Annotated in this window: 49 protein-coding genes (2 of these 49 running past the window's edge); 22 read left to right on the forward strand and 27 right to left on the reverse strand. The window is 69.6% G+C overall.

The window, feature by feature from the left end; all coding sequences use genetic code 11:
• The 3 genes from KZC51_RS07505 to ligD all read left to right on the forward strand — a co-directional run.
• Window positions 1-206, forward strand: partial view of an ATP-dependent helicase gene (locus tag KZC51_RS07505; RefSeq protein WP_247629373.1) — the 3' portion only. It extends 2,254 nt beyond the left edge of the window; the window shows 206 of its 2,460 coding nt (coding positions 2,255-2,460); the start codon falls outside the window, past its left edge; the stop codon is at window positions 204-206.
• Window positions 207-247: 41 nt separating this feature from the next.
• Window positions 248-1,393, forward strand: coding sequence for an SseB family protein (locus KZC51_RS07510; protein WP_247629374.1), 1,146 nt, complete (start codon window positions 248-250; stop codon window positions 1,391-1,393).
• A 64-nt stretch (window positions 1,394-1,457) separates the two neighbouring features.
• On the forward strand, window positions 1,458-2,513 hold the full coding sequence (gene ligD / locus KZC51_RS07515; RefSeq protein ID WP_247629375.1) for a non-homologous end-joining DNA ligase: 1,056 nt from the start codon (window positions 1,458-1,460) through the stop codon (window positions 2,511-2,513).
• Between the two features lie 6 nt (window positions 2,514-2,519).
• Here ligD and KZC51_RS07520 read toward each other — a convergent pair whose 3' ends face one another.
• Both KZC51_RS07520 and KZC51_RS07525 read right to left on the reverse strand, forming a co-directional pair.
• Window positions 2,520-3,563, reverse strand: a complete 1,044-nt coding sequence (locus tag KZC51_RS07520) for an ATP-dependent DNA ligase (RefSeq protein WP_247629376.1) — start codon at window positions 3,561-3,563, stop codon at window positions 2,520-2,522.
• Window positions 3,564-3,715: 152 nt separating this feature from the next.
• Complete coding sequence (locus tag KZC51_RS07525; RefSeq protein ID WP_247629377.1) at window positions 3,716-5,167, reverse strand: phytoene desaturase family protein; 1,452 nt, start codon at window positions 5,165-5,167, stop codon at window positions 3,716-3,718.
• Between the two features lie 106 nt (window positions 5,168-5,273).
• Here KZC51_RS07525 and KZC51_RS07530 point away from each other — a divergent pair, with 106 nt between their 5' ends.
• Complete coding sequence (locus tag KZC51_RS07530) at window positions 5,274-5,762, forward strand: hypothetical protein (RefSeq protein WP_247629378.1); 489 nt, start codon at window positions 5,274-5,276, stop codon at window positions 5,760-5,762.
• Between the two features lie 39 nt (window positions 5,763-5,801).
• Here the strand turns inward: KZC51_RS07530 and KZC51_RS07535 are convergent, their stop codons facing one another.
• Window positions 5,802-6,602: an AraC family transcriptional regulator gene (locus tag KZC51_RS07535; protein ID WP_247629379.1), complete on the reverse strand. Its 801-nt coding sequence runs from the start codon at window positions 6,600-6,602 to the stop codon at window positions 5,802-5,804.
• Window positions 6,603-6,656: 54 nt separating this feature from the next.
• Here KZC51_RS07535 and KZC51_RS07540 point away from each other — a divergent pair, with 54 nt between their 5' ends.
• A complete protein-coding gene (locus KZC51_RS07540; protein WP_247629380.1) occupies window positions 6,657-7,931 on the forward strand; it encodes a CynX/NimT family MFS transporter in 1,275 nt (424 codons plus the stop codon).
• A 29-nt stretch (window positions 7,932-7,960) separates the two neighbouring features.
• Here KZC51_RS07540 and KZC51_RS07545 read toward each other — a convergent pair whose 3' ends face one another.
• Complete coding sequence (locus KZC51_RS07545; RefSeq protein WP_247629381.1) at window positions 7,961-9,196, reverse strand: acyl-CoA dehydrogenase family protein; 1,236 nt, start codon at window positions 9,194-9,196, stop codon at window positions 7,961-7,963.
• An 82-nt stretch (window positions 9,197-9,278) separates the two neighbouring features.
• Window positions 9,279-9,950 carry a TetR/AcrR family transcriptional regulator gene (locus KZC51_RS07550; RefSeq protein WP_247629382.1) on the reverse strand — a complete coding sequence of 224 codons (672 nt, stop codon included), beginning with the start codon at window positions 9,948-9,950 and terminating at the stop codon, window positions 9,279-9,281.
• Between the two features lie 147 nt (window positions 9,951-10,097).
• On the opposite strand from KZC51_RS07550, the gene sucC reads away from it, so the two are divergent.
• Entirely contained in the window at window positions 10,098-11,264 is a 1,167-nt protein-coding gene (gene sucC, locus KZC51_RS07555; RefSeq protein WP_247629383.1) for an ADP-forming succinate--CoA ligase subunit beta, read from the forward strand.
• 27 nt (window positions 11,265-11,291) lie between these two features.
• A complete protein-coding gene (gene sucD / locus KZC51_RS07560) occupies window positions 11,292-12,194 on the forward strand; it encodes a succinate--CoA ligase subunit alpha (RefSeq protein ID WP_247629384.1) in 903 nt (300 codons plus the stop codon).
• A gap of 246 nt (window positions 12,195-12,440) precedes the next feature.
• Here the strand turns inward: sucD and KZC51_RS07565 are convergent, their stop codons facing one another.
• Window positions 12,441-13,913 (reverse strand): NCS2 family permease, encoded by a 1,473-nt coding sequence (locus KZC51_RS07565; protein WP_247629385.1) that lies wholly within the window; start codon window positions 13,911-13,913, stop codon window positions 12,441-12,443.
• 93 nt (window positions 13,914-14,006) lie between these two features.
• On the opposite strand from KZC51_RS07565, the gene KZC51_RS07570 reads away from it, so the two are divergent.
• The 3 genes from KZC51_RS07570 to purH are packed head-to-tail and all read left to right on the forward strand — an operon-like array spanning window position 14,007 to window position 17,701.
• Window positions 14,007-15,395, forward strand: a complete 1,389-nt coding sequence (locus KZC51_RS07570) for a cell division protein PerM (protein ID WP_247629386.1) — start codon at window positions 14,007-14,009, stop codon at window positions 15,393-15,395.
• A 60-nt stretch (window positions 15,396-15,455) separates the two neighbouring features.
• Window positions 15,456-16,043, forward strand: a complete 588-nt coding sequence (gene purN / locus KZC51_RS07575) for a phosphoribosylglycinamide formyltransferase (RefSeq protein WP_247629387.1) — start codon at window positions 15,456-15,458, stop codon at window positions 16,041-16,043.
• Window positions 16,044-16,093: 50 nt separating this feature from the next.
• Window positions 16,094-17,701, forward strand: a complete 1,608-nt coding sequence (purH, locus tag KZC51_RS07580; RefSeq protein ID WP_247629388.1) for a bifunctional phosphoribosylaminoimidazolecarboxamide formyltransferase/IMP cyclohydrolase — start codon at window positions 16,094-16,096, stop codon at window positions 17,699-17,701.
• A 138-nt stretch (window positions 17,702-17,839) separates the two neighbouring features.
• Here the strand turns inward: purH and KZC51_RS07585 are convergent, their stop codons facing one another.
• The 10 genes from KZC51_RS07585 to KZC51_RS07630 are packed head-to-tail and all read right to left on the reverse strand — an operon-like array spanning window position 17,840 to window position 28,442.
• Window positions 17,840-18,388, reverse strand: a complete 549-nt coding sequence (locus KZC51_RS07585; RefSeq protein ID WP_247629389.1) for a hypothetical protein — start codon at window positions 18,386-18,388, stop codon at window positions 17,840-17,842.
• Window positions 18,385-19,485 (reverse strand): C45 family autoproteolytic acyltransferase/hydrolase, encoded by a 1,101-nt coding sequence (locus KZC51_RS07590; protein ID WP_247629390.1) that lies wholly within the window; start codon window positions 19,483-19,485, stop codon window positions 18,385-18,387. The genes KZC51_RS07585 and KZC51_RS07590 overlap by 4 nt, the downstream gene beginning before the upstream one ends.
• A complete protein-coding gene (locus KZC51_RS07595) occupies window positions 19,482-20,159 on the reverse strand; it encodes an FMN-binding negative transcriptional regulator (protein ID WP_247629391.1) in 678 nt (225 codons plus the stop codon). Before KZC51_RS07595 ends, KZC51_RS07590 begins: the two co-directional genes overlap by 4 nt.
• Window positions 20,129-21,148 carry a P1 family peptidase gene (locus tag KZC51_RS07600; RefSeq protein ID WP_247629392.1) on the reverse strand — a complete coding sequence of 340 codons (1,020 nt, stop codon included), beginning with the start codon at window positions 21,146-21,148 and terminating at the stop codon, window positions 20,129-20,131. The genes KZC51_RS07595 and KZC51_RS07600 overlap by 31 nt, the downstream gene beginning before the upstream one ends.
• Window positions 21,145-21,930, reverse strand: coding sequence for an ATP-binding cassette domain-containing protein (locus KZC51_RS07605; protein WP_247629393.1), 786 nt, complete (start codon window positions 21,928-21,930; stop codon window positions 21,145-21,147). The genes KZC51_RS07600 and KZC51_RS07605 overlap by 4 nt, the downstream gene beginning before the upstream one ends.
• Window positions 21,927-22,922, reverse strand: a complete 996-nt coding sequence (locus KZC51_RS07610; RefSeq protein ID WP_247629394.1) for an ABC transporter ATP-binding protein — start codon at window positions 22,920-22,922, stop codon at window positions 21,927-21,929. Before KZC51_RS07610 ends, KZC51_RS07605 begins: the two co-directional genes overlap by 4 nt.
• On the reverse strand, window positions 22,919-23,803 hold the full coding sequence (locus KZC51_RS07615) for an ABC transporter permease (RefSeq protein ID WP_247629395.1): 885 nt from the start codon (window positions 23,801-23,803) through the stop codon (window positions 22,919-22,921). The genes KZC51_RS07610 and KZC51_RS07615 overlap by 4 nt, the downstream gene beginning before the upstream one ends.
• Window positions 23,800-24,765 (reverse strand): ABC transporter permease, encoded by a 966-nt coding sequence (locus KZC51_RS07620; RefSeq protein WP_247629396.1) that lies wholly within the window; start codon window positions 24,763-24,765, stop codon window positions 23,800-23,802. The genes KZC51_RS07615 and KZC51_RS07620 overlap by 4 nt, the downstream gene beginning before the upstream one ends.
• A 1-nt stretch (window position 24,766) precedes the next feature.
• A complete protein-coding gene (locus KZC51_RS07625) occupies window positions 24,767-26,377 on the reverse strand; it encodes an ABC transporter substrate-binding protein (RefSeq protein WP_247629397.1) in 1,611 nt (536 codons plus the stop codon).
• A 37-nt stretch (window positions 26,378-26,414) separates the two neighbouring features.
• On the reverse strand, window positions 26,415-28,442 hold the full coding sequence (locus KZC51_RS07630) for a primary-amine oxidase (protein ID WP_247629398.1): 2,028 nt from the start codon (window positions 28,440-28,442) through the stop codon (window positions 26,415-26,417).
• Window positions 28,443-28,583: 141 nt separating this feature from the next.
• Between KZC51_RS07630 and KZC51_RS07635 the strand changes: the two genes are divergently transcribed.
• Both KZC51_RS07635 and KZC51_RS07640 read left to right on the forward strand, forming a co-directional pair.
• Entirely contained in the window at window positions 28,584-29,603 is a 1,020-nt protein-coding gene (locus tag KZC51_RS07635; protein ID WP_247629399.1) for a LacI family DNA-binding transcriptional regulator, read from the forward strand.
• On the forward strand, window positions 29,600-30,751 hold the full coding sequence (locus KZC51_RS07640) for a CaiB/BaiF CoA transferase family protein (RefSeq protein ID WP_247629400.1): 1,152 nt from the start codon (window positions 29,600-29,602) through the stop codon (window positions 30,749-30,751). Before KZC51_RS07635 ends, KZC51_RS07640 begins: the two co-directional genes overlap by 4 nt.
• On the opposite strand, the gene KZC51_RS07645 is transcribed toward KZC51_RS07640, so the two are convergent.
• A complete protein-coding gene (locus KZC51_RS07645; protein ID WP_247629401.1) occupies window positions 30,748-32,097 on the reverse strand; it encodes a PucR family transcriptional regulator in 1,350 nt (449 codons plus the stop codon). The genes KZC51_RS07640 and KZC51_RS07645 overlap by 4 nt on opposite strands.
• Before the next feature lie 89 nt (window positions 32,098-32,186).
• Here KZC51_RS07645 and KZC51_RS07650 point away from each other — a divergent pair, with 89 nt between their 5' ends.
• The 8 genes from KZC51_RS07650 (at window position 32,187) to KZC51_RS07685 (ending at window position 42,212) form a co-directional block, all read left to right on the forward strand.
• Window positions 32,187-33,512, forward strand: a complete 1,326-nt coding sequence (locus KZC51_RS07650; RefSeq protein WP_247629402.1) for an aminotransferase class III-fold pyridoxal phosphate-dependent enzyme — start codon at window positions 32,187-32,189, stop codon at window positions 33,510-33,512.
• Window positions 33,509-34,693: an acyl-CoA dehydrogenase family protein gene (locus KZC51_RS07655; protein ID WP_247629403.1), complete on the forward strand. Its 1,185-nt coding sequence runs from the start codon at window positions 33,509-33,511 to the stop codon at window positions 34,691-34,693. The genes KZC51_RS07650 and KZC51_RS07655 overlap by 4 nt, the downstream gene beginning before the upstream one ends.
• Complete coding sequence (locus KZC51_RS07660) at window positions 34,690-36,138, forward strand: aldehyde dehydrogenase family protein (protein WP_247629404.1); 1,449 nt, start codon at window positions 34,690-34,692, stop codon at window positions 36,136-36,138. Before KZC51_RS07655 ends, KZC51_RS07660 begins: the two co-directional genes overlap by 4 nt.
• 78 nt (window positions 36,139-36,216) lie before the next feature.
• Window positions 36,217-37,737, forward strand: a complete 1,521-nt coding sequence (locus KZC51_RS07665) for a DNA-3-methyladenine glycosylase 2 family protein (protein WP_247629405.1) — start codon at window positions 36,217-36,219, stop codon at window positions 37,735-37,737.
• Window positions 37,734-38,231, forward strand: a complete 498-nt coding sequence (locus KZC51_RS07670) for a methylated-DNA--[protein]-cysteine S-methyltransferase (protein ID WP_247629406.1) — start codon at window positions 37,734-37,736, stop codon at window positions 38,229-38,231. The genes KZC51_RS07665 and KZC51_RS07670 overlap by 4 nt, the downstream gene beginning before the upstream one ends.
• Window positions 38,232-38,256: 25 nt before the next feature.
• Window positions 38,257-38,412 carry a hypothetical protein gene (locus tag KZC51_RS07675; RefSeq protein WP_247629407.1) on the forward strand — a complete coding sequence of 52 codons (156 nt, stop codon included), beginning with the start codon at window positions 38,257-38,259 and terminating at the stop codon, window positions 38,410-38,412.
• A 114-nt stretch (window positions 38,413-38,526) separates the two neighbouring features.
• Window positions 38,527-40,401 carry an ABC transporter ATP-binding protein gene (locus tag KZC51_RS07680; protein WP_247629408.1) on the forward strand — a complete coding sequence of 625 codons (1,875 nt, stop codon included), beginning with the start codon at window positions 38,527-38,529 and terminating at the stop codon, window positions 40,399-40,401.
• Window positions 40,398-42,212 (forward strand): ABC transporter ATP-binding protein, encoded by a 1,815-nt coding sequence (locus KZC51_RS07685; protein ID WP_247629409.1) that lies wholly within the window; start codon window positions 40,398-40,400, stop codon window positions 42,210-42,212. Before KZC51_RS07680 ends, KZC51_RS07685 begins: the two co-directional genes overlap by 4 nt.
• A 100-nt stretch (window positions 42,213-42,312) precedes the next feature.
• Here KZC51_RS07685 and KZC51_RS07690 read toward each other — a convergent pair whose 3' ends face one another.
• A complete protein-coding gene (locus tag KZC51_RS07690; protein ID WP_247629410.1) occupies window positions 42,313-43,164 on the reverse strand; it encodes an endonuclease domain-containing protein in 852 nt (283 codons plus the stop codon).
• 302 nt (window positions 43,165-43,466) lie between these two features.
• Here KZC51_RS07690 and KZC51_RS07695 point away from each other — a divergent pair, with 302 nt between their 5' ends.
• A complete protein-coding gene (locus KZC51_RS07695; protein WP_247629411.1) occupies window positions 43,467-44,285 on the forward strand; it encodes a hypothetical protein in 819 nt (272 codons plus the stop codon).
• A 6-nt stretch (window positions 44,286-44,291) separates the two neighbouring features.
• On the opposite strand, the gene KZC51_RS07700 is transcribed toward KZC51_RS07695, so the two are convergent.
• The 7 genes from KZC51_RS07700 to KZC51_RS07730 form a co-directional block, all read right to left on the reverse strand.
• The gene (locus KZC51_RS07700; protein WP_247629412.1) at window positions 44,292-45,731 is read right to left on the reverse strand and encodes a GH1 family beta-glucosidase; all 1,440 of its coding nucleotides are present in this window, start codon (window positions 45,729-45,731) and stop codon (window positions 44,292-44,294) included.
• The gene (yicI, locus tag KZC51_RS07705) at window positions 45,728-47,962 is read right to left on the reverse strand and encodes an alpha-xylosidase (RefSeq protein ID WP_247629413.1); all 2,235 of its coding nucleotides are present in this window, start codon (window positions 47,960-47,962) and stop codon (window positions 45,728-45,730) included. The genes KZC51_RS07700 and yicI overlap by 4 nt, the downstream gene beginning before the upstream one ends.
• The gene (locus KZC51_RS07710; protein ID WP_247629414.1) at window positions 47,962-48,849 is read right to left on the reverse strand and encodes a carbohydrate ABC transporter permease; all 888 of its coding nucleotides are present in this window, start codon (window positions 48,847-48,849) and stop codon (window positions 47,962-47,964) included. The genes yicI and KZC51_RS07710 overlap by 1 nt, the downstream gene beginning before the upstream one ends.
• Window positions 48,849-49,811, reverse strand: coding sequence for a carbohydrate ABC transporter permease (locus KZC51_RS07715; protein WP_247629415.1), 963 nt, complete (start codon window positions 49,809-49,811; stop codon window positions 48,849-48,851). Before KZC51_RS07715 ends, KZC51_RS07710 begins: the two co-directional genes overlap by 1 nt.
• A 58-nt stretch (window positions 49,812-49,869) precedes the next feature.
• Window positions 49,870-51,177 (reverse strand): ABC transporter substrate-binding protein, encoded by a 1,308-nt coding sequence (locus KZC51_RS07720; protein ID WP_247629416.1) that lies wholly within the window; start codon window positions 51,175-51,177, stop codon window positions 49,870-49,872.
• Window positions 51,178-51,309: 132 nt separating this feature from the next.
• Complete coding sequence (locus KZC51_RS07725; RefSeq protein ID WP_247629417.1) at window positions 51,310-52,323, reverse strand: LacI family DNA-binding transcriptional regulator; 1,014 nt, start codon at window positions 52,321-52,323, stop codon at window positions 51,310-51,312.
• A gap of 210 nt (window positions 52,324-52,533) precedes the next feature.
• A complete protein-coding gene (locus tag KZC51_RS07730) occupies window positions 52,534-52,992 on the reverse strand; it encodes a GNAT family N-acetyltransferase (protein ID WP_247629418.1) in 459 nt (152 codons plus the stop codon).
• Window positions 52,993-53,167: 175 nt separating this feature from the next.
• Here KZC51_RS07730 and KZC51_RS07735 point away from each other — a divergent pair, with 175 nt between their 5' ends.
• Window positions 53,168-55,387 carry an NADP-dependent isocitrate dehydrogenase gene (locus KZC51_RS07735; RefSeq protein ID WP_247629419.1) on the forward strand — a complete coding sequence of 740 codons (2,220 nt, stop codon included), beginning with the start codon at window positions 53,168-53,170 and terminating at the stop codon, window positions 55,385-55,387.
• A gap of 190 nt (window positions 55,388-55,577) precedes the next feature.
• Here KZC51_RS07735 and KZC51_RS07740 read toward each other — a convergent pair whose 3' ends face one another.
• Together KZC51_RS07740 and KZC51_RS07745 are read right to left on the reverse strand one after the other, a co-directional pair.
• Window positions 55,578-57,068: a L,D-transpeptidase family protein gene (locus KZC51_RS07740; protein ID WP_247629420.1), complete on the reverse strand. Its 1,491-nt coding sequence runs from the start codon at window positions 57,066-57,068 to the stop codon at window positions 55,578-55,580.
• Between the two features lie 107 nt (window positions 57,069-57,175).
• Window positions 57,176-57,409, reverse strand: the 3' portion of a protein-coding gene (locus KZC51_RS07745) for a RidA family protein (RefSeq protein WP_247629421.1). It continues 171 nt past the right edge of the window; only the last 234 of its 405 coding nucleotides appear in the window; the start codon falls outside the window, past its right edge — the gene reads right to left on this strand; its stop codon occupies window positions 57,176-57,178.

Below are 57,409 nucleotides of genomic sequence, written 5' to 3' on the forward strand. Positions count from 1 at the left end.
GGTTCCCGAACCGCGTCACCGCCAAGGTGCGCGACAACGGCGACCTGGAGCTCACGGCGGGCGACCGCATCCGGCACACGGACTTCGGTGAGGGGCGGGTGGACGCGGTCACCGGAGAGGGGGCGAAGCGCATCGCGCATGTGCGGTTCGACACGTCCGGGCAGAAGAAGCTGCTCATCAAGGTCGCGCCGATCGAGAAGATCTAGTCCGCATCGCGGGCCGCTCACGGCGGGTTAGGCTGACAGATATGGCCCTGTTCTCCCGCCGCAAGAAGTCCGGTGACGATGTCGTCGCCCCCGCATCCGACGTCTCCGAGGTCGAGGGCGATGCCCCCGCCGATGCGGACGTGACTGCCCCGACCGCAGAGCCGGAGGTCGAAGCCCCCCGCATCGGCATCTCGGTGCAGGCGTTCCGCGGTGTCGGAGAAGCAGCTGGCCCCGCGGTCGCGCTGCCTGACCAGAACGAGCAGCCGGGCGGCTCCGACGACTCCACGGCCCGCGCTGCCCAGACCACCGCGACGGCGAACCCGCCCCGCCCTGCAGAACCCGTCGAGCGCCGTCTGCCGCTCGCTCCGGCGCTGCCGCCGGAGCAGACCGAGACGGTCGCGGGCATGAAGGACAACGTCCTGCTGCGCGAGGCGCTGAAGGAGATCGAAGCGGGCGCCACCAACGAGCAATTGCTCGGCGTCATGCGCCAGGCGCTGCAGGGGCACCTCTACATCCGCGTCAACGGCGACGCCCGTGCGCAGATCGCCGAGGGCAAGCCGCTGGCGGTGGCCGTCGTGCGCGATGAGGAGCGTCAGTTCATGCTCGCGTTCAGCTCGGCCGCCGCCGTGCGCGACTCCGTGCAGCTCGAGCAGGATCCCGCAGCGACCTCCGCGGTCGCACAGCCGGTCACCGCCGTACTGCAGCAGGTCGTCGCCGGCGACTTCGCCGGCCTGATCGTCGACAACGCCTCGGCCCCGCACCGGGTCGTGTTTCCCACGGAGCTGCTGCAGAAGACCCTCGAGCAGGCCGATGTCGACATGACCGTCAAGACGATCCTCGCGACGCCGCGGGCCCAGGATTCGGCGACCAAGGTCGGGGAGGCCCTCGCCACCACGCGCATGTGGGTGGCCGTGAACGACGGCACCGACACGGGACAGGTCGGCATCGCCGAGGCGCAGACCACGGACGGCAAGCGGTTCCTGCAGCTGTTCACGCATCCGCTCGAGGTGATCGCGCTCGGTCGAGGTGATCGCCCGTTGCCCTTCACACCCGATCAGCTCGCGAAGGTGCTCTCCAGCCACACCGCGATGGCCGGCGTCATCGTCGATTCGGCAGGACCGTCGATGATCGTCGAGCGCGACGCCCTGGCACCGGTGCTCGCGCTCGCCGTCGATCTCGACGACTGACGTCGCGGAAGGACCGTCTCCTCCGGGGGTTCCGCCGGGAACGCCCGCGCCCTAGTGTCGGAGCATGGCCTCCGAGCGCGTGACCGTGACCGTCGCCGACACCGACGGAGAGCGCGACGTCGTGCTCTCCAGTCCGAACCGGGTGGTGTGGCCTGATGTCGGCATCACCAAGGCGGAGCTGGCGGAGTACGTGCAGCGTGTCTCCGTGCCGTTCCTCTCAGCGAACGGCGGGCGTCCGGTCTCGCTCGAACGGTTTCGCGACGGGGTCGGCAGTGACGGCTTCTTCTCCAAGAACCCTCCGAAGGGCACGCCCGACTACGTCGACGCCGTCACGGTGACCTACAACAGCGGGCGCCAGCATCCGCAGCTCGTGCTCAACCGTGCGAGCGCGGTCGTGTGGGCCGTGCAGATGAACACGATCGTGTTCCATCCGTGGGCGTCGCTCGCGGCCGACGCCGACAACCCGATCGAGCTGCGGATCGACCTGGACCCCCAACCCGGCACGGACTTCGCCGACGCCGTGCGCGCCGCGCATGTGCTGCGGGAGGTGCTGCAGGAGGCGGGGCTGGAGGCGTTCGCGAAGACCAGCGGCAACCGCGGACTGCACGTCTTCGCGCCCATCGAGCCGGCCCATGAGTTCCTCGACGTGCGTCATGCGGTGATCGCTGCGGGGCGTGAGCTGGAGCGGCGGATGCCCGAGCAGGTGACCATGAACTGGTGGAAGGAGGAACGCGGAGAGCGGATCTTCGTCGACTTCAACCAGGCCAACCGCGACCGCACCATGGCGGGCGCCTACAGCCCGCGTGCCCTCCCCGCGGCGACGGTGTCGACCCCGGTGCATTGGGAGGAGTTGGACGGCCTCGACCCCACGCGCTTCACGGTGCGCAGCATCCCGCAGCGGCTCGATGACGTGGGGGACCCGTGGGCGCCGATGCAGGATGCGCCCGGACGCATCGACACCCTGCTGGAGTGGTGGGCGCGTGACGTCGAGAACGGGCTGGGGGAGTTGTCGTTCCCTCCGGAGTTCCCCAAGATGCCGGGGGAGCCGCCCCGGGTGCAGCCGAGCAAGAAGGTCGCCGCGAACTGGGACGACGACGCCACACCGGCCGAGAAGAGCTGACCGCGCTCAGGCCAGCACGTCGGCGAGGTCGTAGCCGGCGACCGTGTCGAGCTGATCGTAAGTGCACGATCGGGCATCGCGGTCGGGGCGCCAGCGCTCGAACTGCACGGTGTGCCGGAAGCGCGCTCCTTCGAGCTGGTCATAGCGCACCTCGAGCACACGCTCGGGGCGCAGCCTCACGAACGACACGTCCTTCGCCCCGCTGAAGCGCGAGCGCTCGCCCACTCCCGTGACCGCGTCGCCGGCCTCGTCGCGCTCCACCAGCGGTGCCAGCTCCGTCACCAGCTCCTGGCGGCGTACGTCACTCCACGCAGCCACCCCGCCGACCTGGCGCAGGCTGCCGTCGTCACCGTACAGCCCGACCAGCAGGGAGCCGACCCCCGAACCCGACTTGTGGATGCGATACCCGAGCGCGACCACATCGGCGGTGCGTGCGTGCTTGATCTTGATCAGCGTGCGCTTGCCGGGGGCGTAGGGCTCGGCGAGCGGCTTGGCGACCACGCCGTCGAGTCCTGCCCCCTCGAACTCCGCCAACCAGCGGACGGCGGCCTCGCGGTCACGGGTGGTGCGCGTGAGGTGCAGCGGGTGCGGCACATCGGCCAGCAGCCGTTCGAGGCGCTGCCGGCGGTCTTCGAACGGCGTCGCGCGCAGATCGTCATCGCCCTCGGCGAGCAGGTCGAAGGCGATGAACATCGCCGGGGTCTCGGCGGACAAACGGGCGACGCGGGATGCCGCGGGATGGATGCGCTGACTCAACGCCTCCCAATCGAGGCGCTGGGCGCCCTCGGGCCCGGTGGCGACCACGATCTCGCCGTCGAGCAGGCACGGACCGGGCAGCAGCGTCGGGATGGCCTCGACCAGTTCGGGGAAGTACCGCGTCAGCGGCTTCGCACCGCGGGAGCCGATCTCGACGGTCGTGCCGTCCCACGAGATGAGGCCGCGGAAGCCGTCCCACTTGGGCTCATACAGCAGCCCGCCCGGGGTCTTCGCAGGGTCGGGCACCGTCGCTGCGGCTTTGGCCAGCATCGGCGCAGGGATCTCGTAGCGCATGGCTCCATCCTGGCGTCGCCATCGCCGTGGCGGAAGAGCACGCGAGGCGGCTTCTCAACTCAGGATGAACCTCGCCGGGGGTGGAGGGTGAGTCGCAGATTCCGGCGGCTCGCCCAGGTGCTGGGCACGGAGCGTCCTGAGTTGTGGACGCGTCAGCCGAAGAGATCGGCCAGCGCGTGGGGGAGTCCGGCATCGGCGAGGGCCGTACGGGCGGCATGCCAGCCGGCCATGCCGTTCACCCCCGGACCCGGAGGGGTCGCGGACGAGGCGAGGTAGACGCCGCGCATCGGAGTGCGCCAGGGAGTGGGAGACAGCGTGGGTCGCCGCACGGCCTGCACGAGGCTGAAGACGCCGCCGGAGATATCGCCGCCGATCTCGGCCGGGTTGACGGCCTCGCGTGAGGAGGCCGGCACGGCGTGGTGGGCGACGATGCGATCGCGGAACCCGGGGGCGAACCGCTCGACCTGCGCTGTTATGAGGGAGGTCGGATCGAGATCGGACCCGGCAGGCACGTGGATGTACGCCCAGAACACCGCCCGCCCGTCGGGAGCCCGTGACGGATCGAACACCGAGGGCTGCACGGCGAGCACGTACGGCCGGTCGCTCACGCGTCCCTGCGCCACGGCATTCTCGCTCGCCCAGATCTCGTCGCGCGTGCCACCGATATGCACGGTGGGCGCCCGCGCGACATCGGCGTGGGCCCACGGGACCGGCCCGTCCAGCGCGAAGTCGACCTTCGCCGCCCCTGGCCCGTAGCGGTACGCGGTCAGCGCTTTCGCGTAGCGCGAGGGGATGTCGGGGTGGGTCAGCGCCAGGCGCGGCGAGCTGTTCAGCAGCAGCAGGTCGCCGCGCGCCGGGTCGCCCCAGTCGAGAGTGCGCAGGTCGGTGACGTGCGTCCCGGTCTCGACGGTGCCGCCGTGCGCCACAAGGTCGGACACCAGGGCGTCGGCGATGCGCTGGGCTCCGCCGCGCGGATACATCCACCCTCCGGCGTGTGCGTGGGCGGCCAGCAGCAGGCCGGCCGCGGCACCGGAGAGCGATGGCAACCGCGTGTTGGCATGAGCGACCACGCCGGCCATGAGCGCCGCGGCCTCCTCGGTGCGCAACGCGCGCCGTGAGAACAGGGCACTCTGGTCGATCATCCGCGCGACGTACCGTGCTGCCGTGACGGGGTCGTGGGGGACGCGCAACAGGGCGTTCCCGGTGAAGTCTCCGAGGCCGTCGATGTGGCGGGCGAGCGGCCTCAGTCTTCTGGTCCAGGCGGCGCCGTCGACGCCCAGCCCGCGTGCTGTGCGGTCGATGTCGCGCCAGGCGATTGCCGCTCGCGCGTCGTCGAGGGGGTGCGCGTAGGAGATCTCGGGGCGGATCCAGTCGATCCGCTCGGCCAGTCCGAACGCGCGGAAGAACGGCGAGGCGAGGGCGGCGGGGTGCACGGCGGAGCAGACATCATGCCGGAACCCGGGGAGTGTGGATTCGAGCGTGCGCACGCCGCCGCCGATCGTCTCCGCGGCTTCGAGCACCCGCACCCGGTAGCCGGCGCGGGCGAGCGCGACCGCGGCGGCGAGACCGTTCGGCCCTGACCCGACGATCGTTGCCCGTGACATCACGCCAGTCTCGCATGCGGGTGCGCGCGCCGTGCGTCCCCGGTGCGGGGAGATCGGTTCGAGAATCGGTCGGCGGACGCGCTCAGACGTGCGATCCTGGAGAGTGATGAAAGAAGTTCAGGGGCCGACCCCCGCAGGCACCTCCCGTCCATATCGCTCGCTGCCCGAAGCATTGCGTGCGCACCGCATCGACCCGTCGAACCATGAGTTCATCACCGGCATCATGGATGCCGTCGGCATCAGCTCGTACATCGACCGCGGCCGCTACATCGAGGCCATCCGCCGCGGAGAGGGCGCTGCCCTTCACATCGGCAAGACCTACACGAACGGCTTCACGGAGGACGAGCACATCGTCGTCGGCTCGACCGCTCTGCGGCTGCAGCCGAGCGAGGGCCGCGCGCCGTTGTTCTACGTGAGCCACCCGAGCGAGTTCATCCCGCTGACGCCGCCCCGCGCGGCCAAGCGCACGACGACCCCGCGCGTTGCCGCCGCTCCCCGCGAGCGTGCGTCGAAGCCGGTCGAGGAGCGCGACTACGGCGTGTGCGATGTCTGCTTCATGGTGAAGACCCCGGCTGGCGGCTGCGGCTGCAACTGATCGCTCGAGCCGACGGACGTGCTCCGCACGGCCGTCGGCTCAGCCCGCGAGCTGCGACAGGCGATACCGACCGGGGGTCATCCCGACGAGCGGCGTGAACTGCTCGATGCACTGACTGGTCGTCGCCCATCCGCACGCCGCGGCCGTGTCGGTCACCGAGGTGCCGTCGGCGAGCAGGACGAGTGCGCGATGCACACGCAGCTGAAGTCGCCACTGCCGGTACCCCATGCCCGTCTCCTGCTGGAACAGGCGGCTCAACGTGCGCTCGGCTGTGCCCGTGCGTGCGCTGATCCCGCCGAGCGACACCGGCACCGCGAGGTCCTCCTCGACGATGCGCGCCGCCTCGCGCAGGCGCGGATCATGCGGTTCCGGCAGATGCAGCGGCTGCTCGGGCGCGGTGACCGCCTCATCCACGATGACGCGACGCAGGTGGTCGAGCGCGTCGGCGCTGCGGGAGCGGTCGGATGTCATCGCCAGCACCGCCTCGCGGGCGAGCGGTGTCGCGACGAGAACCGCTGGCGCGGCCGGAAGCAGGGCCGCGAGCTCATCGCCGAGGTGGACGATGCGCATGTCCGTGCGCCCGTGCGCGCGATGACGGTGCTCGGCGCCGGCGGGCACCCACGCCATTCGGGTCGATGGCGCGATCCAGGCGCCGTCGTCGGTGAGCAGCGACAGCACGCCGGATGCGGCATGCACGAGGTGCCCCAGAGGATGGGCGTGACGGGGTGAGGTCTCGGCGTGCGCGAACCGGTAGGCGCCCTCCATCGGCAGCGCCGCGGGGGAATCAAAGTCGACGAGGTGCAGATCGACGAGTCGAGGAGATTGGCGGGTATTCGACATCACAATGCAGTTTACGTGTTTCCTGACAGGGGGAGCGAATGCTGGACTCGAGGCATGACCACGATGCAGGAACCGTTCGACACCGCTCCGATCCCGGCGACCGCGCCATCCGTCCGACGCGGCGCGGTGCTCACCGGGATATACGTGGGGGTGGGGCTCCTCATGATCGCCCTGAACCTCCGCATGGGTGTCGCGTCGGTCGGGCCGGTGCTCCCTGCGATCGAGCAGGAGCTCGGCATCCCCGCAGCAGCGGCCGGACTGCTGACCACGATCCCGGTGTTCGCCTTCGGGGCCTTCGCGTTCCTCACTCCGGCGTTGACGCGCTGGATCGGGCTGCACCGGCTGCTCGCGCTCACGATGGTCGTCGTGGCGGTCGGCATCGGCATCCGCCTCCTTCCGTCTCCGCTGGCGCTCTTCGGCGGCACGGTGCTGGTGGGCGCGGGGATCGCGGTGGCGAACGTGTGCATGCCTGCAGTGATCAAGCAGGACTTCGCGCACCGCCTCGGGCTGATGATGGGTCTGTACTCCACGGTGCTGTTCCTCGGCGCTGCCGCGGCTGCCGCCCTCACCGTGCCGTTCATGGTCGCGCTCGACGGATCCTGGCGGGGTGCCCTGGGGCTCTGGGCGATCCCGGCGGTGCTCGCCCTGTTGATCTGGACTCCGCGGGCGATCCGCAGCGTCGCCGACTCGCCGATGGTGGCGGGAGCGCCCGGCGATGCGATCACGGAGTCTCCAGACGAGCCGCGCCTCGGGATGCTGCTGCGCGATCCGGTCGCGTGGGCGGTCACCGGATTCATGGGTTTGCAGAGCTTGAGCTATTACGCGGCCCTGACCTGGATCCCCACCCTGCTGCACGACGCCGGGGTTCCGGCGTCCGAGGCCGGACTGCTGCTGTCGTATTCGAGTCTGCCGGGGATCGCGGCGGCGCTGCTGGTGCCGACGATGCTGCGTCATATCCGGCAGACGTGGTTCCCGGTCGTGGCCTCAGCGTTGCTGTGCGCGGCAGGACTCACCGGTCTGCTCGTGGCGCCGGCCGGCGCCGCGGCGTGGGTGTGGATGACGCTGCTCGGCTTCGGTCAGGGCGCCGCGATCGCGCTGTCGTTGACCTACATCGTGCTCCGCGCGCCCGACGCGAGGCGCACCGCGCACCTGTCGACCATGGCGCAGGGAATCGGATATCTGCTGGCCGGACTCGGGCCGATCGGACTCGGCCTGCTGCACGCCGTCGTCGGCGGATGGACCGCTCCTGTGGCGGCGCTCGTCGTGCTGCTCGGGGTCCAGGCCGTGATGGGCGCTGCGGCGAGCCGAGAGCGCCACGTGCGCTCCTGAGCGGTCGAGCCGTCGACGCGGGCTGCTGCTCAGACGAACGCGCTCATCCCGGTGATGTCGCGACCGAGCAGCAGCGCCTGCACGCTCTCGGTTCCCTCGTAGGTGTGGATCGCCTCGATGTCGGCCATGTGCTGCATCACGCCGTTCTCGAGCAGGATGCCGTTGCCGCCGAGCAGATCGCGGGCGATAGCGGCGACGCGGCGGGCGGCCCGGGTGTTGTGGAACTTCGCGAGCGAGGCCTGGGTCGGGCGCAGCTCGCCCGCGGTCTCGAGGTCGGCGAGGCGACGGCAGTACAGCTGCATCGCCGTGACGTCCTCGAGCATGTGGGTCAGCCGCTCCTGCACCATCTGAAACTTCGCCAGCGGCTTGCCGAACTGCACCCGCTGCGTGGCGTATGCGAGCGCAGCCTCGTAGCAGGCAGTGGCATGACCGAGCGCCGACCAGGCGACGCCGGAGCGGGTGGCGTAGAGCACGACGGAGGCGTCCTTGAAGCTCTTCGTGCCGGGCAGCACGGCGTCGAGCGGTAAGCGCACGTCGTCGAGCTCGATGTGCGCCTGGTGGATGGCACGCAGTGATGCTTTGCCGCGGATGACGGATCCGGTATAGCCGGGGGTGTCCTGCTCGACCAGGAAGCAGCGCACGGCGCCGTGCTCCGGTGCGGTCTCGTCATCGACGCGAGCCCACACGAAGCTGATGCCGCCGGAGGCGCCGTTGCCGATCCACTTCTTCGTGCCCCGGAGCACCCAGGTGTCACCGTCGCGCCGCGCCATGGTCTCGAGCGAGACGGAGTCGGAGCCGTGGTCGGGTTCGGTCAGGGCGAAGGATCCGAGCACGGAGCCGTCTGCCAGCGCGGTGAGCCACTTCTCCTGCTGCGCTTCGGAGCCGAACAGTGCCAGGGTGCGCAGGGCGAGTCCGCCCTGCACCGCGAGGATCGTGCCGAGCGAGCCGTCGCCGCGCGAGATCTCCATGTTCACGAGCCCTGCGGCGAGGGGCGAGAGCCGAGTGAGAGCAGGATGCTCGATGCCGTCGACCACGAGGTCCATCTCGCCCATCCGCCGGGCGGCCTCGAGCGGATACTCCGCGCGGTCCCAGGCGTCCGCCATCTGCGGGGCGACCTCGTCGATGTACGCCTTGGCGCGGTCCCACGCGGCACGGTCCGCCGCGGGGATGTCGGAGAACACGGCGTAGTAGTCGCCGTCCTGGCGTCCGGTGACGTCGTACGACGAGACGCGCTCGCCGGGGAACGGGGAAGCTTCGGTGCGCATGATGACTCCTTCGTGGCACCAAGTATCGTACTCGCCGAAACTCGGTTTCACGACAGGATGTCGTGGGGAGCGCGCTGCCGGGTCAGCCCAGCTCGGCGCGCACGCGCCGGGTGACCTCGGCGATCGGCATCGACCGGGGGAAGACAGCCACCACAAGGTCGTCGGCCGAGGGCTCGGCGACGGCATCCTGCTGCACGCCGAAGCGCCGCATCGCGACGTCGAGCGCCTGACGCAGCGTCGACGCCGGCACGCGCTTGCCGCGCAGCATCTGGCGCAGCACATGGTTGTGCACGGCCGTGATGACGGCGGCGTAGCTGACGGCGTCGAGCGGGTCGAGGTCGGGAAGCGACTCGCGCAGGTACTCGTCGAACAGGCGTTCGTAGCGGAACACCGCCACGATCTCCCGTTCGCGCAGCGCGGGGATCTGCCGCACGAGCTCGTAGCGTCGTCTGGCCACATCGGGCTCGGCGGCGAAGTGCCGGAAGACGAGCATCGCGCCGTCGGCGACGGTCGACCAGGGGTCGCCTTCGGAGACGGAGAAGTGCTCGCGCAGCACATCGAGCAGCAGCTCATGGTCGGCGAAGACGACGTCATCCTTGCCGCCGAACTGTCGGAAGAAGGTCGAGCGCGATACTCCTGCGGCCCGGGCGATCTGCTCGACCGAGGTCTGTTCGAAACCGTGTTCGGCGAACAGGTCGAGTGCGGCGGCGACGACGCGCGTCGCGTTCGCGGCGGCGGAAGAGGTTTCGCTCATCCTCTGATGCTAGGTCACCGTCCTCCGATGCGTGCGGAAGCGCCGGCGCGGGCAGGGGGCGCTCAGGGCGAGGTAGTAGGCTGGGGGACTGGTCGATGTCTCGACATCGAGAGAATTACCAGACAGCAGCCCAGTGAAGGAACCACAGTGGATCTGTACGAGTACCAGGCACGAGACGTTTTCGAAAAGTACGGAGTGCCGGTTCTCGCCGGCATCGTCGCGGACACCCCTGAAGAGGTGAGGGCGGCTGCAGAGAAGATCGGCGGAGTCGTCGTCGTCAAGGCTCAGGTCAAGACCGGCGGCCGTGGAAAGGCAGGCGGCGTCAAGGTCGCCAAGACCCCCGACGAGGCGTACGAGGCGGCCAAGGCCATTCTCGGACTCGACATCAAGGGCCACATCGTCAAGCGCGTCATGGTCGCCCAGGGTGCCCGCATCGCCGAGGAGTTCTACTTCTCTGTGCTGCTCGACCGGGCCAACCGCTCCTACCTGAGCCTCTGCTCGGTCGAGGGCGGCATGGAGATCGAGGAGCTCGCCGTCGAGCGCCCCGAGGCGCTCGCCCGTGTCGAGGTCAACCCGCTCACGGGTATCGACAAGGCGAAGGCGGTCGAGATCGCCCGCGCGGCGAACTTCCCCGAGGACCTCATCGAGAAGGTCTCCGACGTCTTCGTGAAGCTCTTCGACGTCTACAAGGGCGAGGATGCGACGCTCGTCGAGGTCAACCCGCTGGTACGCACCGAAGAGGGCGACATCATCGCGCTCGACGGCAAGGTCACCCTGGACGACAACGCCTCCGAGATCCGCCACCCCGAGCACGAGGCACTCGAGGACAAGGACGCAGCCGACCCGCTCGAGGCCAAGGCCAAGAAGAGCGGCCTGAACTACGTGAAGCTCGACGGCGAGGTCGGCATCATCGGCAACGGCGCGGGCCTGGTCATGTCGACGCTCGACGTGGTCGCCTACGCCGGTGAGAACCACAACGGCGTCAAGCCGGCCAACTTCCTCGACATCGGCGGCGGCGCCTCGGCCGAGGTCATGGCCGCCGGCCTCGACGTCATCCTCGGCGACCCGCAGGTCAAGAGCGTGTTCGTGAACGTCTTCGGCGGCATCACGGCGTGCGACGCCGTCGCCAACGGCATCAAGGGCGCGCTCGAGACGCTCGGCGCCACGGCATCCAAGCCGCTGGTCGTTCGTCTCGACGGCAACCGCGTCGACGAGGGTCGCGCGATCCTCGCCGAGTACGCGCACCCGCTCGTCACCCTGGCCGCCACGATGGACGAGGGCGCCGACAAGGCCGCCGAGCTCGCCAACGCCTGATCGCAGAGAGACACAAGGACTGAAGAAATGTCGATCTACCTCAACAAGGACTCCAAGGTCATCGTCCAGGGCATCACCGGCGGCGAGGGCACCAAGCACACGGCGCTCATGCTCAAGGCCGGCACCCAGGTCGTCGGCGGCGTCAACGCCCGCAAGGCCGGCACCACGGTCGCGCACACCGACAAGGACGGCAACGCCGTCGAGCTCCCCGTCTTCGCCTCGGTCGCCGAGGCGATGAAGGAGACCGGCGCCGACGTGTCGATCGCCTTCGTCCCCGGCGCCTTCACGAAGGACGCGATGATCGAGGCCATCGATGCCGAGATCCCGCTTCTCGTCGTCATCACCGAGGGCGTCCCCGTCGGCGACTCGGCCGAGGCCTGGGCCTACGCGCAGAGCAAGGGCAACAAGACCCGCATCATCGGCCCGAACTGCCCCGGCATCATCACCCCCGGTGAGGCGCTCGTCGGCATCACCCCGGCGAACATCACCGGCAAGGGCCCGATCGGCCTCGTGTCGAAGTCGGGCACCCTGACCTACCAGATGATGTTCGAGCTGCGCGACCTGGGCTTCTCGACCGCCATCGGCATCGGCGGCGACCCGGTCATCGGCACCACGCACATCGACGCGCTGGCCGCGTTCGAGGCGGACCCCGAGACCAAGGCGATCGTCATGATCGGTGAGATCGGCGGCGACGCGGAAGAGCGCGCGGCCGACTACATCAAGGCGCACGTCACGAAGCCGGTCGTCGGCTACGTCGCGGGCTTCACCGCCCCCGAGGGCAAGACGATGGGCCACGCCGGCGCGATCGTCTCGGGCTCGGCAGGCACCGCTCAGGCCAAGAAGGAGGCTCTCGAGGCCGCCGGAGTCAAGGTCGGCAAGACGCCGTCCGAGACGGCAGACCTGATGCGCGCGATTATCGAAGCGCTCTGATCTGAGCTACGCTTGATCTGAAGGCCCCGGACTCCACTCTGGGGCCTTCTTTCATGCCCGGGAGCAGCCCCGGTATTGCGGCCGGTCCGAACTTCTGCGGCCTGTGCGCGCATGATCGGCCGCCGAAGTTCGGATTGGCCGCAGAAGTAGGCGGCCTCGGGCATCAGACACGTGTCGAGGATGCGAAGTCGAGGATGCGAAGAGGGGCGGATGCCGCAGCATCCGCCCCTCTCGTGAATCGGTGCGTCAGATACCGACGCCGAAGAGCGACTCGATGGGACCGCGCGCGAAGAACAGCACGAACCCGGCGGCGACGGCCCAGAGCAGCGGGCTGATCTTCTTGGCCTTGCCCGACAGCGACTGCACGAGCACCCAGCTCACGAAGCCGGCGCCGATACCGTTGGCGATCGAGTAGGTCAGCGGCATCACGGTCACGGTGAGGAACACCGGCAGCAGCACGCTGAAGTCGCTCAGATCGATGTACTTGATCTGCGCCATCATCATGGCACCGACGATGATCAGCGCGGCCGCGGCGATCTCCGTCGGGACGATCGAGGTGAGCGGGGTCAGGAACATCGCCAGGAGGAAGATCCCACCCGTGACCACGTTCGCCAGGCCCGTGCGCGCGCCCTCGCCGATGCCGGCGCCGGACTCGATGAACACGGTGCTCGACGACGAGGAGGTGGCACCACCGGCGATGGCGCCGACGCCCTCGACGATCAGTGCCGACTTGATGCGGGGGAAGTCGCCCTTCTCATCGGCCAGGCCGGCTTCCTTCGCGAGGCCGGTCATGGTGCCCATGGCGTCGAAGAAGTTCGAGAACACCAGGGTGAACACGATCATGACGAGGGCGACGAGGCTGACCTTGTTAAAGTCGAATCCGAAGTCCACGGCTCCGATCAGGCTCAGGTCGGGCAGGCTGACGGGCGAGCCGGTGAGCGCGGGGACCGTGAGGCTCCAGCCGCCAGGGTTGACCGCGCCATCAGCGCCGATCTGCGGGCCGAGGTGCCAGATCGCCTCGACGATCACGGCGAGCACGGTGCCGGAGACGAGTCCGATCAGCAGCCCGCCCTTGACCTTGCGGGCGACGAGGATGCCGGTGAGGATCAGGGTCGCGACGAACAGCACGGTCGGCACGGTCGCGATCGAGCCGCCGATGCCGAGGCCGACGGGCGGGGACGCGGCGCCGGTCGCCGTGACGAAGCCCGAGTTGACGAAGCCGATGAACGCGATGAAGAAGCCGATACCGACCGTGATGGCGATCTTGAGCTGGAAGGGCACGGCGTCGAAGATCAGCTTGCGCAGACCGGTCGCGGCCAGCAGCACGATCACGATGCCGTTGATCATCACGAGCGCCATGGCCTCGGCCCAGGTGACCTGGCCGACCACGGAGAACGCGACGAACGCGTTGATGCCGAGGCCGGCGGCGAAGCCGAAGGGCAGCCGCGTGACGAGGCCGAACAGGATCGTCATGATGCCGGCGGTGAGCGCGGTGGCGGCGCCGACAGCGCTGAAGTTCAGCGTCGTGCCGTCGACATCGGCGGCGCCGGTGAGGATGATCGGGTTGAGGATCACGATGTACGCCATCGTGACGAACGTCACCAGGCCACCTCGGATCTCGGTGCCGACGGTGGAACCGCGCTTGCTGATCTCGAAGAACCGGTCGAGCGCGTTCTTCGGTTCGGCAGTCGCAGGGGCAGGGGACGGGGCAGTTGTCATCGGGGGAACCTCCGCAGGAGACGATATCGTGTCGTCCGCACCCGCGCGCGCCCCCAGGAGCCTGCGGGGTTCTCGTCGTAGTCTCGAATCGCTATGCAACGCCTCCTCGTCGCGCTCCTCGCCGCCTTCGACGCCGTCATCGCCGCCGCGGTCGGCCTCGCCGTGCTGCTCGCGCCGCTGACCCTGCTGTGGACCCTCGCCTTCGGGGCGACCGCGGACTGGGGCGCGCTCTGGCCGCTCACCGGAACGCTCTGGGGATTCGGGCACGGCGTGCCGCTCGACGTGACCATTCCCTCGGAACTGCTGGTCGCGCTCACGATCCCCGCGGCAGCCGCGAACTTCATCGTGTCGGTGACGCCGCTGGCCTTCCTTCTGTTCACGGTGCTCTTCGCCGCGCGTTCCGGTGCACGCGCCGCCAAGGCGGGTGCCTGGCTCATCGGTGCCCTCTCGGGTGCCGCGGTGTTCGCGATCATCGCTGCCGGCGTCGCCCTCTCCTCCCGGCTGGAGGGGGCGCAGACCTCGTTGCCCCTCGCGATCATCCTGCCGAGCACCGCCTACCTGACCGGCGCGGTGTGCGGCGCGGTCAGGATCGCCTGGGAAGACGGCGACGGGGGCCCGCTCGATCGTCTGCACGACCTCGTCGACACCTGGGGTGACTGGACTCCCGTACCCGCCTCGATCGTGCGCGGTGCGGCCTTCGCGGTGATGGGGGTGACCGCCGCTGCTGCCACCGCTGTGGCGCTCATGACGCTGCTGCGCGGCGGTGAGGTGGTCGCGCTGTTCCAGGCGTCGCGAGTGGATGCGCTCGGTGCCACCGTGATGGCCCTCGGCCAGTTCGCATATCTCCCGACACTCATCGTGTGGGCCGCCTCGTGGATTGCCGGGCCCGGATTCGCGGTCGGCGTCGGCACGGCCGTCTCTCCGGCCGGTACGCAGCTCGGCGTCGTGCCCGGCATCCCGATCCTGGGGCTGCTCCCCGAGAACAGCTCGATCTGGATGCTCATCGTCGTGCTGGTCCCGATCGCCGCCGGAGCCGTCGCCGGATGGGCCGTCCGCTCGCGACTGGTCTGGGAGGGCACGCCGCTGGCCCTGCTGCCGCGCGCGGTCATCGCCGTCGGCATCGGTGCGGTCGTCGCGGGCATCGCTGCGGTCGCTGCTGCCCTCGCCCACGGTTCGATGGGGCCGGGGCGGCTGGTGGAGGTCGGGCCCGCACCCGTTCCGTTCGCACTGGCTCTCGGGGGAGAGGTGCTGCTCGGCGCCGCGATCCTGCTGCTCTCGCCGCGCCATCGCGACGAGCTGGCCGAGGAACGCACCGACCGCTGGAACGCCGAGATGGCGGGCATCCCGACGGTGGACTGGGCCACGATCGACCGGGCGCCCGAGATCGCGCAGACGGATGCTGCGCGCTCGGCCGATGACACGGCACCGCTCGACGACCTCGGCAGGTTCACGGCCCCGGACGCGACCGACCGGCGCGACTGACCGCTGCCGCAGAGCCGACGCACGGCAGGAGCGGGCCGCGCGCCCCGGTAGACTGGGCGCGTGCTCACGGTCGCCGTTCTCATCTCGGGCACCGGCTCGAATCTTCGCGCCCTCCTCGAGGCCGCTCGCCATCCCGACTTCCCCGCTCGGGTGGTCGTCGTCGGCGCCGACCGCGAGGCCGACGGTCTGGCCCATGCCGAGGAGTTCGGCATCCCCAGCTTCACCGTCCCCTGGCACGAGCACGACAGCCGTGAGGCCTGGGGCGAGGAGCTGGCCCGCCAGCTGCGGGTCTGGACGCCCGACCTGGTCGTGCTCTCCGGTCTCATGCGGCTGCTGCCGCCGGCGGTGGTGGCGGAGTTCTCACCGGCCCTGATCAACACGCATCCGGCTTTCCTCCCGGAGTTCCCCGGCGCCCACGGTGTGCGCGATGCGCTCGCGGCCGGCGTCGCGCAGACGGGGGCGAGCGTGATCGTCGTCGATGACGGCGTCGACACCGGTCCGATCCTGGCGCAGGAGCGCGTGCCGATCCTCTCCGGTGACACCGAGCACACCCTGCACGAGCGCATCAAGCCGGTCGAACGACGGCTCCTGATCGATGTGGTCCGCGGTATCGCCACCGGCGAGATCGCGCTGACCTCCTCCTCCTGATCTTCCCTCCTCCCACCGACGCACGTCCCTCACGCACGAAGGAGCCCTTCATGGCCGGCCCCCGCCACGACCCCTCGCTCTACCGCGATCGCGACACGGTGCCGATCCGTCGCGCTCTCATCTCGGTCAGTGACAAGAGCGGGCTGCTGACGCTCGCCGCCGCTCTCGCCGAGGCTGGCGCCGAGATCGTCTCCACCGGCTCCACGGCCGCCACGATCCGCGAGGCCGGATTCGAGGTCACCGACGTCGCCGCCGTGACCGGCGTGGCCGAGATGCTGGACGGACGGGTGAAGACCCTGCACCCGAAGATCCACGGCGGTCTGCTGGCCGACCTGCGTCTCGAGGACCATGAGCGCCAGCTCGACGAGCTGGACATCACCCCGTTCGACCTCGTCGTGGTCAACCTGTATCCCTTCGTCGAGACCGTCGCCTCCGGCGCGGTCGGCGACGACGTGGTCGAGCAGATCGATATCGGCGGCCCCGCGATGGTGCGCGCCGCGGCGAAGAACCACGCGAACGTCGCGATCGTCGTCTCGCCGCAGTCGTACCCCGCCGTCGTCGCGGCCATCGCAGAGGGCGGCACGTCGCTGTCGCAGCGCCGGGAACTCGCCGCCCGCGCCTTCGCGCACACCGCGGCCTATGACACGGCCGTCGCCTCCTGGTTCGCCGAGGGCACGCTGAACGCCGAGGGCGACCTGCCCGCTCACCTGACGATCCAGGCCGAGCGCCTCGCCACCCTCCGCTACGGCGAGAACTCGCACCAGCGTGGCGCGATCTACACCCGCTCCGGTGGCCACGGCATCGCCCAGGCCACGCAGCTGCAGGGCAAGGAGATGTCGTACAACAACTACGTCGACGCCGATGCCGCCCTCCGCGCCGCCTACGACATGATCAAGCCCGCTGTGGCGATCATCAAGCACGCCAACCCCTGCGGCATCGCGACCACGGCTCCGAACGCGCTCGACCCGATCGCCAGCGCGCACCTGCGCGCACACGAGTGCGACCCGGTCTCGGCGTACGGCGGAGTGATCGCGGCGAACGGCACCGTCACGCTCAAGATGGCGGAGAACCTCAAGGACATCTTCACCGAGGTCATCGTGGCCCCGTCGTTCGAGCCGGCCGCGCTCGAGGTGTTCAAGGCGAAGAAGAACCTGCGTCTGCTGCAGCTGCCGGAGGACTGGCAGCAGGAGCGCATGGACGTGCGTCTCGTCTCCGGCGGACTCCTGCTGCAGGACGCCGACCGCTTCCCCGACGACATCGTCTCGGTCGCGAAGAACTGGGAGCTCGTCTCGGGCGAGCGCCCGAGTGACGAGGAGATGGAGAACCTCATCTTCGCGTGGAAGGCGTGCCGCGCGGTGAAGTCGAACGCGATCGTGCTCGCCAAGGACAACGCCACGGTCGGTGTCGGCATGGGCCAGGTCAACCGCGTCGACTCGTGCCGCCTCGCGGTCGAGCGCGCAGGGGATCGGGCGGCCGGTTCGGTCGCGGCGTCCGACGCGTTCTTCCCGTTCGCCGACGGCGCCCAGGTGCTGATCGACGCCGGCGTCACGGCGATCGTGCAGCCGGGTGGTTCGGTGCGCGACGAGGAGGTCGTCGATGCCGCCCGCAAGGCCGGCGTCACGATGTTCTTCACCGGAGAGCGTCACTTCTTCCACTGAGTCGGTACTTCGGGGGCGGCTGCTTCCTCGCCCCACCGAGACCCCTCACCGTCATCGAAACCCCCTCGTGCAGACGTCTGCACGAGGGGGTTTCGGCGTCGACGGTGGGTCTCGGCAATCTCCGGTGCCGAGCCCCGCTCAGAGGATCACGATCGCCGACATCGCGACCGTGGACGCCGCCATGGTGGCGTGGTGCAGCCGGTGCACCCAGGAGCGTTCCGTGCGTAGCGCGATCGCACCCAGGAGGATGGCGCCCAGGCCGAATGCGCCGGCCATCAGCTGCGGCATCATCGCGCCCCCGCCGTGCACGTGCGCGTCCGGCGGGGGAACGGCGTCCGGCGCGGTCACCGCGTCCGGGGTCATCGTCGTCATGAGGAGGATCAGCGCAGCCGTGGAGACGAGCCCGAGGGCGAGGTGACCGGTCAGCGCCGCCGATTCGGCACCCGCGGGAGCCCGGCTCGCGCGTGGGGAGCGGCAGCGTGCGGCGAGAGCGAGGGCGGCGGGGAGCATCACGGCGAACCACACGATCGGTGGCAGCAGTGCGAGCGTCATCGCATCGGCCATGCCGATGACCATGAGCGCGGCGGCGGCGATCTCGGCATGACCGACACCGCGTCGCATGAGCGCGAGCGATCCCACACCGACCAGCGCCGCCGCCAGCGCGAAGACGTGCAGGAGGTCGCTCACCGTGACGACGCGGTCGGTGCGTCGTCGCGGACCGACACCCGACGCCAGGCGGCGGCGGACACATCGGCCGGCGCCGCCGCCGCGAACGCGATCGCCCCCTCTGCGACATCCAGTGCGATCGTGAGCTTCGTCTCCCAGCGCAGGTGCTCCGGCTGGTCGGCCCGCGCGCGCACCGAGATCGGCGCATCGGGGATCGCCCCGAAGGCGAGCGCTCGCTCCCGATCGTCGACGATGGCCGCGAGATCAGCCGCATCGGTCAGGCACTGGTAGCGGGGCACGCTCGTGGTCTCGTACGGCGAGTACTCGCCCGCGGCGAGCTCGGCATCGAGGAAGTGGTTCGTGTGCGCCAGGGTCTGTCCGCGCGGGGCGGGGAGCACCGCGACGCCGGCCGGGGAGACCTCCACGGCCGCCGCCGAGGGCGTCCGTCCGTCGAACGCGACGACCGTGAGCACGCTCGACGCGGCGAGGGGGACGGAGCGGGCCAGCTCGACGGCCTCGGCGAGCGTGCTCGCGCGGTCGAGGATCATCCGGGCGAGCACATGTACCGGCACCCCGGGCTGCGACCCGTCCGACCGGTGATGGAGGATGTTGAAGTGCACACCGACGCCGCGGTCGTTCACACCGATCTTGGCCGGTTGGCCGAACTCGCAGAACGTCACGACGCGCGCCCCGGAGGCCGACCGCAGTCGCCGCACCACGGTCTCGTTCGAGAGCGTCTCGTGCCAGTCCCAGGTCTGCAGCGTGCGGGGCGGCGTCGCATCGTCGGGCACGTGCACGACGGTCGAGCACTCCATCGACGGGGTCATCCGCGCGAGGATCTCGGTGCGTGCCGTGAGCAGATGCACATCGATGAGCGGCAACCCGCTCCCTTCGGCGATGCCGGCGAACTCCGCGGCGATCTCGGGGGCGGCGGACTCGGTGGCCGCGCGGCAGTCCTCCGCGACCGCCCTGGCGCTGTCGGCGCTCACGCCGGACTGCGCGAACAGCCGCAGGTACGAGTCCCGTGCACCGCGCAGCTGGGGCGACCACTGTGCGCCGAACCGGACGCCCTCGTCGTGCGGAGCATCCGCATCAGAGAACCACTCGTGCACGATCATTCCCGACCTCCGATGCGCTCGACCAGCTCAGCGACGTCGCCGTAGGGGCATCCGCGGGCGCGCGAGGCGGCGGCCACCCGCTGCCGCACCTCGTGCGGCTTGTCCTGGCTGACCTTGAACACCGCGCGCTGCTCGAGGATCTCGAACCGGAACGACACGATGCCTCCGACGATCCGCTCGAAGGTGGGCAGCGAGCTCGTCATGTCCCAGGCCGTCGGTTCGAGCGCTTCGAGCTCCTCGACCGTGCGCGTCACGACGTGCATCCCGTCGACGGCATCCTCGAGCACCGTGACCCTGGCCGTGAGATGCACGGCCGCGTAGTCCCAGGTGGGCACGTTCGGGTCGTCGGCGTACGTGGTGGGGGAGACGTAGTCATGAGGACCCGAGAACACCAGGAGCACGACGTCGCCGTCCGAGAGCTGCTGCCACTGCGGGTTCTTGCGCGCGATGTGTCCCAGGAGCTCGCCGCCGACGAAGCCGCCGTCCGGGGCCATCCGTTCGATGATGACGGGCGTGTGCGTGACGGTGGGCGCGCCCTCCGCTCCGCCGCCGTTCGAGACGACCAGGGCGAACGGATGGCGCCGCACGAGTTCGTTCACCTCGTGCTGCGAGGGGGCGAGGTACTTCTCGAATTCGTACATGGTCAGCCCGCCGCGCAGAGGATGGCGTCCCACGCGGTCTCACCGGCGAGGGTGGCCACCGCGGTGGAGTTCAGCGACAGTCGGCCGCGCGAGGTGCCGGGATCCTCGGGCAGCGCGACCTCATCGGTCGTGAGCGCGAACAGGGTGTCGCCGTCGAGCGGGGTATGGAACGGCTGGATGCCGCGGTGCATCGAGCTGTGCACCTGCAGACCGAACTGCTTCAGCTCGACATCGGACAGCTGCACGTTGGTGATCACGGCGGTGATCGTGGTGTTGCCCGACATCGAGTCGACCAGTCGCGACTCCCCGATCGCCTCTTCGTAGTCGAGCGCGGGATGCCGGCGCTCGCCGGTGGTCGCATCGAAGTTGCCGCGGATGATCCTGCCCGCGCGGTCCAGGATCACGCCGTAGGGGTTGAGCACCGTGACCACGAGCACCTTCACGTCGCCGACCTGCCGGAACGCGGCGCCCTGTCCCGTGAATTCGATGCGTGCCGGGTCCACCTTGCCGGACGACGCCGAAGCCCCGCCGCCCACGCGTCCGACCTCGATGACGCCTTCGCGCGCGGCGTGGAGTGCCGCCTTGCCGAGCGTGGTGTCGGGGAAGACCGAGTTGTCGCGCACCGAATAGTCGTAGATGATCGCCCCGGACACGAGCTGGAGCTGGTCGAACCCGGAGCGGTGCTCAGCGCGTGCGAACAGCGCCTCGGAGACCCCCGCGACGGCGGAGAGCCCGTACACGGAGCCGCCGGCGAGGCAGATCGCGTGGTTGTAGCCGTAGAGTCCGCTCGCCCCCACCGCGCCGCCGCGGCGGTCGGTGAAGGTCCTGGCCCCGGCGGGGATCGACAGCACCGTCGCCCCGGTCGGCCCCTCGGCATACTCGGCGGTGCCCAGGAGCACGCCGGGGAAGTCGTATTCGACCTGTCCGCGGTCCGTGCCGTGCACGGGGGTCAGGGCGTAGTCGCCGTTGGAGCGACGGGGACCCGCGGGGAGGACGGGGGCGAGACGGTGGATGTCGGTCACGATGAGAGCTCCTGGAACAGTTGACGCGAATAGGGATGGCTGGGCAGGTCGTAGAACACCTCGGCGGGTGCGTGCTCGACGATCTCGCCGGCGCGCATCACCGCCAGGTGATGGGAGATGTAGCGCACGGCGGCGAGATCGTGGGAGATGAACAGGGCCGCGAAGCCGTGCTCGGCCTGCAGATCCTGGATGAGGTTGAGGATCTGCGCCTGCACCGAGACGTCGAGCGCGCTGACGGCCTCGTCGAACACGATGAACGCCGGATGCGTGACGAGGGCGCGGGCGACGCTCACGCGCTGGAGCTGCCCTCCGGAGAGCTGGTGCGGGCGACGGGCGGCGAACGACGATGGCAGTCCGACCCGTTCGAGCATCGCCACCGCGCGCTCGTCTGCGGCCGAGCTGCGCCGCTCGTGCACGAGCAGCGGCTCCAACACCGACGACAGCACGGTCGAGCGGGGATCGAGCGCCCACCGGGGATGCTGCAGCACCGCCTGCATCCGGCCGGCGCGAGACCGCAGGCTGCGCGCGAGCGGAGCGCCCTGGAACCGCACGGCGCCGGAATCGGGACGCTGCAGCCCGAGCACGACGGAACCCGTCGTGGTCTTGCCCGATCCGGACTCGCCGACCAGGCCGAGGGTCTCGCCGGGGGCGACCGCGAACGACACATGCGACATGGCCCTGACCTCGCGCCGGTTCGTGCCGATGCCGGACGTGAAGGCGACGCTGACGTCGTCGAGCTCGACGGTGGGTGCCGCGGTCGACGCGGAGGGAACGGCGCTCATGCCGACACCTCCTCTCCGGGGCGCGGCCCCGCGCGGTGATCGGCCTCGACGAGCTCCACCGCACGGATGCAGAGGCTGTGGCGCGCGCCGAGGGGTTCGGGCCGCACGAGCTCGCACGTGTCGATGCGGTGGGCGCAGCGCGCGGCGAAGGCGCATCCCTGCGATTCGCCGTGCAGCACCGGCGGCGATCCCGGGATGCTCGACAGCCGCTCGCCACGCTTCGCCCGCGACGGATCGGTCGCCGCGAGTGCCCGTGCGTACGGGTGCACGGGGCTGCCGAGCACGGCGGACGCAGGGCCGCGCTCCACGACGCGCCCGGCATACATGACCGCGACCTCGTCGCACCAGCGCGCGACGGCGGGGAGGTCGTGGCTGAGCCAGAGGATCGTGGTGCCCTGTTCGCGGGCCTGCGCGAACAGCAGCCGCATGACCTCCTCGCGCACCTGGCTGTCGAGCGCCGCCGTGGGCTCGTCGGCGATGAGGAGCTTCGGGCGCCGGCACATCGCCATGGCGATCGCGACGCGCTGCGCCATGCCTCCCGAGATCTGATGCGGGAACAGCCGCACGACACGGGCGGGGTCGGTGATCAGCATCGACTCGAGCAGCTCCACCTGGCGGCGGGGCGACCCGTCGTCGCCGACGGCGCGGAGCACGAGCTTCAGCTGGGCGCCGATGCGCATCGTCGGGTCGAGCGAGCCGATCGGGTCCTGCGCGATGTAGGCGAGGGTGTCGCGGCGGTAGGCGCGGAGCGCGTCGTCGTCGAGGCCGAGCACGTCGATGCCGTCGACGTCGAGCGCGCCGCGGACGATTCGCGCCGCACGCGGCTGCAGGCGGCCGATGACCGCGGCGAGCGTGGACTTCCCGGAACCGGACTCCCCGACGATCGCGACGGAGCTGCCGTCGGCGACGTCGAGATCCACCCCGTCGAGGGCGCGGACCGTGGTGGCGCCCGTGAAATCGAGGGCCAGGTCGCTGATGTGCACGGCGGTCATCGGAGGGACCTCGTCTCTCGCGGTTCGAATCGGTCGCGGAGGCCGTCGCCGATGATGTTGATGCACAGGATCGAGATCACCAGCACGACGCCGGGGATGATCACGAGCTGCGGGGCCTGGGTCATGTAGAGCATCCCCTGCTGGATCAGGAGTCCGAGGGAGGCCTCCGGCACCTGCACTCCGAAGCCGAGGAAGCTCAGCCCGCCTTCGACCAGGATCGCGACGGAGAGCGCGTAGCTCGCCTGCACGGCGATGGTGCCCGAGATGTTCGGCAGCAGGCGGCGCGCGAAGATCACCGGGGTGCGCACGCCGCTGATGCGGGCGGAGATGATGAAGTCGCGCTCGGCCACGCCGCGGGTGGCGATGCGCACGACTCTGGTCATGAGGGGGATCGTGATCACGACGATGCTGATGATCGCCGCAGGGCGTCCCGGTCCCAGCAGTGCGGAGACGAGGATCGCCAGCACCAGAGCGGGGAACGCGTAGAGCACATCGGCGACGCGCATGACCACCTCGTTCGCCGCGCCGCCGTAATAACCGGCCAGCATGCCGAGCAGGGTGCTGACGACGGCCGAGCACACGACGGCGACGATCGAGACCACCAGGGTCGTCGCCGTCCCCTGGAACAGTCGGGGCAGCAGCGAGCGGCCGAGGTTGTCGGTGCCGATCGGCGCGAGCGCGGACGGGCCCTCCAGGCGCCCGCCGACGGTGGCGCTCGTCGATCCGGTGATGCCGGTGAGCACCGCGATCACCGTCACGATCACGATCACGCCGAGCACGATGATCGCGGTGCGCAGCACGGCGTCGCTGCGACGCCAGGCGCCGCGCGTGGCCTGGCTCGCCGCACGGACGCGGTAGGTGGCTGTGGGTGCGACGCTCATCGGCGGCTCCCTCCGGTCAGGCGCAGGCGCGGATCCAGCGCGTTGGCGAGGAGGTCGACCAGCAGGCTCGCGACGATGAAGACGATCGCGGCGAGCAGCACGGCGCTCTGCACGATCGCGTAGTCGCGGCGCCCGAGCGCCGTCTGCAGGTATGACCCCATGCCGGGGATGTCGAACACGAACTCCACGATCACGGTGCCGCCCAGCAGCACGGCGACCAGTGCGCCGACGATCGTGAGGATCGGTGCGGCGGCGTTGCGCAGCACGTGATGCCGCACGATGAACCAGGGCGTCTCGCCACGCGCCACCGCCGCCTGCACGTGCGGTTCCACGAGCACGTTCATCACCGCATCCCTCGTGTTGCGGGCGACGACGGCGATGCAGCCGACGGTCAGGACTGCGACGGGGAGCACGAGGGCGCCGAAGAACCGCCCCGGATCGACGGCGAACGGCGCGAACCGCCCGACCGAGACCCCGAGACCGAGCGTGGAGACCGTGAAGACCACGACCCCGGCGAGCAGGAACTCGGGGATGCTGATGCCGAGGGCGCTGATGATGCGTCCGACGGCTCCGGCCGAGCCCTCGGAGCGGAGCGCGGCGAGGAAGCCGAGCGGGATCCCCACGAGCAGAGTCACCACGATGGTGAGCAGGGCGATCGTCGCCGTGACGGGGAGACGGGCGGCGAACTCCTCCGACACCGACACGTTCGAGACGAACGAGTAGCCGAGGTCACCGGTGAGGACGCCGAAGAGCCAGTGGAAGTACTGGGCGACCACCGGGTCGTCGAGTCCGGACTCGGCCACCGCCTGGGCCCGCTGCGCCTCGGTGGCGAGCGGACCCAGGACGAGGTCGATGTAGTCGCCCGGCATGAGACGCACGGACGTGAAGATCAGCACCGAGACGACGAGCAGCGTCAGCAGTGCGGCGCCGATGCGCCGGAGCGACCACAGAGCGACGGCCATGTCAGCTGGCGCGGAACTGGGTGATGTACCGGAGGAAGTTGCCGTAGCCCTCGTCGCTGCTCAGCGTCGGGGACAGTGAGGCGGTGTTCCATCCGAGGGTGGAGGGGCGCAGCACCAGCGGGACCATCTCGCTCTGCTCGTCGGCGAGGGTGCACAGGTTCTCGAACACCGCGGCGCGGTCGGCGCCCGGTGCGGTCGAGTATCCGTCGGCGATGAGTCCGTCGAGCTTGTCGGAGCCCTTCATGAAGACGGCCGAGAAGCCGGCGACCTCGGGGTTCCACCACGTCGTGACCATAGCCGGGTCCGCATAGCCGGCGAACCAGCTCAGCGCCAGGTCGAAGTCGGCAGGGCTGCCGTAGACGGCTGCGGAGTAGGTGGCGTAGTCGACCTGCTGGATCTCGACGGTCACGCCGATCTCGGCGAGGTTCTGCTGCATGACCTGCGCGATCTGGGCGAGCACCGGCTCGTCGGTGTACACGACCAGGTCCAGTTCGAGACCGCCGATCTCATCGATCACGGCCTTCGCCGCCGCCACGTCGCGTGCGGCGGAGGGAAGGTCCGCGGCGACGCAGGCGTCGGGGAGTCCGGCCGGGGTGACGCCGGTCGCGGCCGTCGAGCCGCCGAACGCCAGTTCGTTGATCGCATCCCGATCGATCGCGCTGTTGATCGCGAACCGCACGTCCTGATCCTGCAGCGCCTCATCGCCGGTGAGCGAGTTGATCATCAGATAGTGGAAGTCGGTATTGCGCTGGCCGACGACCGTCACGTCCTTCGCATTCGCGAGGAGTTCGGCGGAGTCGATCGAGTTCAGCACCGCGAAGTCCGCGGAGCCGTCCCGGAGTGCAGCGGCCCTGGTGGCCTCATCACCGACGATGTCGATCGTCAGCGTCGAGAACCCGAGGGATGCGGCGTCGGGGTGGTGCTCGTTCGGCTCGAAGGTCCACTCCTCGTCCTGACGGTGCGCGGTCGCCACGAGCGGGCCGGTGCCGACCATCTCGGTCGTGATGTCGACCTCACCCGATTCGATCTCGGCCATCGGCAGCACGGCGGCCGGTGTGTTGGCGAGCGCGGCGAGGAAGGGGGCGTAGGGCTCGGAGAGCGTGACGGTGACCTCGAGGTCACCGGTCGCCTCGATCGACGTGATGGGGCCGAGCTGGCCGGTCCAGGTCGTCGGGGTGTCGAGGAGGCGCTGGAGGCTGCCGACCACGTCGGCCGCCGTCATCGCGCGTCCGTTCGAGAACACGGCGTCGTCGGCGAGCGTGAAGACGTACTCGGTGTCGCTCGGCGTCTCCCACGAGGTGGCGAGCGAAGGGGCGACGTCGAGGTTCTCGTCGATGGTGGTGAGCGTCTCGTAGGAGAGCCCCTCCAGCATCCAGGAGCGCGCGGTCGCCGCTCCCTGCGGATCCAGGCCGCTGGCCTCGGCGGTGTCGTAGTCCACCTGGACGACGAGCTCGCCGCCGCCGTCGAAGGCGTCGTCGGACACGGCGAGGAAGCCGGGTGCGACCTCGTTCTGGGTGGGTTCGGTATCGGGTGAGGCGCCGGCGGCGCATCCGGTGAGGGCGAGGACGGCGACGGCGGTGAACGCCACCCCCGCGCGAGCTGCAGAGTGCATGTCGGTGTTTCCCTTCGGGATGTCGGACGACGGCGGATCAGCCGTGGTGCGACGACGGGCGGACAGAGAGGTGATGCAGGTGGTGCTCGGTGCGTGCAGCGCCGGCGTCCTCGTGAGCACAGGCGCATGCGGTGGGGGAGGCCGGGACGTCGAGGGTCGGGTTCCGGTCGAAGAAGTCGTGGGGTTTCAGAGTGAAGCCGCAGGTGTCGACGGGCATGATCGGCCAGTCCTCCGTGCGGGGGAAGTGCGTGAGGCCGAACGTGTGCCAGAGCACCAGGTCGGCGCCGTCGAGTGAGGCGTCATCGGCCACGAAGGCGGGCAGCCCCTGCTCCGGGGCGCTCTGGTTGACCACGTCGCCCGCGGGGTAGCGCTCGTCGGGGTCGTATGCGGTGACCCAGAGGTCGGAGGTCGCGAAGCGGGCTCGGGACGCGATCACCGATTCGGGCTGCGCGAGGAGCACCGGCTTGCCCTCCGGCGTCAGCACGTAGGAGGTCGGACGGCCGAGGCGGTTCTTCGCGGTCGCACTGCTGATGCGCCACGTCCGATCGACGGTCGCGTTGGCCCGGCGCCGCCCCTCCTGCTCGCTGCGCAGACGGGTCTTCGTGAAGCCGATCGCGCTACCGTGCAGGTTGTCGTCGTCGATCGGGAGTGCCCCCACGTCCACCTCGTCGATCACCGCGGGCCCGTCGTCGACCGCCATGTCCAGGCGGGCGCAGAACAGGTGCTGGTGGTACGGGGCAGCGAGCCCTGGCGCGAGCTCGCTGGCGAACCTGCTGGTGCGCTCGTCATAGGCCGCGGTGAACACGAGCCCCGTCGCCTTCGCCTCGAACTCGATCTTGCCGTCGAGGTACAGGTACCAGTAGAACCCGTAGTCGTAGTTGCCGACCGTGACGAAGAACGAGATCACGAGACGCCGTTGGCGCCGGACGTCGCTCGTGCCGGTGAACTGCTCGGTGTGCTTCCACAGCACGCCTGCATCCTCCTCGTGGATGCAGATCGCGTTCGGGAGCACCTTGACATCGCCACGGGCATCGGCGATCGGGACGTCGAGATACGTGATGTCGCCGACGCAGTCACAGCCGAGTTCGAGGGAGTTCACGAGTCGGCCGAGCAGGTACTCGCCCGTGTCGAAGTAGTTCTGCCAGAAGCGCACGGGCCCGGGGTCGCCGTAGGGCACCAGCATCTCGGCGACGGAGGCACGGTGCACGATGGGGCGCACGCGCCCCTCGTCCTCGAAGCCGATGCCGTGCAGGATGAGCCCCTCGCGCATGTCGTAGCCGATGCGCAGCGACCACTTCTCCCAAGAGATCACGTCACCGTCGAACGAGAAGCTCGGGCCTTCGGGCTGCTGGATCACGATCGGCTTCTGCGTCGTGCGCTCGGGGCCGAACGTGCCGGGCACATGGTAGTCGCCGGTCTCCTGCGGGATCGGCATCACGCCGGTGTCGATCACGTCGACGACGGTGCGGCTCGCCAGGTCGACATAGGCGACGAGGCCGTCGATCGGGTGCGCCCACGGCATGGTCTGCGGCGTCGGCTGGTGGTGGCCGAGCACACGGGCAAGTCGGCGTCCCTGCTCGCCTTCGATCGGGTAGCGGCCCGCGGAGAGGCCGGCCAGGGCGACGGTGCTCGGGTCGTCGATGCCTCGCGCGGCCAGGGCGGTCGCCCACCGCTCGTCAGCGCCGATCAGCTCACGGATGATCCCGTGCTCCTCCTGCAGCAGCGGCACCTGTCCGTCGCGATCGGGGTCGATGTCGACGTCTCTCGCGAGCGTTCCGCTGCCGAGATCCACGGAGAGCGCCCGTGCGCGTCCGCTGTCGACGTCGAGGAGCTGCACGCGCGCCCGGCGGGGGACGCTGCGACCGGCGGCGACCTCCCGGCGATCGGGCTCGTCGAGTCCGATGTAGGCGATGCGGTGTGCATCGTCGAGGGCGCCGTTCGCCCGGAGGATCTCGGAGACGCGCTGCAGCTCGTCCGCGGAGAGCGTCGCGTACGGCGCACCGGATTCATCGCCGAGGCGGCGCGAGCGCTGGACGTGGTCGGACGTGGAACAGCTGCAGTTCATGGAGTCTCCGTCGGAAGTCGGTGCCGGAACGTCTGCGTGCCGGAACGTTCCGGCAAAAGTATGCGAAAAGCGTGTTGCAGCGCAAGACCCGATGTGTTTCGAGTGGATTACGACTGCGGCGGTGTGGCTAGACTCGGCCGCATGCAAGAGCCACGGCGCGCCCGATTGATCGATGTCGCTCGGCGCGCAGGTGTCGGCAAGACCACCGCGTCCGACGCGCTCAGCGGGGGCGGACGCGTCTCTCCCGCCACCCGGGAAGCCGTGCTGGCGGCCGCCGCAGATCTCGGGTACTCCGTGAACACGGCGGCGCGGCACCTCCGTGGCGGGGCCATCGGGACCATCGGGATCGTCCTGCCCGAGGTCGTCTCCCGCTCGTCGTACTACATGGCGTTCACGTTCGGCATCGTCACCAGCGCCGCCGCGCACGACATCGACGTCACGATCGTCAGCCCCTCGGTCTCGTCCGGCCGCTCGCGACCGATCCGCGCGGACGGACTCATCATCGGCGACCCGCTCTCCGGCGACGCGGCGCTGCCCGCGCTGATGTCGTCGGGGATCCCGATCGTCACGCAGGAGCATCTGCCGGATGACATCGCCGGCACGCCGGACGGCGTGCTCTGGTCGTCGCACGAGACGGCCATGCTGCGGCTCTTCGACGAGATCGACGTCACCGGAGCCCGCCACCCCGCCCTCCTGGTGGCGCCTGATGCCACCGACTGGTCCCGCCAGCTCGTCTCCGGCTATCGCCAGGGCTGCGCGGCGCGCGACCTCGACCCGGTGATCGCCCCGATCTCGTTCGAGGCGCCGTGGCACGAGGTGCGCGAGGCGACCGAGAAGCTGCTGCAGACGCATCCGGGGACGGACGTGATCATCTGCGGCCCTGACTCGAGCGCGATCGAGGTCGTGGCCGTGCTGGGGCGGATGGGCCGCACGGTCGGCGACGACATCACGGTGGTCTCGTGCGTCGACCATCCGTCGCTCCCGTTCCTGACACCGTCGATCACCTCGATCGATCTGCGTCCTCGCGACTCGGGCGTCGCCTGTGCGGAGCTGCTCATCGACCTGCTCGACGGACGCGTGGCATCGGGCACGGACGTGGAGTTCCCGATCGACGTGGTGGCGAGGGAGTCCACCGCGCAGCCGCTGCGGGTGCGCCGGTGAGCGCGCCGCTCGACGGCATCGTCGTCGCGGATTTCTCCCGTGTGCTCGCCGGGCCCCTCGCCACGATGACGCTCGCCGACCTCGGCGCCAGGGTGATCAAGGTCGAGCGGCCGGGAACCGGCGACGACACCCGTGCCTGGGGTCCGCCGTACGCCGCGTCCGGCATCACGACGTACTTCGAGTCCGCCAACCGGGGGAAGGAGTCGGTGACGCTGGACCTCACCGACCCTGCCGATGTGGCGCGGGCGCACGAGCTCATCGCCCGCAGCGATGTGGTGATCGAGAACTTCCGTCCCGGCTTGTTCGCCAAGCTCGGATTCGAGTGGGAGGCGCTCTCCGCCGTCCACCCAAGGCTCGTGTCCGTGTCGGTCAGCGGATTCGGCCTCGGGGCCGGCGCCGAACTGCCGGGGTACGACTTCGTGGCGCAGGCCGTGGGCGGTCTGATGCACATCACCGGTGACGCCGACGGCGATGCGATGAAGGCCGGCGTCGCGCTGGTCGACGTGCTCACCGGCAAGGACGCGGTGATCGGCATCCTCGCCGCCCTGCGGCGACGCGAGCGCACCGGGCGTGGTTCCCGGATCGAGGTCAACCTGCTGTCGAGTCTTCAGGCGGCCCTGGTGAATCAGGTGTCTGCGCATCTGGGAGCAGGCGCAGAGCCGGGGCGTCTCGGTAATCGCCACCCGTCCATCGCGCCCTACGAGTCGCTGCGCTGTGCTGATGCGCCCATCGCGGTGGCGTGCGGCAACGATGCCCAGTTCGCCCGGATGACCCGCGAGCTCGGGCGACCGGAACTCGCGGACGACGATCGCTTTCTGCGGAACCCGGATCGGGTCGCGCATCGGGATGCCCTGGTCGCCGAGCTCGAGTCCGCTCTCGCGCACGACACCGCCGCGGCCTGGGCGGACCGGCTGAACCGGATCGGAGTGGCGGCGGGTGTGGTCAACTCGATCGGCGACGGCATCGCTCTGGCCGACCGGCTCGGACTCGAGCCCGTGTGGGAGGCCGTGGGCGTCGACGGGCGCCGTTCGCGGCAGATCCGGTCGCCGCTGACCTGGACCCCGGAGATCCCGGTGTCCGCAGCCGCGCCGCCCCTGCTCGGAGAGCACGACGCCCAGGTGCGCGCCTGGCTGGACGCGGACGGCTAGAGCGGGAGGTCGCGGAGCGCGATCCAGAGCTCGGCGGCCACGTCCGGATCATCGAGCGAGACACCCAGCAGCTTCTCCGCCGCCAGGATGCGCGGACGGATGGTGTTGCGATGCACGCCCAGCTCGCGGGCGGTGCGTTCGGCCTGCTGCCGATGGCGCAGATAGGCGGCCACGGTCATACGCAGATCCGGGTCTGTCTCCGCGAGTGCGGTCACCCAGCGGCGGGCCCGCGCGTGCGGGTCGATCCGGAGGCCGTCGGCGGCGGAGGAGCGGTGCTGCGCGACGATGCGTGCGGCGGTCGCGGCGACGTCCTCCAGGGCGACCTCGCCGCTGAGGATGCCGGAGCCCGCGGTCGGCGCTGAGCCGGCGGGCCACAGCGTGACGTGCGCTCCCTCGACGTCGACGGCACGCCCGAGAGAGCCGACGGCGGGCTCCGCGCTCGCCAGCACGCGGAGCAGCATCGGCAGCTCCACGCCCGATGCGGCGGCCAGCGCCCGGGCGGCGGCGGCCTCCCCGCGGAGGGCGAGCGCGGTGATCCAGTCCTCGGGAGGCGTCGGCCCGCCCGCCTCTCGGGCGGTCAGCAGGCGCAGGAGTGCCGTGGCGGTGAGCGCGAGCTGACGGTCGGAGCCGCCGAACGGCCTCCCCGCCCCCAGGGCCAGGGCGCCGCGGGTGCGCTCGCCGTCCGTGACCGCGTGGGCGACAACGGTCGAGCCGTGCGACACGAAGGATGCCGCTTCGACTCCCGAGCGCAGCAGCGACCGCTCGACATCGGCACGCACGGAGGGCAGCATGCCCTCCAGCGAGCGCGGGTGCAGCAACGCCGGAGCGGTGGTGCGACCGAGTGGCAGCCAGGCCACCCATCCGCCGATCGCCTGCGCCATCACCCGCACCACGGCCGCAACAGGGTCGGGTCCGGCTGCGGCCTGCACGAGTCGGGTATGGGCGTGAGCGGTGCGGACCGCCTCCTCCTGCCCGCCGCGTCCGGCGACCGACCAGAACGCCCGCGAGACGTCGAGGAAGGGCGCCCCGTCCGGAACCTCGAAGATCGGGACCCCCGCAGATCGGCAGCGTTCGACCAGAGCAGGCGGTGCGTGCTCCCAGCCCTCGCCGAGTCCGATCCCGATCGCGCCGATGCTCTGCGCGGCGAGGCGGTCGACGTACGCGTCCGCCGTCGCGGCGCGCAGCGGGATGCCGGTCGTGAGCAGGAGCTCGCCGCCGTCGAGATAGCGTCCGGGATCTTCGAGCTCCGAGACATGGACGCCGGTGATGACGCGTGCGGCGTCGAAGGGGGCCAACGGGCGCAGGGAACTGCCGGCCACACTGACGAGCTCTCCGAGGGACACCATGCCCTCATTGTGCGTGATGCACAGTCGTCTCGTAAAGACTGGGCGAAGTGTGCCCATGGACGAATGCGCTTCACCCTAGCGTCGACCTCATGACCTCCGTTCCCCACCTGCTCACCGAGATCCCCGGGCCGCGATCGCGTGCGCTCCACGCGCAGCGCGGTGCCGCCGTCGCCTCCGGATTCGGCGTCACCCTGCCCGTGTTCATCGCCGGCGCCGGCGACTCGACCCTCGAAGACGTCGACGGCAATACGCTCATCGACCTCGCATCCGGCATCGCCGTCACCAGCGTCGGCGCGGCCAACCCCCGCGTGCGGCGAAACGTCACGGCACAGCTCGACCGCTTCACCCACACCTGCTTCATGGTGACCGAGTACGAGGGCTTCGTCCGCGTCGCCGAATGGCTCAACGATCATGTGCCCGGCGATTTCGAGAAGAAGACCGGCCTGTTCAGCACCGGGGCGGAGGCCGTCGAGAACGCGGTGAAGATCGCTCGCGCCCACTCCGGTCGACCGGGGATCCTGGTGATCGACGAGGCGTACCACGGCCGGTCGCTGCTGACCATGGCCATGACGGCGAAGGAGCACCCGTACAAGACCTCGTTCGGCCCGTTCCCCGGCGACGTCGTGCGCGGGCCCAACGCGAATCCCCTCCGCGGCGCCGGAGCAGACGAGGCCCTCGCCGAGATCGAGCGCCTTATCCTCGCGCACGGCGCCGAGCACTTCGCGGCCCTCGTCGTCGAACCGATCCAGGGCGAGGGCGGGTTCATCGTCCCCGCCGAGGGCTTCCTCGCAGGTCTCCGTCGCCTCGCAGACGCCTACGGCATCATCCTGGTCATCGACGAGATCCAGACCGGCCTCGGACGCACGGGACGTCTGTTCGCGAGCGAGCACGACGCGATCGCCGGCGACATCACGCTGACCGCGAAGGCGCTCGGCGGCGGGCTGCCCCTGAGCGCCGTCACCGGCCGCGCCGACATCATGGATGCCGTACACACGGGCGGCCTCGGCGGTACCTACGCGGGCAACCCGCTGGCCTGCGCGGCCGCACTGGCCGTGTTCGAGGTGCTCGAGGAACCGGACCTGCTCCCACGCGTCGCCGGCATCGAACAGCGCATCCGCCGCCACCTCGAACCGCTCCTGATCGAGCTCGACCAGGTCGCAGAGGTCCGGGGTCGCGGGGCGATGATGGCGATCGAGTTCGCCGACCCCGGAACGCTCGCTCCGCGCCCCGACCTCGCCCAGCGCATCTCGGCGGCGTGCCACGCGGCCGGCGTCATCACGCTGACCTGCGGCACCTTCGGCAACGTCATCCGCCTGCTTCCCCCGCTGGTCATCGACGACGCCGTGCTCGAGGCGGGGCTCGAGATCCTCGTCGCATCCATCCGCTCCATCGCCGCCGAGGAGGCAGCCGCATGACCACCGTTCCCGACCTTCTCGACTTCGACGAGATGCTCTCCGCCGAGGAGCGCGCGACGCGCGATCGCGTACGGGCGTTCGTCGAGGCGCGCGTGCGCCCGCACATCGCCGGCTGGTACGACGAGGCGATCTTCCCCACCGAGCTCGTGCCGGAGCTCGCCGAGCTCGGAGTGCTCGGCATGCATCTGAGCGGCTACGGCTGCGCCGGTCGCAGTGCCGTGGAATACGGCCTGGCGGCGATGGAGCTCGAGGCGGGTGACTCCGGGCTGCGCACCTTCGTGTCGGTGCAGGGGTCGCTGGCGATGAGCGCCATCCACAAGCACGGCAGCGAGGAGCAGAAGCAGGAGTGGCTCCCGCGGATGGCACGGGGCGAGGTCATCGGCTGCTTCGGGCTCACCGAGCCGAACTCCGGATCGGATCCGTCGAGCATGACGACCTTCGCGCGCCGCGACGGCGACGGATGGGTGATCAACGGGGCCAAGCGCTGGATCGGCCTCGCCTCGATCGCCCAGATCGCGATCATCTGGGCGCAGACCGACGATGGCATCCGGGGATTCATCGTCCCCACGGACTCCGAGGGGTTCGTCGCGAGGCCCATCGCCCCGAAGCTGTCGATGCGCGCATCGATCCAGTGCGACATCACGCTCACCGATGTGCGGCTACCCGCCGAGGCGCAGCTTCCCGAGGCGCGGGGACTACGTGCCCCGTTCTCCTGCCTGAACGAAGCCCGCTACGGCATCGGATGGGGCGTCATCGGCGCCGCCCGCGACAGCTATGCCACGGCGTTGTCGTACTCGCTCACCCGCATGCAGTTCAACCAGCCCATCGCCTCGTTCCAGCTCACGCAGCAGAAGCTCGTCGACATGGCCGTCGAGATCGAGAAGGCGCAACTGCTCGCGCTGCGACTCGGTCGTCTCAAGGATGCCGGCTCTCTCGCCCCGCACCAGATCTCGGTCGCGAAGCTCAGCAACACGCGAGCCGCGATCGCGATCGCCAGAGAGGCGAGGACGATCCTCGGCGGCAACGGCGTCTCGGGCGAGTATTCGCCGCTGCGCCATGCCGCGAACCTGGAATCCGTGCGCACCTACGAGGGGACGGACGAGATCCACACGCTCGTGCTCGGCGCGCACATCACCGGCATCCCGGCGTTCCGCACCACCACCAACGAGGGAGCATCATGACCGTCATCGCCCTGCGCCACTTCATCGACGGCGCCTGGATCGAGGGGACCGGCGAGGCTCTCGTCGATGTGAACCCGAGCCGTCCGAGCGACATCGTCGCGGAAGGACCGGGGGCCTCCGAGACCGACGTCGACCGGGCCTACTGCGCCGCCAGGGCAGCGTTCGAGGGCTGGCGGCGGACGCCTGCTCGGGCGCGGGCGGCGATCCTGCTGCGTGCGGCCGACATCATCGACGCGCACCGGGACGACTGGGGGCGCGAGCTGGCCCGCGAAGAAGGGAAGACGGTCGCCGAGGCGATCGCCGAGACCGGTCACTCCGCGAACATCCTCCGCTTCCATGCGCAGGAGGTCGAGCGGCAGAGCGGCGGCGTCTTCGAGTCGCCGAGCCCGGGGGAGCGGATCCTCGTGATCCGCCGCGCCGTCGGCGTGATCGGGGCGATCACCCCCTTCAACTTCCCGATCTCGATCCCGGCGTGGAAGCTCGCGCCGGCCCTGGTGTGGGGCAACACGGTGGTCTGGAAGCCGGCCACGTTCGTCCCCGTGCTCGCGATGCGCTTCGCCGAGGCGCTCGAGCAGGCGGGGCTGCCGCGCGGGGTGCTGAACCTGGTCAACGGCACCGCAGCTGTCGGCGAGGCGATCGTGGCCCATCCCGATGCGGACGCCGTGACCTTCACCGGCTCCACGAAGGTCGGACGGCTCATCGCCGCGCAGCTGGCCGCGCGCGGCATCCCGTTCCAGGGCGAGATGGGCGGCAAGAACGCCGCGCTGGTGCTCGCGGATGCCGACCTCGATGTCGCGGTGGAGCAGGTGGCGATCGGCGCGTTCCGCGCGGCAGGGCAGAAGTGCACGGCGACGTCGCGCGTGATCGTGCACGAGGCCGTGGCCGATGAGTTCCTCCGCCGCCTCGCGATCCGCACCGAGCGGATGGTCGTGGGCGATGCGCAGGACGAGGGCGTCGAGGTCGGACCCGTCGTCGACGTCGCCGCTCGCGACCGCGTCGCCGCTGCCCTGGTGCGGGCCAGGACCACGGCGACACCGGTCGTCGGGCCGGAGCCGTACTCGTCCGGCGCCCTGGCCGAGGGCTACTTCGTCCCGCCGTCCGTGTTCGAGTTGCACGAGGACGCCCCCGGCGAGCTGTGGACCGAGGAGCTCTTCGGCCCCGTCGTCGGTGTGCGCAGGGTCGCCAGCACGGAGGCGGGCATCGCACTGGTGAACGACAGTGAGTACGGGCTCTCCACCGCGGTGTTCACCACCGGCCTGGCCGAGGCGCTCAGCGCGATCGAGGACATCAGGGTCGGTGTCGTGCACATCAACTCCGCCTCGGCCGGGGCCGATCTGCACGTGCCGTTCGGCGGCAGCGGGGCGAGCGCGCTCGGCCCGAAGGAGCAGGGGGCGGCGGCCAGGGAGTTCTTCACGGAGACGGCGACGGTCTATCTGCGCGGCTGAGACATCGGGCCGGAGCACCCCCACCGTCGTGTCCGATTTCCGCCAGTGCGTGTCGGGGGTGCGTGACAGAGTGGGGGCATGAGCCTTCCCCTGACCGACTTCGACGAGCGGTACCGTGCCATCAGCGCGCGCGACACCCGCTTCGACGGGCAGTTCGTGACGGCCGTGAGCTCGACCGGCATCTACTGCCGTCCGAGCTGCCCCGCCCGCACCCCGAAGCCGCAGAACGTGACGTTCTATCCGACCAGCGCGGCCGCCCACGAAGCGGGCTACCGCGCGTGCAAGCGCTGCCTTCCCGAGGCGGCGCCCGGGTCTCCGGCATGGGATGTCCGCGGCGATACGGCGGCGCGCGCCATGCGCCTGATCGCCTCCGGGGTCGTGGAGCGCGAGGGGGTGCCCGGCCTGGCCGCGCGTCTCGGATACTCGAGCAGGCACCTCACCCGGCTCCTCACGACCGAGCTCGGCGCCGGGCCGCTGGCGCTCGCGCGTGCACATCGGGCGCACACCGCGCGGATGCTGCTGGTCGGCACCGACATGCCCGTCTCCGACGTCGCCTTCTCGGCGGGCTTCTCCAGCATCCGCCAGTGCAATGACACGATCCGCGAGGTGTTCGGCCTCACCCCTGGGGAGCTGCGCTCGCGACGGCGCCTGCCGGCGTCCGCCGCACCTGGCGCCATCGACCTCGTGCTGCCCTACCGCGGCCCGCTCGACGCGAGCGGGATCTTCGCCTGGATGGCGGCGCGCGCGGTCGCGGGGGTGGAGGAGGCGGGAGAGAGCTCGTTCTCCCGACACCTGCGCATGGACGGAGGTCCAGCGTGGTTCGAGGTGCGTCAGGATGAGTCGGGGCGACTGCGGCTGCGCGCTCGTGTCGCTCGTCTGGGTGATCTCGCGCCCCTCGTCTCGACCGTGCGGCGGATCTTCGACCTCGACGCCGATCCGCTCGCGATCGACGAGGCGCTCTCCGCGCACGCCGAGCTGGCGCCGCTGGTGGCCCGCACCCCGGGCATCCGGGTGCCCGGTTCGGCCGACCCGCACGAGATGCTCATCCGCGCGATGATCGGGCAGCAGATCACGGTGGTCGCCGCACGCACCGCGCTCACGGCGCTCACCGAGGCGCTGGGAGAGCGCACCGAGAACGGACTGCTGTTCCCCACCATGACGGCGATCGCCGAGCACGGCGCCGAGGTGCTGCGCGGCCCTGCCGCCCGCATCCGCGCCATCACCGGCGCCGCCGCCGCGCTCGCCGACGGGTCGCTCGCACTCACCGTGGGAGACGACGGCCCCACGCAGCGCGCGGCACTGCTCGCGATGCCGGGAATCGGGCCGTGGACGGCCGACTACGTGCGCATGCGCGTGCTCGGCGACCCCGACGTGCTGCTCCCCGGCGACGTGGCGCTGCGTTCCGGTGCCGCGGCCTCGGGGCTTCCCGGCGAGCCGCGCCCGCTCACGGCGTGGGCCGAGCGCACGGCTCCCTGGCGCAGCTACCTCAGCGCGCACCTCTGGCGCGCGGCCCCCGTACGGCAACCGGCGGCCCGGCGGACCGCATCCGCCCGCCCGTCGATCCGCGTCGAAGACACGACCTCCAAGGAGACATCATGACCGCGATCATCCAGACCATCGACACCCCCGACGGTGCCTTCACGATCCTCGCCGACGACCGCCAGCGTGTGCTCTCGTCCGGGTGGACCACCGAGGTCGAGGCCATCCTCGGTCGCCTGTCCGCCGCCGCCAGGCCCGCGCAGGTCCGCGAAGGCGAGACGGATGCCGCTCACGCCGCACTGGCCTACTACGCCGGCGACCTCTCCGCGATCGATGCCGTGGCCGTGAAGCAGTCCGGCACGGTGCTGCAGCTCACCGGCTGGTCGCAGCTCCGCGCCATCGCGCCGGGGGAGCCGCTGACCTACACGGACTTCGCGGCACGGCTGGACAACCCGCGGGCGGTGCGCGCGGCGGCATCCATCTGCGCCCGCAATGCACCGGCACTGTTCGTCCCCTGCCACCGGGTGCTGCGCACGGACGGCACGCTCGGTGGCTTCGCCTGGGGCATCGACGTCAAGGAGAGCCTGCTGGCGCGCGAGTCGATCGGGCGCTGAACCGAGGAGTCGCTTCGACGCGGGAATGACTCTTGCGCTCAGCTGGTTCACAGCAATAGGCTGGTGGGCTGTCGCGCCGACCGGACGACATCGCCGAGCCCCTGAGGAGGACACCATGACCACGATCTTCGTCACGCAGATCGCAGCTCTCGGCTCGACCCCGGTGCGTCCGCTCCGTTAGAGCCGCATCGCGCCCGAACAGGGCCAGTCGTCTCGGATGCCGGGCTTCCAGAGTCCGCTCTCGCATCCGCCGCTCCTTCCTGAACCGCTCTTCGCTCCAAACTCTCTGAGAGACATGTCTTCCTCGCCTTCTTCGCAGACCACCGCGTCTTCCCTGTCCACTCCCGCTGCGCTGTGGCGGTTGAAACCCTTCGTCAAGCCCGTCATCTGGCGGCTCGCCGGTGGTGCCGCCAGCGCCCTCATCGCGGCCGTCATCGCCCTCATGATCCCGATCGTGCTCGAGCAGATCATCAGCGGACCCGTCCGCGACGGCGAGATCAGCGCGATCGTCTGGGGAGCTCTCGCGGTCTTCGCGCTCGCTCTCGGCGAGGCGCTCATGGTCTGGCTGCGACGCCAGTTCGTGCTGAACCCGGCCACCGAGGTCGAGTACAAAATGCGCACCGAGCTCTACTCGCGTCTGCAGACCCTGCCGGTGTCGTTCCACGACCGCTGGGGCTCCGGCCAGCTGCTCAGCCGCATGATGCAGGACATCGGTCTGATCCGCCGCTGGCTCGCGTTCGGGCTCGTGCTGCTCGTGGTCAACATCCTCACGATCATCATCGGCTCTGTGCTGCTGTTCCGCTGGCACTGGCTGCTCGGCACGATCTTCCTCGTCACGGCGATCCCGCTGTGGATCCGGGGTTACCTGTTCGAGAAGCGCTACGGCGCGCTCACCCGGCGCAGCCAGGACCAGGCCGGTGACCTCGCCACCAGCGTGGAGGAGAGCGTGCACGGCATCCGCGTGCTGAAGGCGTTCGGGCGCGGTACGCACGCGCTCAGCCGCTTCAGCCGCCAGGCGGAGACCCTGCGCGAGACGGAGATGAGCAAGGCCCGCGCGATCGCGTCGATCTGGTTCTGGCTCGACCTCATGCCGCAGATCGCGTTCGGTCTCAGCCTGATGTCGGGCATCTGGCTGATCTCGCAGGGGCAGATCGGCGAGGCCCAGCTGTTCGCGTTCTTCGCGATGGCCGTGGTGCTGCGCTGGCCCATCGAGTCGATCGGCTTCCTGTTCTCATTCATGCTCGACGCCCGCACGGCCACCGACCGTGTGTTCGACATCTTCTCCGAGACCAACACCATCACCGACCCGGAGAACCCCGTGCACATCCCCAGCCCGCGCGGAGAGCTCGCTTTCGAGAACGCGCACTTCCGCTACCAGGACGCCGGTGCGCACGAGCGCGATCTGCTCGACGGCATCGACCTGGTGCTGCGCCCCGGCGAGACCATGGCGCTGGTGGGACTCACCGGCAGCGGCAAGACGACGCTCACGACCCTCCCCACGCGTCTGTACGACGTGACCGGCGGCAGGGTCACGCTCGACGGCGTCGACGTGCGCGACCTCCCGCTGTCGGAGCTCCGACAGCACATCGCCATGGCCTTCGAGGACGCCACGCTGTTCTCGGCGACCGTCCGAGAGAACGTGCTGCTCGGACGCGCGGAGCTCGACGTGCACAGCGAAGAGGGCGAGCGGGTGCTGCGTGAAGCGCTGCAGGTCGCGCAGGCCGGATTCGTGGACTCGCTGCCCGACGGTGTGGAGACCGTGATCGGTGAGGAGGGACTCAGCCTCTCGGGTGGTCAGCGTCAGCGACTCGCCCTCGCCCGCGCGGTGGCGGCGAACCCGAAGGTCCTGGTGCTGGACGACCCGCTGTCGGCGCTCGACGTCGACACCGAGGCGCTCGTGGAGGAGGCGCTGCGCCACGTGCTCGCCGAGACCACGGCCCTGATCGTGGCGCACCGGCCGTCGACCGTCGCGCTCGCCGACCGCGTGGCCCTGCTCGAGGCAGGACGCGTCACCGCGGTCGGCACCCACTCCGAGCTGCTGAAGACGAGTCGCCACTACCGGCACGTCATCTCCAGCCTGGAGGCCGAGGAAGCCGCACGCACCGGGGCGATCCCGGTGATCCGCGATGAACAGGTCGAGATCGACGACGAGAAGGAGGTGCAGCGATGAGCTCCGCCATCACAGGAACCCAGGACGAGGACCGCTCGCGGTACACCCGCGAGGAGAGCGCGGCGATCCGTCGTCGGTCGCTCCGGCTGCTCGGATCCCTGGTCGGCCCGCTGAAGCTGCGGATCGTCCTCGCCGCCGCCGTGCTCGTCGTCTCGACCGCACTGCAGGTCGCCGGTCCGATCCTCATCAGCATCGGCCTCGACCGTGCGCTGCCTGCGGCGATCGACCGGGCCGACTGGATGCCGACGTTCATGATCGGCGGCATCTACCTGCTGGCCGGCGCTCTGGCCGCCGTGTTGATCGCCTGGTACGTCATCATCGCCGCCAAGCTCACCCAGGCGGTGCTGCTCGATCTGCGCAAGCGGATCTTCCTGCACACCCAGCGCCTGAGCCTGGAGTTCCACGAGTCGTACACGTCCGGCCGCATCATCTCGCGGCAGACCAGCGACCTGGACTCGATCAAGGAGCTCCTCGACGGCGGTCTGAACGAACTCGTCTCCGGCGTGCTCTTCGGACTCTTCACCTTCATCGCACTGTGCTTCTGGGACTGGCAGTCCGGCCTGATCCTCGCGATCGGCGGGGTGCCGCTGTTCTACCTCATGCGTTGGTTCTACTCGCGCTCGCAGCTCGTGTACCGCGAGTCCCGTGTGATCAGCGCCAAGGTGATCGTGCAGTTCGTGGAGACCATGACCGGTATCCGCGCGGTGAAGGCCTTCCGCAAGGAGCCGCGCAACGACGTGGCGTTCCAGGAGGTCGCGGGAGACTACCGCGACGTCAACCGTCGCTCGATGCTCCTGTTCGGCACGTTCGAGCCCGGACTCATGGGAGTGGCCGCACTCGTGCTCGGCATCGTCGTGCTGTGGGGCGGCATCCGCGTCTCCGAGGGGGCGCTCACGGTCGGTGTGCTGCTGTCGGCCGTGCTGTACGTGCGCAACTTCTTCGCTCCCATGCAGGAGATCGCGATGTTCCTGAACTCCTACCAGTCCGCCACGGCGGCGCTGGAGAAGGTGTCGGGCGTGCTCGAGGAGGTGCCGACGGTTCCGGACCCCGAGAAGCCGGTCGACCTGTGGGAGTCGCGCGGACACATCGAGTTCGATGAGGTGACCTTCGGCTACAACGGCGAGAAGACGATCCTCCCGAACTTCTCGCTCGACATCCCGGCGGGACAGACGATCGCGCTGGTGGGCACGACGGGTGCGGGCAAGTCCACTCTGGCCAAGCTCATCTCCCGCTTCTACGACCCCTCGCAGGGGCGTGTGACGCTCGACGGCATCGACCTGCGTTCGCTGCACCCGAAGGATCTACGCCGCGCCATCGTCATGGTGACGCAGGAGGCCTATCTGTTCAGCGGCACGGTGGCCGACAACATCGCGCTCGGCAAGCCCGATGCGACGCTGGATGAGATCAGGGCGGCGGCCCGCGCGGTCGGCGCCGACGAGTTCATCTCGTCGCTGCCCGACGGCTACGGCACCGACGTGAACAAGCGCGGTGGCCGGGTGTCGGCGGGTCAGCGTCAGTTGATCTCCTTCGCCAGGGCATTCCTCGCCGACCCGGCGGTGCTGATCCTCGACGAGGCCACGGCCTCGCTCGACATCCCGTCCGAGCGGCTGATCCAGGATGCCCTGCAGACGCTGCTGAAGGACCGCACCGCGATCATCATCGCGCACCGTCTGTCGACGGTCGCGATCGCCGACCGGGTGCTGGTGATGGAGCACGGCGAGATCATCGAGGACGACACCCCCGCCGCGCTGATCGGCGGCACCGGCAAGTTCGCGCAGCTGCACGCGGCCTGGCAGGAGACCCTGGTCTAGGTTCGCCGCGCAGGTTCCGCGGCCTTTGTGAAGTTCGGCGGCCACATCGTGCGGATGTGGCCGCCGAACGTGCATCCGGCCGCAGAAGTGTCGACGCCGGTCACCGCGTGCGCGTCGCCGGAGGGAGGTGCAGCCCGCGTGCGATGGCCGCAGCGACCGTGCGCTCGACGCCTGCCCAGTCGTGCAGGATCTGCGCGTAGGTGAATCGGATCACGGTGTATCCGCGCAACCGGAGTTCGGCGTCGTGCGCGACATCCCGGCCGCGGTCGGCAGAGCGAGAGTGATGGGCGAAGCCGTCGAGCTGGATCACCAGGTGGCTCCCGAGCACGACATCCACATCATGTCCGGCGAGGCGCACCTGCTGGCGGATCGGGATGCCCCAGCCGCTCAGACGTACGACGAAGACGGTCTCCAGGCCCGAATCCGACCTTCCGCGGACGGCATGGGCGAGTTCGCGTGACGCGCGATCGCGCCAGCGCACCGCCCGCAGTGATGCGACGTCGAGGGACTCCCGCCTCATCGCCGATTCCCAGATCGTCATCGCGTCCTCGAAAACGAAGCATCGCGCGACGTGAGCCAGCGCATCCTCGATGGATGCCACCAGGGCTCTGGGCCCGGCATCGACCAGAGGCTCGGACCAGTGCAGCACCGCGTCGCCGGCGTGGCGATGCGCGTTCGTCCCGACGTGCAGATGGGTTCCGGCGGGCGCATCCTCGGGAATCCACCATTCCCTTCGCCGGGCGAGCGAGACGCACGTGACCCTGGCGGATGCGGCGGCGGCCGCGCGGAGATCCTGTGGCGCAGCCGCTGTGACGATCCATTTCGCACGGATGCGCTCCACCTCACTCTCGCGTATCGCCGCTCTGATCCGGGACGGCGGATACCCATGCTCGCGCGCATCCTCACGGTGCGCGATGCCGCCTCGAGTCGTCATCCAGGTCTTCAGGTCCATCCCGACAGGATCGAGTCCTGCGGCTCGCTCCGATGACGGTCTGCGCGGTGTCTGTGCACAGGTGTGCGCGGGATGCCGATGTGCAGAGCCACTGGGCGCCGGTGGGGCCGAGCTCGCGGCGGCCGGAATGACGGAGGGATGCAGGTTCTGCGGCCAGAGGCCGCAGAACCTGCATGAGGCCGCAGAACCTGCATGAGGCCGCAGAACCTGCATGAGGCCGCAGAACCTGCATGAGGCCGCAGAACCTGCGCGGGGCCCTTCGGGGCAGTCTGCGACCGGGGGGCACTGGGTAGCATCGAAGCATGGACCCGTTGATGCTCGTCGCCGAGTGGTGGTGGATCGCGCCGGTCGCGGCCGGCGGGGTCACGGCGGGGGTGATCGGCGTCCGTCACCGCTCCCGCTCAAGCGGCCGACGTCTCGCGGTCGACGCAGCTCGTCATGATCTGAAGATCGCGCAGACGGCGATCGTCGAGAAGAAGGCCGCCGTCAAGGTCGCCAGGGCCGACGTGGCGCAGGTGTCCGCCGAGCGCGCGGCCCGCCGGGCGACGCCGGAGCAGGTCGCCAGCGCCAAGCGGATGCTGCGCGACGCCGAGCGCGATGTGAAGGCGGCAGCAGCAGACATCAGAGCCCGCCAGGCGCGACTGCAGGCGGCGCGGGCGGCCATCCCGGCGGCGTCCGCCCCTCGACCGCTCGACCGGCTGCGATCCGAGCACGACGCGATCGTGGTGCAGTGGATGCAGTACGAGACCGACCCGTCGCGCCAGATCGCCTACCCCGCCATGACCGATGTGAAGCAGCCCACGACGGCCGCGTACCTGCGCGCGGCAGGGCGTGCGACCGATCTGCGTCGCGAGGCGGGCGATCGGCCGACGCCGGCGGAGTTCGCGGCTTACCGCGACGGTGTGGCGCAGCTCGCGCGGGCGTTCGAGATCGCCGAGCACGCCGCCCGCGTCGCGGCGGGGGAGCGGCCCGCAGCGCCCGCATGGCACGACGCGGCGCAGGACGCGATCAGCCGTTCCGCCGAGGCCATCGACCGGGCCGCCGAAGCCGCAGCGACAGCCTTCACCGCGTGGACGGCGCGGGGACGCAAGCCCCCGCGCCCCCCGCGCGACGACACCTGAGCTGCGCTATGCGCCCACTGTCCGGGTGCGCACCAGCTCCCGGTACCAGTGACCCGAGTCCTTGATCGTGCGCTCGAGCGAGTCGAAGTCGACGCGCACGATGCCGAAGCGCTTGGCGTAGCCGTAGCCCCACTCGAAGTTGTCCAGCAGCGACCACACGAAGTAGCCGCGCAGGTCGACGCCGCGCTCGAGTGCACGGTGCGCGGCCGTGAAGTGACGCCGCAGGTAGTCCGTGCGCAGGGGGTCGGGCACGGAGCCGTCGTCGGCGACCTCGTCATCGAACGCGGCGCCGTTCTCGGTGACCATGAGCGGCTGCGCGGGGAACTGCTCCGACAGTGACACCAACAGCTCCTCCAGGCCCTCCGGCGCGATGTTCCAACCCATCGCCGTGTACGGCCCCGGCTGTTCGACGAACTCCACGATCCGGTCGCTGCCCGGCCAGGCGGTGCCGCCGGTGGTGCCCTTGTGCCCGTCGTTCTGCTGCTGCTCAGAGACGCCGTCCCACAGCCGCACGGTCGCGGTGGAGTAGTAGTTCACGCCCAGCACGTCGATCGGCTGGTTGATCGTGGCGAGATCGCCGTCTGCCACGAAGCTCCAGTCGGTGACCTCCGCAGTATCAGCAAGGAGATCGGCCGGGTATTCCCCGCGCAGCATCGGACCGGTGAACGCGCGGTTGGCAAGAGCGTCGATGCGGCGAACGGCCTCGGACGAGCCCTCCCCCTGCCCTCGGAGCACGTGGAAGTTCAAGGTCACCGAGTAGTCGGGGTCGCCGGTCGAGGTCGCCCGCAGCGCCTGCACCGCGCGCCCGTGGGCGAGGTTCAGATGGTGCACGGCGGAGAGCGCGGCTGCCGGCTCGTGCCGCCCGGGGGCGTGACCGCCCTGACCGTAGCCGAGGTAGGCGGAGCACCAGGGCTCGTTGAGCGTGGTCCAGGTATGCACGCGATCGCCCAGCGCGGTGCCCATGATCTCGGCGTAGCGCTCGAAGGCGTCGGTGGTGGCACGAGCCGTCCAGCCGCCGGCATCCTCCAGGTACTGGGGGAGGTCCCAGTGATACAGCGTCGCCACAGGGCGGATGCCGCGTGCGAGCAGTCCGTCGACCAGGCGCGAGTAGAAGTCGATCCCCGCCTGGTTGACGTCGCCTGCGGCGGTGGGGACGATGCGCGGCCACGCGATCGAGAAGCGGTACGCCTGCAGACCGAGGTCCGCCATCAGGTCGAGGTCCTCGTCGACGCGGTGGTAGTGGTCGCACGCCACGTCGCCCGTGTCGCCGTTCCAGACCTTGCCCGGGGTCCTGCTGAACGTGTCCCAGATCGAGGGCGTACGGCCGTCCTCGGCCGCGGCGCCCTCGATCTGGTACGAGGCGGTCGCGGAACCGAACGTGAAGCCCTCGGGGAACACGAGTCCGGATCCGCGGTAGTCGTCGCGCGGTGTGAGCGGCGTGGTCATTCGGTGATCTCCTCGAGGTCGACGGTGTAGGTCTCGGCGCGGCCAGAGGGATCGGTCACGGTCACCGAGGCGGTGCCGGTGCCGCCCGCGAAGACACGCAGCTGCAGTCCGTCATGGTAGTCGTACTCCGGGCCGTCCACACGGGAACCCCAGGGCAGCACGGTGCCGGGGCGCACGTACAGCGGCAGGGAGTCGAAGCCGTGCCTCTCCCGTCGCCACGTGCCGCCGGTCACGCGCTCGCCGGTCAACAGCGTCGTCCACTCCCCGGCCGGCAGGTAGAACTCGACCTCGCCGTCGGCCGAGAACACCGGAGCGACGAGCAGGCTCGAGCCCAGCATGTACTGCCGATCCAGATAGCCGGCGGCAGGGTCGTCGGGGAACTCGAGCGCCATCGGCCGCATCAACGGCACACCCGTGCGTGCGGCATCCAGCCCGTGCTGGTACAGGTACGGCATCAGCCGCATCTTCAGGTGCGTGAAGCGGCGGGTGACCTCCACGGCCTCATCGTCGAACGCCCACGGCACCCGGTAGGAGCTCGAGCCGTGGAACCGGGAATGCGAGCCGAGCAGACCGAACGCGGTCCAGCGCTTGAAGACGCCGGCATCAGGGGTCCCCTCGAAGCCGCCGATGTCGTGGCTCCAGAACGCGAAGCCGCTCAGGGCGAGCGAGAGCCCGCCGCGCAGGGTCTCCGCCATCGACGTGTAGGTCGAGGTGGAGTCGCCGCCCCAGTGCACCGGCATGCTCTGTCCTCCGGCCGTCGCCGACCGCGCGAACAGCACGGCGTCGCCTTCACCCCGCGCATCCGTGAGCACCTCGAACACCGCGCGGTTGTAGAGGTCGGTATAGCGGTTGTGCATGCGCTCGGGGTCCGCGCCATCCGTCCAGACGACATCGGTGGGGATGCGCTCGCCGAAGTCGGTCTTGAAGCAGTCGACGCCCTGGGCGACCAGGCGCCGCAGGTGCCCCTGGTACCACGCGGTCGCGTCGGGGTTCGTGAAGTCGACCAGGCCCATGCCGGCCTGCCACAGGTCCCACTGCCACACCGAGCCGTCGGCGCGCCGCACCAGGAAGCCTTGATCCGCGGCCTCCCGGAACAGCGGGGAGCGCTGTGCGATGTACGGGTTGATCCAGACGCAGACGCGCAGGTCCTTCTCATGCAGGCGCGACAGCATCCCGTCGGGATCGGGGAAGACCCGCGGATCCCACTCGAAGTCGCACCAGTTGAACTCGCGCATCCAGAAGCAGTCGAAGTGGAACACCGACACCGGCAGCTCACGTGCCGCCATCTCGTCGATGAAGGAGTTCACGGTCTGCTCGTCGTAGTCGGTGGTGAAGCTCGTCGACAGCCACAGGCCGTAGGACCAGGCGGGCACGATCGGCGGTCGACCGGTGAGCGCGGTGTAGCGCCCGAGCACGTCCTTGGGCGTGGGGCCCGCGATCACGAAGTACTCCAGCTGTTCGCCCGACACCGAGAACTGCACGCGCTCGACCGCCTCGGAACCGATCTCGTAGGAGACATGCCCCGGGTCATTGACCAGCACGCCGTAACCGCGGTTGGACAGGTGGAAAGGCACGTTCTTGTACGCCTGCTCGGAGGAGGTACCGCCGTCGGCGTTCCATACCTCCACCGACTGTCCGTTCTTGACGAGGGGGCCGAAGCGCTCGCCGAGTCCGTAGATCAGCTCGCCGACGCCCAGGTCGAGCTGCTCGTGCACGAAGGTGGTGGCCACGGGCGTTCCCCCGCCCTGTCGGGCATTGCTGACGATGCCGGGGTCGACCTGCGCATCCGCGGTCAGCTGCACGTAGCCCTGGGCCTTGCTGCCGCTGCCGGTGACCCGTCGCCCGTCGACCTCGTAGGAGAGGTCCCACGGAGCGCCGGGGGAGACCTTGGCCACGAGGCTTCCGGCATCGAGCACTCCGCCGGCTGCCGAGACGGAGACGCCTGCCGCACCGGCACGGGCGCCGGGAAGCGTGAACCCGCCGTGCCAGCGCCCACCGGTGTGATGCGCGATGCGTACACGGATGACGCCCTCGGCGGGCGACGACAGCGTGGTCGTCAGCACCGGCCGGTTGAGCACGTCTCCGCGCTTGCCGATCGCCATGGTGGGGGCGGTGATGACGATGCCCGGGCCGTCGGGGGTGTCTGCGGTCTCGGCGATGTCGTAGGCCTCTTGCGCGTACAGCGCCGTGACGCCGGGGCGCAGCTGCCAGAACCCGTCGGTGAACTTCATTACTTGACTGCTCCTGCCGTGATGCCACGCGTCAGCGTGCGCTGGAAGATGAGGAAGAAGATGAGCGTGGGAATGATGCCCAGCAGTGCCGAGGCGCTCGTCGTGGTGACGTCCATGAGCCGGTCGCCCTGCAGCACGCTGATCGCGACCGGAACCGTCTGGTTGGCGTTCGAGGCGAGGAAGGTCAGCGGGATCAGGAACTCGTTCCACGTCCAGATGAAGAAGAAGATGAGCAGCACCGACAGGGTCGGACGACTGATCGGGAAGACCACGCGCCACAGGATCTGCCAGCGCGTCGCCCCGTCGAGCGATGCCGCTTCGAGGATCTCCTTGGGGAAGGTGCCGTAGACCGAGGAGAGCAGGTATGTGCCGAAGGCCGCCTGGATCACCGTGAACACGATGATCACCGCCCACACGTTGTCGTAGAGCCCGACGGATTTGAACATGTAGTACAGCGGGTAGAGCAGCGCTTCCTGCGGGAGCAGGTTCGCGAGCAGGAAGAGCAGCACGATCCACGAGCGGCCGCGGACACGACCGATGCCGATCGCGAAGGCGTTGAGCATCGAGATCACGACGGCGAGCACCGCGACGATGCCGGAGATGAAGATCGAGTTCCAGACCTTCTCGGGGAAGTTGACGCGCTCCCAGAACTTGGTGATGCCGCCGAAGTCGAGCGTCTCGGGGAAGGCGAGCGGCCCGGAGGTCGCGTAGTCGACGGGCGACTTGAACGAGTTCACCAGCACGAGGTAGAACGGCGCGATCACCAGCAGGGCGCCCACGATGACGAGCGCCAGGAGCAGCCAGTCCACCGGGCGTTTCTTGGTCATGCCCCCACGGGGGCGGCTCTTGCCCGGCTTTCCGGTCACGATGGCAGTCGTGGCGTGCATCACAGGCCCGCCCTTTCCTTGCGTTCGAGGGAGTTCTGCACGCGGATGAAGATGATCGACACGATGACCACGACGATCGTGAGCACGGTGGCGATGGTGGCGCCGTAGCCGACGTTCCGCTTGGTGAAGAACTCCTGGTAGGCGTAGTAGGCGGGCACCAGGGTTGCGCCGGCGGGTCCGCCGCGGGTGATGATGTAGACCGGTCCGAAGACCTTGAGCGCCGCGATCGTGCAGGTCAGGGTGACCACGAAGATCTCCGGACGGATGATGCTCATCGTGATGGCGGTGAAGCGCTGCAGCCAGTTGGCGCCGTCGAGCTCGGCCGCCTCGTAGAGCTCGGGGTCGACGCGCTGGAGCGCCGCCATGAACACGACGACCGGATAGCCCAGCTGCACCCAGACCATGACGAGCATCAGCACGATCAGGGCCGACGGCATCTGCCCCAGCCAGTCAAAGGCCGGGACGCCGAACGCGCCGAGGATCTGGTTGAGGGCGCCATCGCCGCCCGGGCGTACGATCCAGCCGATCACGATGCCGGCGACGGCGATCGGCAGGATCTGCGGGAGGTAGTAGGTCGCCCGCAGGAAGGCGCCGACCTTGCCGCCGAACTTGCGTCCGACGACGTCGAACAGGAGCGCGGCGACGATCAGCCCGACGATCGTCGGCACGACCACCATCGCGAGGATCATCCATACGGAGTTCGTGAACGATGTCCAGAAGTCGCTGTCGGTCAGGATCTTCTGCCAGTTCCCGAGGCCGATGAACTCGGGGGTGCGCACGCCCTTCCACTTCGTGAAGGTGAGGTACACGTTCCAGAGGAGCGGCACGATGACGATGACCAGCAGCAGCACGAAGCCGGGGAGCAGGTAGAGCCAGTAGCCGCCTGTCCCTCCGCTGCGCTGCGGGATCGACGGTTCTTCCGGGGGGAGCGCCGTACGGCGCTCACGGGTGGCGAGAGACATGTTCAACTCCAGGAGGATGCGGGGGCGGCGCCGTCAGGGCCGCCCCCGCGGATATGGATCAGCGGAATTCCGCGGTGCCTTCGTCGTACTGTTCGCCGAGGTTGGCGTTGGTGGTCTTCACGTCCTGCACACCGGTGACCAGTCCCTGCAGCTCCTGCACGATCACGTCGTAGAAGCCGGGGGCGGGCCAGTCGGGGTAGAACGAGAGGCCGTCGGCGTCGAGGACGCCGTTGAACGTCGCGATGAGTTCCGCGCTCTTCTCATCCGTGATGTCGGCCGAGTCCGCGGCGACGGGAAGCCCGCCGTTGTTGCCGATGATCGCCTGGATCTCCGGGCGCATCGTGATGTCGATGAACTGGTAGGCGAGATCCTTGTTCGCGGCGTTCTCGGGAACGACCCAGAGGTTGCCCGAGGAGCCGAGCGAGAGATCAGCGCCGGGGAAGGCGGTCATCGTCCAGTCGAAGCCGGTCGCCTCGGAGACGAAGCGACCGAACCACCAGGAGCCCGAGACGAAGATCGGCGAGGTGCCGTTGATGAACGAGACGCCGGCGTCCTCGGCCTTGACCGACGACACGTCGGAGGCGATGTAGCCCTTGTCGACGTACTCCTTCAGGGTCTCGGTCGCGGAGGTGATCTCCGGGCCCTGCCAGTCGACCGGGTTCTTGTAGAGCTGGTAGTCGTCGACGAAGCCGCGATCGCCTTCGAGCAGTGCGAGCTGGTACCAGAGCTGTCCGAGCGGGTACTCGGCACCGGCCTCGGCGAGAGGGGTGATGCCCTGCGCGACGAAGGCGTCGAGCACGTCGACGAACTCGTCATACGTGGTCGGGATCTCCAGCCCGGCCGCGGCGAACGCATCCTTGTTGTAGTAGACGCCGACGAACTCGCCGTAGTTCGGGATGCCGAACCAGGTGTCGCCGCCCATGACCCCGTCTTCGGTGTACTTCGCGGTCGTCTGCAGCGAGGGCGCGAGCTTGTCGTCCCAGCCGTACTCGTCGACCGCGTCGGAGATGTCGCTGATGAGCCCGGTGGAGGCCAGGAAGCCGGCCGTGGCGTTGCCCTTGTTGAACTCCATCAGGTCGGGCGCCGCGTCGGTGTCGAGCACCTGGCTGGCGGTCTTCTGGATCTGCTCGAAGGACTTCTCCTCGAACTCGACCGTGGCTCCGGTCTCTTCTTCGAAGATCTTGATGGCTTCTGCCCAGGCCTTGCCCATCGCGCTGTCCGCACCCTCGTAGTGCCAGAGTTTGAGGGTGTCGCCGCCGCCGTCGTCTCCGTCGCCAGCAGCGGTGCAGCCGCTCAGCGCCACGCCTGTCGCGGTGAGAGCGGCCAGCATGGCCAAGGTCTTCGTCCTGCGGATGTTCCGTGCCATCGTCGGCACTCCTTTCTCGGTGGCCCCAGGGGGCCGGACACTTCACTGGGTCGGGATGTTCAATTGTGGTGATCGCATTCATCGAAGCGCTTCGACTGTGGCGATACGGAAAAGCGCGGTACGCGTGGGTGGTCACTCCCGCGGAGGCGGGACGGAGCCGGCGGCGCGGTAGGTGGGCGGGATGAGGTGGATGCGCGCGGGGAGCCGCGGATCCTCGAGTCGCTGAACGGCGATCTCGACGGCGAGCTCGCAGGAGTCCTGCGGGACGAGAGGGATCGTGTCGACGGCGACGGGAAGCGACGCGGTGTCGAAGGACGCGGCGGCCGAGACGATCGCGACGTCGGCGCCGACGTGGAGCCCGCGTTCGGCGAGGACGTCGAGGAGGATCTCGTGCACATCGTTCACGGCGTGCACGATGAAGGCGCGGACCCCGTCATCGAGCGCTGCCTCCGCCGACGCGCGGACGGCTGCGGTGTCGGTGATGACGGATCCGGTCGCCGTCCAGGAGAGGTCGATGTCACGGGAGGTGCTGCGCTCTTGCACGCCGCGGAGCAGGCGGCGCGGGAAGTTCGACTTGCGGTACGAGACCTCGGTCTGTCCGAGCAGCAGCACGCGATCGTATCCCGCGTCGGCCAGGCGGTCGACGGCCAGGTGCCCTGCCGCTTCGAAGTCGAGGTCGACGCAGGTGAGATCGCGCTGGTCGTCGGGAAGGCCGATGAAGATCGTGGGGGTGCGCACCGTGCGGGCGATCGCGACGCGCTCATCATCGGGAGCCACGTCGAGCACCAGGATCGCGTCGACCAGATTGCTCGCGGCGACCCTGTTCATGCCCTCGGAGGTCTGCTCGTCGGTCAGGAGCAGGATGTCGTAGCCGCGTCGTCGCGCAGCCACGGCCGTGGCGAGCACGAAGGCCATGTGGGTCGGTGCGTGGGTGTCGGCGCGCAGCGGCTCGGTGAGGGCGAAGATGTTGGTTCGTCGGCCGGCGAGCATCCGCGCCCCGGCGTCGGGCTGGTAGCCCAGTCTCAGCGCGGCGTCCTCGATGCGGCGTCGGGTCTTCTCGGAGACGGGGCGTTTGCCGCTGAGCGCGTAGGAGACGGTGCTGATCGACACGCCGGCGGCTGCGGCCACCTCGTGGATCGTCGTCATCGTGACTCCATCGTCGTTTCGCTGAATCATCGAAGCGCTTCGCCTGCGCCTCTTCAGCGATGATAGACACCCGCGGCGGATCGGCGCAAGCCTTTTGTGGTGTCGCGCAACAAATCGCCCCCGTCCAGGATGGGAGCGCTCCCGTGAGAGCCGCGCGAAGAGGGCGACGGAGCCTCGATGGGGGAGGGGATTCGAGACCCCGCCGCCGGTCTAGGAAGCGACTCGGATCTGCGCGATCACTTCGGAGTACTCGGTCTCGCCGACCGGCGTGAAGCCGACGCGCAGGAAGAAGGCCTCAGGGCCGTCGTCCCCCGCCTCGTAGATGACGTTGACATGATCCATGCCGCGCTTGCGCGCCTCCTCCAGGAGGCTCTCGACGGCGAAGCGGCCGACGCCGCGGCCCTGCCCCTCTGCATCGACGTTGATACGCCAGAGCACGGAGCGGAAGTGCTCCTCCGGCGCCTCTTCGTCGAAGTTCGCGCTGACGAATCCCACGACCTTGTCGCCGTCGAGCACGACGCGCTGCCAGGAGGTCTGCGGATTGATGACGGTGGCCGCGATCCCGTAGGACACCGGAGCGAGGAACTGCTCCTGTCCGGGCTTGAGCGACAGGTTGTTCACGGCGACGATCGTCGCAGCGGAAAGTTCGACCATGCGCAGTTCGGACATGACCCCAGGCTAACCCCTTGCACGCGAGCGCACACGCTTCGTTGCGAACATTCCTGTTCCGACTCGCCGTGTGCCCGCGCCAGGACGCTCGCGCGGCCGCTCGGAACGCAGGGCGAGAGCCGCTCAGGTATCTTGGTATCGAGACAAATCGACCTCAAGAGCGGAGAACCTCCCGGTGACCGACGACGCCATCATCTACACCCACACAGACGAGGCGCCAGCCCTCGCCACCGCCTCGTTCCTGCCGATCATCCAGGCTTATAGCGGCCAGGCGGGCATCGAGTTCGAGACCCGTGACATCTCGCTGGCCGGCCGCATCCTCGCAGCCTTCCCGCAGAAGCTCACGCCGGAGCAGCAGGTCGGAGACGCCCTCGCCGAGCTGGGCGGTCTCGCCACGCTCCCCGAGGCGAACATCATCAAGCTGCCCAACATCTCGGCATCCATCCCCCAGCTGAAGGGCGCCATCGCCGAGCTCCAGCAGCAGGGCTACGACATCCCGTCCTTCCCCGACGACCCCTCGTCGCTGGAGGAGAAGGACATCCGTGCGCGCTACGACCGCATCAAGGGCTCCGCCGTGAACCCGGTGCTGCGCGAGGGGAACAGCGACCGTCGTGCACCGCTCGCCGTGAAGAACTACGCGAAGAAGCACCCGCACCGCAACAAGCCGTTCGCCGAAGGATCGAAGACCCGGGTCGCGACGCTCGGACACGACGACTTCAAGTCGAACGAGAAGTCCTGGGTCGCCGCCCACGACGACGTGCTGACGATCCGCCACACGGCCACAGACGGCACCGTGACCGTGCTCAAGGAGGGACTCAAGGTCCTGCCGCGCGAGATCATCGACGCGACCTTCCTGTCGGCATCCGCTCTCGACGCGTTCCTCGCCGAGACCCTGGAGCAGGCGAAGTCCGAGGACGTGCTGTACTCGGTGCACCTCAAGGCCACGATGATGAAGGTCAGCGACCCGATCATCTTCGGTCACGTGGTGAAGGCGTTCTTCGCGGATGTCTTCGCGCAGTACGGCGACCAGCTCGCCGCGGCGGGACTCAAGCCGAACGACGGCCTCGGGTCGATCCTGGCCGGCCTCGGCGACCTCGCCGCCGGCACGGAGATCGCTGCGGCGTTCGACAAGGCGCTCGCCGAGGGTCCGCGCCTGTCGTATGTGAACTCCGACAAGGGCATCACGAACCTGCACGTGCCGAGCGATGTGATCGTCGACGCGTCCATGCCCGCGCTCATCCGCAACGGCGGCAAGCTCTGGGGCAAGGACGGCGGTGAGGACGACACGATCGCGGTCATCCCCGACTCCTCCTACGCGGGTGTCTACCAGGCGGTGCTGGACGACGTGATCGCGAACGGTCCGCTGGACCCCGCGACCATCGGCACCGTCCCCAACGTCGGCCTCATGGCGCAGGCGGCCGAGGAGTACGGCAGCCACGACAAGACGTTCGAGATCGCCTCGGCGGGTGTCGTGCAGGTGCTCGACAGCGACGGCAATGCACTCATCGAGCACGAGGTCGGCGCCGGCGACATCTGGCGCGCGACGCAGACCAAGCACATCGCGGTCATGGACTGGGTGAAGCTCGCCGTCACGCGTGCCCGTGCCACCGGCGACCCCGCCGTGTTCTGGCTCGACGCGAACCGTTCGCACGACGCGCAGATCATCGCGAAGGTGCACCAGGGGCTGGCGCTGCTCGACACGCAGGGCCTGACCCTCACGATCCTCGCGCCAGAGGAGGCCACCCGCTACACGCTCGCGCGCATGCGACACGGCCTCGACACGATCTCGGTCACCGGCAACGTGCTCCGCGACTACCTGACGGACCTGTTCCCGATCCTCGAGGTCGGCACAAGCGCCAAGATGCTCTCGATCGTCCCGCTCCTCGCGGGTGGCGGACTGTTCGAGACCGGTGCGGGCGGCTCGGCCCCGAAGCACGTGCAGCAGCTGGTCCAGGAGAACTACCTGCGTTGGGATTCGCTCGGCGAGTTCTTCGCGCTGGCCGCGTCGCTCGAGCACTTCGCCGACCGCACGGGCAACGAGAAGGCCCGTGTCCTCGCGCAGACGCTGGACGCAGCGACGGGCACCTTCCTGGAGCACGACCGTTCGCCGGGGCGCGCCCTCGGCACGATCGACAACCGCGGCAGCCACTTCTACCTGGGCCTGTACTGGGCCCAGGAGCTGGCAGCGCAGTCGAAGGACGCGGAACTCGCCGCCGCCTTCGCCCCGGTCGCCGCCGCCCTCACCGAGAACGAGGAGAAGATCGTCTCGGAGCTCAACGCGGTGCAGGGCAAGCCGGTAGACATCGGCGGCTACTACCGTCCGGATGACGCGCTGGTCGAGGCTGTCATGCGTCCGTCCGCGACGCTGAACGGCATCGTCGACGCGCTGCGCTGACCGGCGGAGCAGACAGCAGGGGGCGGATGCTGCGGCATCCGCCCCCTGCTGTCATGTCGCCCGGCATCCTGAGGTCGCCCGAAGGGAGGCGATGGCACCGGCGTAGGACGGTATCGCCCGCATCCGCCTACGCTCGCGCAATCGCCTACGCTCGCACAGCGCGCGCAGAGGCGTCGGCGAGTGCGCCGCGTCAGTTGTGGACCGAGACCTCGAGGCCGACGGGCGACCAGTCGTAGACGAACTTGGCGAGGTCGATCGGAAGGTTCACGCAGCCGTGGCTCATCCGGTTGCCGTAGTTGTTGTGCCAGTACGTTCCGTGGAAGCCGATGTTGGTGGTGAACCACGTGATCCACGGCACGTTCTCGGTGCAGTACGGGGCGCCTTCGTAGCAGCCCATGTCCTGCATCGCGGTGTGCGCGAAGACCTTGAAGTTGCCGGTCGGGGTCGGGGTGCCCGGCAGACCGGTCGAGACCGCCCAGGACCGCACGACCTTGTCGTTCTCGAACAGGTAGGCATGCTGGGTGCTGAGGTTGATCTCGATGCGACGGAACAGGCTCACCGTCTTGAACGGGGTCTCGGTGACATCGAGCGCGAAGACGCCGTCTCCCGCTTCGAGCTGCCGTGCGAACTCCTCGGACACGCCGGACGTGTCGCCCAGAGCCCGACCGTTCACTCCCGCCTGCTCCTCACGGAGCACGGTGCCGGAGGAGTCGACGATGTTCGTCGCGTCCACCGGGTCGCGGTTGATGCGCGGCGCGAGGTTGTCGACCGTCGCCTGGATGAGCTGCGCATCAGCCTGGACGCGCAGAGTGCCGTCATCATCGATGACCGTCAGCCAGCTGGCTGCCCCGGCGCGGGAGACGGGGACCGCGCGTTGCTCGCCGACGTAGAAGCCCACGGTTCCGAGCATCGTGTTGAGGGAGGCCGCCGTGGCAGCAGCATCGTCGTCTGACACGGCGGGAAGAGCCTCAGCGGGGTCGCCGGAGTACTCCAGAGTCTTCGCGCCGCCCGCTACCGCCGCCGTGATCGCATCGGTGAGATCGTCGACATCGATTCCCGTGCCCGGAGCGGACGGGGTGACGACGTAGTCGTCTGCTGCGCTGTCGAACACCACTCCGGCGTCGACGGCGTCGACGAAGCTCGAGGGCACCGCGGCGCGCAGCGCGCTGGTGGCGGTCGCGGGGTCGAGCGTGATGTCTGCGGGGATGGGGTCGCCCATCCATGCGCCGAGGTTCCAGAGCGGATGCTCGGCGAACGCCTGCTCGGCGAGATCGGTGGCCGCGATGCTGATGCCCAGATCGGCGCCGCTGACGACGGCTCCGTCGCCGGCACCGGTCAGGGTGACTTCGGTCTGCGCCAGGTGCGAGGAGATCGCCTCGGAGGCCGCGCCGGGCGTCATGAATCCCACGGGGATGCCGGCGACCGTGGTGCCCGGCGCGATCAGGATCATCGAGGCGGCACCCGCTCCGAGTGCGACGACACCGAGGCCGAGGCTGATCCACAGGCCGAGGCGGCGCTTCTTGGGGCGCGGCTCGATCGGCGCCCACTCCACGGGTGTCTCGCCGGTGATCGGCGGAACCGTGTCGGTGGGCACGTCAGCGGGCGCCAGAACGGAGGTCGGCGTCTTGTCGTCGCCGACCTCGTCGGTTGCAGCGCCCGGCGCTGAGATCAGATCGGTCACGCACACACCCCCCGGTAATCACACGTTTCCTGTTTGACAATGGTACGGGATGCAAGGTAACGGGGAGGCAACGGTCATCGCCTCCCCGAAGTCGCGTCGCGACCGCCTCAGTCGACCACGGCGAGACCGTCGATCTCCACCAGCATCTCCTCGCGCGGGAGACCGGTGAAGACGGTCGTGCGCGCGGGCAGCACGCCGTTCGTGGTGTGAGCGGTGACGAAGGCGCCGTACGCCTCGTTCATGATCGGGAAGTCCTCGCGCTTCGTGAGGTACACGCGCAGCATCACGACGTCGTCGAACGTGGCACCTGCGGCCTCGACGATCGCCTTCACGTTCTCGAG

This window comes from Microbacterium croceum (assembly GCF_023091245.1).
GTDB classification, from domain to species: Bacteria; Actinomycetota; Actinomycetes; order Actinomycetales; family Microbacteriaceae; genus Microbacterium; species Microbacterium croceum.

Coding starts and splice junctions, on each gene's coding strand:
- KZC51_RS07510 (WP_247629374.1), top strand. CDS start 248: ATGGCCCTGTTCTCCCGCCGCAAGAAGTCCGGTGACGATGTCGTCGCC.
- ligD (WP_247629375.1), top strand. CDS start 1,458: ATGGCCTCCGAGCGCGTGACCGTGACCGTCGCCGACACCGACGGAGAG.
- KZC51_RS07520 (WP_247629376.1), bottom strand. CDS start 3,563: ATGCGCTACGAGATCCCTGCGCCGATGCTGGCCAAAGCCGCAGCGACG.
- KZC51_RS07525 (WP_247629377.1), bottom strand. CDS start 5,167: ATGTCACGGGCAACGATCGTCGGGTCAGGGCCGAACGGTCTCGCCGCC.
- KZC51_RS07530 (WP_247629378.1), top strand. CDS start 5,274: ATGAAAGAAGTTCAGGGGCCGACCCCCGCAGGCACCTCCCGTCCATAT.
- KZC51_RS07535 (WP_247629379.1), bottom strand. CDS start 6,602: ATGTCGAATACCCGCCAATCTCCTCGACTCGTCGATCTGCACCTCGTC.
- KZC51_RS07540 (WP_247629380.1), top strand. CDS start 6,657: ATGACCACGATGCAGGAACCGTTCGACACCGCTCCGATCCCGGCGACC.
- KZC51_RS07545 (WP_247629381.1), bottom strand. CDS start 9,196: ATGCGCACCGAAGCTTCCCCGTTCCCCGGCGAGCGCGTCTCGTCGTAC.
- KZC51_RS07550 (WP_247629382.1), bottom strand. CDS start 9,950: ATGAGCGAAACCTCTTCCGCCGCCGCGAACGCGACGCGCGTCGTCGCC.
- sucD (WP_247629384.1), top strand. CDS start 11,292: ATGTCGATCTACCTCAACAAGGACTCCAAGGTCATCGTCCAGGGCATC.
- KZC51_RS07565 (WP_247629385.1), bottom strand. CDS start 13,913: ATGACAACTGCCCCGTCCCCTGCCCCTGCGACTGCCGAACCGAAGAAC.
- KZC51_RS07570 (WP_247629386.1), top strand. CDS start 14,007: ATGCAACGCCTCCTCGTCGCGCTCCTCGCCGCCTTCGACGCCGTCATC.
- purH (WP_247629388.1), top strand. CDS start 16,094: ATGGCCGGCCCCCGCCACGACCCCTCGCTCTACCGCGATCGCGACACG.
- KZC51_RS07590 (WP_247629390.1), bottom strand. CDS start 19,485: ATGATCGTGCACGAGTGGTTCTCTGATGCGGATGCTCCGCACGACGAG.
- KZC51_RS07605 (WP_247629393.1), bottom strand. CDS start 21,930: ATGAGCGCCGTTCCCTCCGCGTCGACCGCGGCACCCACCGTCGAGCTC.
- KZC51_RS07610 (WP_247629394.1), bottom strand. CDS start 22,922: ATGACCGCCGTGCACATCAGCGACCTGGCCCTCGATTTCACGGGCGCC.
- KZC51_RS07615 (WP_247629395.1), bottom strand. CDS start 23,803: ATGAGCGTCGCACCCACAGCCACCTACCGCGTCCGTGCGGCGAGCCAG.
- KZC51_RS07620 (WP_247629396.1), bottom strand. CDS start 24,765: ATGGCCGTCGCTCTGTGGTCGCTCCGGCGCATCGGCGCCGCACTGCTG.
- KZC51_RS07625 (WP_247629397.1), bottom strand. CDS start 26,377: ATGCACTCTGCAGCTCGCGCGGGGGTGGCGTTCACCGCCGTCGCCGTC.
- KZC51_RS07630 (WP_247629398.1), bottom strand. CDS start 28,442: ATGAACTGCAGCTGTTCCACGTCCGACCACGTCCAGCGCTCGCGCCGC.
- KZC51_RS07635 (WP_247629399.1), top strand. CDS start 28,584: ATGCAAGAGCCACGGCGCGCCCGATTGATCGATGTCGCTCGGCGCGCA.
- KZC51_RS07645 (WP_247629401.1), bottom strand. CDS start 32,097: ATGGTGTCCCTCGGAGAGCTCGTCAGTGTGGCCGGCAGTTCCCTGCGC.
- KZC51_RS07650 (WP_247629402.1), top strand. CDS start 32,187: ATGACCTCCGTTCCCCACCTGCTCACCGAGATCCCCGGGCCGCGATCG.
- KZC51_RS07655 (WP_247629403.1), top strand. CDS start 33,509: ATGACCACCGTTCCCGACCTTCTCGACTTCGACGAGATGCTCTCCGCC.
- KZC51_RS07660 (WP_247629404.1), top strand. CDS start 34,690: ATGACCGTCATCGCCCTGCGCCACTTCATCGACGGCGCCTGGATCGAG.
- KZC51_RS07665 (WP_247629405.1), top strand. CDS start 36,217: ATGAGCCTTCCCCTGACCGACTTCGACGAGCGGTACCGTGCCATCAGC.
- KZC51_RS07670 (WP_247629406.1), top strand. CDS start 37,734: ATGACCGCGATCATCCAGACCATCGACACCCCCGACGGTGCCTTCACG.
- KZC51_RS07675 (WP_247629407.1), top strand. CDS start 38,257: ATGACTCTTGCGCTCAGCTGGTTCACAGCAATAGGCTGGTGGGCTGTC.
- KZC51_RS07680 (WP_247629408.1), top strand. CDS start 38,527: ATGTCTTCCTCGCCTTCTTCGCAGACCACCGCGTCTTCCCTGTCCACT.
- KZC51_RS07685 (WP_247629409.1), top strand. CDS start 40,398: ATGAGCTCCGCCATCACAGGAACCCAGGACGAGGACCGCTCGCGGTAC.
- KZC51_RS07690 (WP_247629410.1), bottom strand. CDS start 43,164: ATGGACCTGAAGACCTGGATGACGACTCGAGGCGGCATCGCGCACCGT.
- KZC51_RS07695 (WP_247629411.1), top strand. CDS start 43,467: ATGGACCCGTTGATGCTCGTCGCCGAGTGGTGGTGGATCGCGCCGGTC.
- KZC51_RS07700 (WP_247629412.1), bottom strand. CDS start 45,731: ATGACCACGCCGCTCACACCGCGCGACGACTACCGCGGATCCGGACTC.
- yicI (WP_247629413.1), bottom strand. CDS start 47,962: ATGAAGTTCACCGACGGGTTCTGGCAGCTGCGCCCCGGCGTCACGGCG.
- KZC51_RS07710 (WP_247629414.1), bottom strand. CDS start 48,849: ATGCACGCCACGACTGCCATCGTGACCGGAAAGCCGGGCAAGAGCCGC.
- KZC51_RS07715 (WP_247629415.1), bottom strand. CDS start 49,811: ATGTCTCTCGCCACCCGTGAGCGCCGTACGGCGCTCCCCCCGGAAGAA.
- KZC51_RS07720 (WP_247629416.1), bottom strand. CDS start 51,177: ATGGCACGGAACATCCGCAGGACGAAGACCTTGGCCATGCTGGCCGCT.
- KZC51_RS07725 (WP_247629417.1), bottom strand. CDS start 52,323: ATGACGACGATCCACGAGGTGGCCGCAGCCGCCGGCGTGTCGATCAGC.
- KZC51_RS07730 (WP_247629418.1), bottom strand. CDS start 52,992: ATGTCCGAACTGCGCATGGTCGAACTTTCCGCTGCGACGATCGTCGCC.